This window comes from Kitasatospora sp. NPDC094028, from assembly GCF_049543595.1.
Classification (GTDB): Bacteria; Actinomycetota; Actinomycetes; order Streptomycetales; family Streptomycetaceae; genus Kitasatospora.
Map to the genome: position 1 here is coordinate 439,252 of NZ_JBMVFA010000001.1, position 56,465 is coordinate 495,716.

A 56,465-nucleotide genomic window follows, 5' to 3' on the forward strand; every position below is an offset into this window, starting at 1 on the left:
TTGGGGGGGGGCCGGTGGCGCCGGGGGGCCCGCGGGGCGCCCCCGGGGGGTTAACAACCTCACCCGGGGGCCGGGGGCGGGGGGGGGGCCCGGCCCCGGGGGGGGGGGGGGCCCCCCCCCCGGCCGGGGGAAACGGGGGCGGGAGCGGACGGAAGCGGGACGGAAACGGGGCTCAGACGCCGCTGCGGCGGGGCCGTCCGGCGTCCGGCTCGGTGACGGTGGCCGGGGCCGCCTCGGCGGCGGGTTCGCCGTGCGAGAGGTCGGGCAGCCGGCCGAGCCAGCGCGGCAGGTACCAGTTGAGTTCGCCGAGCAGGCTCATCACCGCGGGCAGCAGGACGGCGCGGATCACCGTCGCGTCGATCAGCACCGCGACGGCCAGGCCGACGCCCATCTGCTTCATCGCCTGCATGGACAGGGTGCCGAAGACCGCGAACACCGCCACCATGATCACCGCGGCGCTGGTGACCACCCCGGCCGTGGAGCGGATGCCGTGGGCGATCGCGGCCCGGGTGGGCAGTCCGCGGTCGCGGCCCTCCTTGATCCGGGAGACCACGAAGACGTGGTAGTCCATCGAGAGCCCGAAGAGGATCACGAAGAGGAACAGCGGCACCCAGGACTCGACGGCGCCGACCCCGGCGGTACCGAGCAGCGAGGCGCCGACGCCGTGCTGGAAGACGAGCGTCAGCACCCCGTAGGCGGCGCCCACCGACAGCAGGTTGAGCAGTACGGCGGTCGCGGCGATGGTCAGCGAGCGGAACGAGGTGAGCATCAGGACGAAGGCGAAGGCGACGACGAAGCCGAAGACCAGCGGCATCGAGTCGGTCATCTTGGCGTTGAAGTCGTACGAGCCGGCGGTGCGTCCGGTGACGGGGGCCTCGGTGCCGGGCACCTTGAGGACGGTCGCGGGCACCAGGTCCTCGCGCAGGGTCTTCAGGGCGGCGTTGCTGACGGAGTCGTTGCCGGTGCCGTCGAGCGGGATGTCGACGGTGGCGACGTTCCGGTCGGCGTGCACGGTGACGTCGATCGGCCCGTGCATCCGGCCGCTCGCCAGCGCCCGGGTCCTGAGGTCGGCGATCGCGGCGGTCATGGCGGGGGAGGAGATGTCGGTGGCCTTGATCACCACGGTGGCCGGCGCGGGGCTGCCGGGGAAGGCGGCCTCGATCTTCTGTGAGGCGGCCACCAGGGCGTTGCCCTGCGGGAGTTGCTGCTGGAAGGTGAGGTTGGCGGTGTGCATGGTGAGCAGCGGCGCGGCCAGGCCGAGCAGCAGGCCGCAGGCGAGGACGGTGGCGGCGAGCGGGCGGCGCAGCACCGGGGTGAGCACGGCGTTCCAGAACCGTCCGCCGTTCTGGAGGGTGTCGGGGCGGCGCAGCTTGCCGAGGAGCGGGAGCCGGCCCTTCTCGACGCGGTCGCCGAGTATGGACAGCAGTGCGGGCAGCACGGTGAGCGAGCCGAGGACGGCGGTGACGACGACCACGATGGTGGCGTAGGCCATGGCGCGGAAGTCGGCGATCCCGGTGAGGAACATGCCGGCCATGGCGACGACGACGGTGACGCCGGAGACCAGGACGGCCCGGCCGCTGGTGGCGGCGGCCACCCGGAGTGCGGTGGCCGCGTCGCGTCCGGCGGCCCGTTCCTCGCGTTCGCGGCGCAGGTAGAAGAGGCAGTAGTCGACGCCGACGGCGAGGCCGACGAGCAGCATCACCGAGCTGGCGTCGTTGCTGGTGTGCAGGAGCCCGCTGCTGAGTGTGACCAGTCCGCTGGCGGCGACGAAGGCGGTGAGGGCGAGGACCACCGGCAGGACGGCGGCGACGAGGGCGCCGAAGGCGATCAGCAGGATGCCGAGGGCGAGCGGGACGGCCGTCCATTCGGCGCGGGCGAAGTCGTTCTTGAACTGGTCCTGGATCCACTTGCCGGAGCTGGCGTCGCCGAGTTCGACGACGGTGAGTTCGGGGTGGGCCTTCTGCACGCGGGCCACCGCGTCCAGCACGGTCTGGACGTTGTCGGCCGCCTCGTCGTGGTCGCCCCGGAGGGTGAGCCCGACCAGGGCGGAGTGGCCGTCCGCGGAGACGGCCTTGGTGTCGTAGGGGGAGCGGACGTCGGTGGTGCGGCCGGTGCCGCGGACGGCGTCGACGACCTCGGCGACGGCGGCCCGGAAGGCCGGGTCGTCGGCGGCGCGGTCGGTGCTCTGGACCAGGACGGTCTCGGTCGCCGGGCTCTTCAGGCCGGCCTGGTCGAGGATCGTCGCGGCGCGGGAGACCTGTCCGGGCATGGATTCGGCCTCGGTCACGGTGGTGCTGCCGTGCATGCCGCCGAGCACGGCGGCGAGGACGACGAAGAGCAGCCAGCCGAAGACGGCGGTCTTCCGGTGGCGGGCGCTCCAGGCGCCCATCGCGGCGGCCGGGCCGAGTCTGGATTTCACGGGTTCCCCCAGGTAGGGCGGCGGTCGTCGCCGGGTGGGCGGGCCGCCGTCGAGGTCGGTCGCCGGCTGCACCGCCGGCGTCGCAACTGACAGTAGGGAGTGCGGACTTGGCGGGCAATCGGGTTGGCGGGTGAGTGTCCCCTGGGGGCAGCATCGGGGGCGCGGTGGGGTTTTCCCCACCCCGGGCCCCGGTCCCCCCACCACCCCCGGATCCCGGGCCCTCACCACCCCCCGAACCCTGAGTCCTCCTCCCCGGGAACCCTGATCCCTCCTCCCCGGGGGTAGGGCTGCGGCTCCACCCTGAGGGGGAGAAGGCTCCACCCCGAGCACGAGGTCAACAGGGGTGCGGCCGGGTGACACTGGATCAGGGACCTTTGAGGGTCGGTCCCTTACGGGGGTTGGAGCACGGGGGTCCTTGCCGGGCGGCAAGCAAGCACTCGTAGGATGGCGCCCGAACCTACTTACCTGCCGACCGGTAAGGGGCTGCCTCCGCGCGCCTCCGGCCGGTCCTGCCGCTGCCCGGCGGCCCGTTCCACGGGGCTGCGGTGAACCATGCCCAGGAGGCATCACGAGCATGTTCCCCCGACTAGGACAATTCGTCGTACGCCGTGCGTGGTGGGTGATCGCCGCATGGGTCGTCGCGGCCTTCGCGATCATCGCGGGCGCGCCCCAGCTGAAGTCCAACTCCGACGAGTCGACGTTCCTGCCCAAGCACTACGAGTCGATCCAGGCCTCGGACCTGCAGCAGAAGGCCTTCCCGTCCAACATCTCGCCCGGCGCGCTGCTGCTCTTCCAGCGCAACGACGGCGGCGCGCTGGACGACGGCGACAAGGCCACCATGGCCAAGGTCGTCCAGGGCCTGGCGGACAAGCACATCGAACTGGTCGACCAGGTCCTGCCGGTCAACGACCAGGGCTTCTCCGCGGACAAGAAGTTCGCGATGTCGATGGTCTCCATCGACAAGTCCAAGTTCGAGGACGAGAAGTTCCCCGAGGCCGCCAAGAAGCTCCGCGAGGAGGGCACCGCCCTCACCGCCGGCACCACCGTCAAGGTCCAGGTCGGCGGCCCGGCCGCGTCCAGCCTCGACCAGAAGGACGCCGGCTCCACCGCGCAGATGCTGATCGGCCTCGGCACGGTCGTGATCATCCTGCTCACGCTCGGCATCATCTTCCGCAGCCCGATCATCGCGCTGCTGCCCGTCGTCACCGTCATCGTGTACTCGATGGTCGCCAACGGTCTGATCGGCTTCGCCGCGGACTGGTTCGGGCTCAAGGCCGACAGCTCCATGGAGATGATCCTCACGGTCGTCCTCTACGGCGTCGGCACCGACTACTTCCTGTTCCTGATGTTCCGCTACCGCGAGCGGCTGCGGGCCGGGGACGACCGCAGGACGGCCGTGGCCAGCGCGGTCGGCCGGGTCGGCGAGGCCATCACCTCCGCCGCCGGCGCCGTCGTGGTCGCCTTCGCCGTGCTCGTCCTGTCCAGCCTCGGCATGTTCAAGGCGCTCGGCCCCGCGCTGGCCATCGCCGTCGCGGTCACCGCGCTCGCCTCGGTCACCCTGGTGCCCGCGATCATCTCCCGCATCCCGGAGAAGGTCCTGTTCTGGCCCTCCAAGGCCTGGCAGCGCGAGCCGTCCAACGCCCGCTTCGCCGCGATCGGCCGCACCGTCGGCCGCCGCCCGGCCGCCACCGCCCTGGTCTCCGGCCTGGTGATGGTCGGCCTCGCGGTCGCCGCGCTCGGGTACAAGGGCACCTTCGACATGGCCGGCAGCTCCATGCCGAAGACCAAGGAGTCGATGGTCGTCCAGGACACCATGGCCAAGGCCTTCTCGGCCGGCGCCGCCGACCCGGCGCACGTCTACCTGACCAGCCAGAACGGCAGCAAGCTCGACCCGGCCGCCCTCCAGGACTACGTCTCCGACCTGGGCAAGGTCGCGGGCGTCTCCGAGGCCGCCATGGACCCCAAGGCCGGCGTCAGCCCGGACGGCCAGACCGTCGACATCACCGTCGTCCTCACGGACGACTCGGCCAGCAACAAGGCCATCGACACCATCGGCGACGTCCGCAAGGTCGCGCACGACAAGGCGCCCGAGGGCACCAAGGCGCTGGTGGCCGGCACCGCCTCCGTGTACAAGGACATCAACACGGCGATGGCGCACGACTACAGCCTGGTCTTCCCGATCGCCGCCGTGCTGATCATGATCATCCTGGGCCTGCTGCTGCGCAGCATCGTCGCCCCCTGGTACCTGATGGCCTCGGTCGGCCTCGGCTTCGGCGCCACCCTCGGTGCCACCACCCTGGTCTTCAAGGACTTCAAGGGCGAGCCCGGCCTGATGTTCATGCTGCCGATCCTGATCTACCTGTTCGTGGTCGCGCTCGGCACCGACTACAACATCCTGATGATCGCCCGACTGCGGGAGGAGGCCCGCGAGGGCCGCAGCCCGCGCGAGGCGGCCAGCATGGCCATCCGCCACGGCGGCCCGACCGTCGCCGCCGCCGGCTTCATCCTGGCCGCGACCTTCGCCACGATGCTGCTGGCCGGCAACACCCTGTCCAGCGAGATGGGCTTCTCGATCGCCATGGGCATCCTCATCGCCGCCTTCGTGATGGCGATGTTCTTCACCCCGGCGCTCACCGCGCTGCTCGGCCAGCGCGCCTGGTGGCCCGGCCGCGCCGACACCGGCGGCCACGGAGCGGGCCAGGCCCCGCTCGCCGACGCCCACGGCATGCCGGAGCCGGCCGGCCGGCGCTGACCGGACCCAGCCGCGACAGGCGGCGCCCCGCTTCGGCGGGGCGCCGCCTGCCCCGTTCCCGGGGCCCGCAAACGTGATCTCCCAGGCCCTAAATCCCCGGTCAATCGGGGTGGCGCCGTGCTACAGTCGAAGCAGTTGCAGTTTTGGTTCCCATGAACGTATGTGTGCGCCTGCTGGTTCCAACCAACAGGCGCATTTGTTTTGTCCGGTGTTTCAGTCTCCGGATGGGGATCGCGGCTACTTCGGGATTCACGAGGTGTGAATCCCTGATGCCCCAGTATGAGGAGACGGTTATGGCTACCGGCACCGTGAAGTGGTTCAACAGCGAAAAGGGCTTCGGCTTCATCGAGCAGGACGGCGGCGGCCCGGACGTCTTCGCCCACTACTCGAACATCGCCGCCCAGGGCTTCCGCGAGCTGCTCGAGGGCCAGCGCGTCGAGTTCGACGTGACCCAGGGCCAGAAGGGCCCGCAGGCCGAGAAGATCACCGTCATCGGCTGACGTCAGCCTCCACGCTGACGCGCGATCTCGTGATCTCGTGAAGCGGGGGCCCGCACCGGACACCGGTGCGGGCCCCCGTTCATGCCGCCGAACGGCCGGGGCGGCGCACTCCAGGACGACGGCCGAAACAGCCCCGCACGCGGGCTGACGACCGACGAAACGGAGACCCCGTGACCACCCCTGCCCGCCCGCCGCGCGACCGCGCCGCCACCGCCCGTACCGACGCCCGCGGCGACCAGGCCCGCCGTGGCGCGAACACCGAGCGCACCGCCCGGACGGACCGCACCGAGCGCGCCGGCGACCGCCCGCGCAAGCCGCGCGGCCGCACCGGCGCCCCCAAGCAGACCGGCGCCCCCAAGGGCGCCCGCCGCGCCGCCGTGCCCGAGGCCGCCGACTTCACCGTCGTCGAGGGCACCCCGGCCCGCCCGCCGGCGGCCACCTTCGCCGAGCTCGACCTGCCCAAGGCGATCCTCAGCGCGCTCACCCGCGAGGGCGTCACCGAGCCGTTCCCGATCCAGGGCGCCACCCTGCCGGACTCCATCGCCGGGCGCGACGTGCTCGGCCGCGGCCGCACCGGCTCCGGCAAGACCCTCGCCTTCGGCCTGCCGCTGCTCGCCCGCACCGCCGGACGCCGCGCCGTCGCCCGCTACCCGCTGGCCCTCGTGCTGGTGCCCACCCGCGAGCTCGCCCAGCAGGTCACCGAGGCGCTCACCCCCTACGCCACCGCCGTCAACCTGCGGATCACCACCGTCGTCGGCGGTATGTCGATCAACCGGCAGTCCAACGCGGTGCGCCGCGGCACCGAGGTCCTGGTCGCCACCCCGGGCCGCCTCGACGACCTGATCGGGCGCGGCGACGTCATCCTCTCCGACGTCGCGATCACCGTCCTCGACGAGGCCGACCAGATGGCCGACATGGGCTTCCTGCCGCAGGTCAGCAAGCTGCTGGAGCAGGTCGCCGAGGGCGGGCAGCGGATGCTGTTCTCCGCCACCCTGGACCGCAACGTCGACCGCCTGGTCAAGCGCTTCCTCACCGACCCGGTGACCCACTCCGTCGACCCCTCGGCCGGCGCCGTCACCACCATGGACCACCACGTCCTGCAGCTCGACCCGGCCGACAAGGCCTCCACCACCGCGCACATCGCCTCCCGCGAGGGCCGGGTGATCATGTTCGTGCACACCAAGCACGGCGCCGACCGGCTCGCCAAGCAGCTGCTCGCCAACGGCGTCAAGGCCGCGGCCCTGCACGGCGGCAAGTCCCAGCCGCAGCGCAACCGCGTCCTCGACCAGTTCCGCGACGGCCACGTCACCGCGCTGATCGCCACCAACGTCGCCGCCCGCGGCATCCACATCGACGGCCTCGACCTCGTCGTCAACGTCGACCCGCCGGTCGACCACAAGGACTACCTGCACCGCGGCGGCCGCACCGCCCGGGCCGGCGAGTCCGGCACCGTCGTCACCCTGGTGCTGCCCGAGCAGCGCCGCGAGGTCAACCGGCTGATGACCGTCGCCGGCATCCGCCCCACCGTCACCAAGATCCGCCCCGGCGACGCCGACCTCACCCGGATCACCGGCGCCCGCACCCCCAGCGGCGTCCCGGTCAGCATCGCGGTGCCCGTGCCCGTCGTCGAGCCCGCCGCCGCGGCCAAGTCCGACAAGCCCGCCACCCCGCGCCGCCGGCCCGGCAAGCGCTCCGCGCTGCCCGCCGACGTCGACATGAACGGCAACCCGCGCCGCCCCCGCCCCAAGACCGCCCAGGGCGGCGGCACCGGGCGCCCGCAGGCCGCCGGCTTCATCGGCCGCTCCGCCGGCCGCGCCAAGCCCGGCAGCGGCACCAAGTCCGGCTCCAACTACGGCACCGGCCGCCAGCGCCGCACCTTCGAGTAGCACGGCCCGGCCCTTCGGAACGGCCGCGGCGGGGCCCAGCCCCGCCCCGGCCGTTCCGTTGTTCGGGCGCCCCCGCGATGTTGGCGAGGTGCAGTTTTATGTACATCACCAACATCGATCGACGGAGGTGCCGGATGTCCGTGACGCAGATCGACATCGATGACGAGGCGCTGGAGCGTGCGATGACGCTCGCGGGCGTGCGGACGAAGAAGGAAGCCGTCAACCTCGCGCTGCGCTACTACGCGGAGCGGCAGGAACGCGCGGCCCGCATCAGCGGGCACTTCGAGCGGGCCGAGCACTGGGGAGCGGTCGAGCAGGCCGAGCGGCTGCACCGGGCGGAGAAGGACGCCCGGTGATCTACCTCCTCGACACTCCGCGCTCTTCCGGCTGGTGTGCGAGCCGAAGCTCCAGGCGGCCTGGTACGACGCGATCGACGCGGGGTCGATCGCGTCGTGCTATCCGCAGCGCGCCGAGTTCCTCTACAGCGCGCGCGACGGCCGGGAGTACGACGAGATCTCCGAGATGTTCGCCGATCTCTATCCGGACGTCTCGGTGCCGAAGAACGCGGGGCGCTGGATCGACACCGTGCAGCGGCGGATGGCCCTCGCCGGGCAGCACCGCAGCGCCTCCGCGGTCGACCTCGTGATCGCGGCGACCGCCGCGCACCACGGGCTGACGGTCCTCCACGACGACGCGGACTACCGGACCGTGGCACGGCACGCCCCCGACCTCGGGGAGCACGGCATCCTGGACTGCGGCTGAGCCGGGCTCACGCCGCGGCGAGGGCCCCGGCGGCGCCGCGCGCCTCGTCGTAGCGGCGCAGGAGCAGGGCGGCGAGTTCCGGGGCGGCGCCGAGGACGGGGGCGAGCAGGTCGGCTCCGGCGGCGGCCCCGGCGATGCGGTCGGGCAGCCGGCCGGGGGCGAGCAGGTAGGGGGAGACGGCGGTGCGCTCGGCGCCGGCGGCGTGCAGGGCGGCGAGCGCGTCGGGTACCCGCGGCCCGGCTGCCGACGCGTAGGCGACCTCGACGGCGGCCCAGCCGCGGGTGCGCCGCCACTCGGCGGCGACCGCCCGGGTGGCGGCGTCGGCGGCCGGGTCCGAGGAGCCGGCCGCCGCCAGGACCACGCCGGTGCGGGCCCGCACGGCCGCGTCGCGCACCGCCGGAGCGGCCTCGGCGAGGCGGCGGTCCAGGGCGGCGAGCAGCAGCGGGGACGGCCCGAGGACGTCGGCGACGGGCAGCGCGGAGCCGGCCGAGCGCAGCGCGGCGGGGATGTCGTGCTTGGCGTGGTAGGCCCGGTTGAGCAGCAGCGGCACGGCGACCGCCCCCGCGCCGCCCGCCCCGGCGGCGAACCGCCCGACGACCTGCGGCAGCCGCGGCGCGCAGTGGTCGAGGTAGGCGGTGGCGACCTCCAGGCCGGGCCGTGCCGCCCGGACCCGCTCGACCAGGGCGGCCACGGTGGCGGCGTGCCGCGGGTCGCGGCTGCCGTGGGCGACGAGCAGCAGGGCGGGCGTCACGGTCACGGCCTCACTTGGTGGCGGCCAGCAGGCCGCGGTTGCGCAGCACCCGGCGCTCGACCGGGGTGAACACCAGCAGCTCGATGGCGATGCCGACGAACAGGATGAGGATGATGCCGAGCAGCACCCCGGACATGTCGGAGAACTCGCGCTGGTCCTCCAGGAAGCGGCCGAGGCCGCGCCCGAGGTCGGGGGAGGAGGCGACGAGTTCGGCGGCCATCAGCGAGCGCCAGGAGAACGCCCAGCCCTGCTTGAGCCCGGCGAGGTAGCCGGGCAGCGCGGCCGGGATGAGGACGTGTCGGGCGCCGGCCAGGCCGGTGGCGCCGATGGTGCGCCCGGCGCGCAGGAACAGCGGCGGCACCTGGTCGATGCCGGCGACCAGGCCGTTGGCGATGGACGGGACGGCGCCGAGCAGGATGACCGCGTACATCATCGAGTCGTTGATGCCGAGCCAGATCACCGCGGCGGGCACCCAGGCGACCGAGGGCAGCGACTGCAGGCCCTGGAGCACCGGCCCGATCGCGGTGCGCACGGGCCGGACGCGGGCGACGACCAGGCCGATCGGGGTGCCGATGACGACGGCGAGCAGGAAGCCGGACAGGCCGCGCCACACGCTGGTCCAGATGATGGAGAACAGCGTGCCCTGGTACCAGAGGTCCTGCAGGGAGTGCCACACGTCCAGCGGGCTGGGCAGCTTGTAGGAGGAGGTGAGGTGCAGGCTGTACGCGCCCTGCCACAGGGCGAGGACCACGACGACGCCGATCAGCGGCGGCAGGGCCTTGGTGCGCAGCACCTCGCCGAGCGAACTGCGCTGGGCGGACACCGAGTCCAGGGCGTCCAGGCCCGCGCCGACCTCGGCGGTGTCGCCGCCGGCGCGGGCGGGGGCGGTGTCAGTGCTGGACATGGCGGCGGATCTCCCCACGCAGTTCTTCGGTGATCTCGATGGACAGGTCGGCGACGCCGGAGGACTCGATGCGGCGCGGCTGCGGCAGGTCGATCCGCCATTCCCGGGCGACCCGGCCGGGGCGGGAGGAGAGCAGGACGACGCGCTGGGCCAGTCGTACGGCCTCGCGCACGTTGTGGGTGACGAACAGGACGCTGAGCTGCCGTTCGGCCCAGATCCGGGTGATCTCGTCGTGCAGGACGTCGCGGGTGATGGCGTCGAGCGCGGCGAACGGCTCGTCCATCAGCAGCACCTTGCTGCCCTGGGCGAGCGCCCGGGCCATCGCGACGCGCTGGCGCATGCCGCCGGACAGCTCGTGCACCCGCTTGCCGTACGAGCCGCCGAGGCGGACGAGTTCGAGCAGGCGCTCGGCCTCGGCGCGGCGTTCGGGGCGGGGCACGCCGGCGAGCTTGAGGGCGAGTTCGATGTTCTTGCCGGCGGTGAGCCAGGGGAACAGCGCGTGCTCCTGGAACATCAGCGCCGGGCGGCCGCCGGTCACCTCGATGGTGCCGGCGGAGGGCCGGTCGAGGCCGGCGACGAGGTTGAGCAGGGTGGACTTGCCGCAGCCGGAGGCGCCGAGCAGGGTGACGAATTCGCCGGGGGCGACGTCGAGGGTGATGTCGTCGAGGACGTCGGTGCGGGCGCCGGGGCGGCCGAAGGACTTGTGGACGTGCGAGATCCGGACGGCGGGCGCGCCGCCGGGGGCGGCGGCGTCGGCCGGGCCGGGCGAGCTGGTCAGTGCCATGCTCACGCGCCCACCTCGCTGCGCTCGGCGAGGGCATTCGCCCACGCGCACCTCTTGATGATTCGCTCGCTGCGCTCGGTCATGCGGGCACCTCCTGCGAGTGCGGTCTGGTCCTGCGGGGGAGAGGGCTGGCGGGTCGGAGCCGGGGTCCGGGCCCCGCCCGCGCCGGTGGGCATCGATCGGGGATCGACCGGGCGGGCGGGGCCGGACCGCGGAGTCACTTGGTGCCGAGTCCGGCGTCCGCCACGGCGGGCAGGCTCTTGGCCGCGAGGACCTTGTTCAGCAGGGTGAGGTCGTAGATGCCGTTCAGGTTCGGCTTCTTGAGCAGGCCGGCGGTGACGGCGTGGTCGGCCTCGGCCTGCAGGGTGCCCGCCAGGGGGTCGTCCAGGAACTCGACGCCGGCCCAGGCCGGGTCCAGGACCGCCGGCTCCAGGGCGTTGCCGGCCTCCTTCTTGATGGCGTCGTTGGCGTCGGCCTTGGCCTTGTCCGGGTTGGCCTTGATGAAGGCGTTGGTGTTCACGGAGCCGCGCAGTACGGCCTCCACCACGTCCGGGTGCTCCTTGAGGAACTTCTGCGAGACGATGATGTTGGTGATCACGAACTTCTTGTCCGGCCAGACGTCCTTCTCGTCGAGCAGGACCTTCGCGCCGAGGGTGACCAGCTTGGATGCGGTCGGCTCGGGCACCCAGGCGCCGTCGATGGAGCCCTGCCGGTAGGCGTCGGGGGTGACCTTGTTGTCGGTGCGCACCACCGACACGTCACCCGCGCCGGAGGCCGCGTCGACCTTGAGGCCCTTGCCGGCCAGGTAGTTGAGCAGCGCCACGTCCTGGGTGTTGCCGAGCTGGGGGGTGGCGATCTTCTTGCCCCTGAGGTCGTCCAACGAGGCGACCTTGTCGGGGTTGACGACGAGCTTGACGCCGCCGGAGGCCGAACCGCCGATGATCCGCAGCGACTTGCCGTCCGACTTGGTGTAGCCGTTGATGGCGGGGGAGGGGCCGATCCAGCCGATGTCGATGGAGCCGGCGTTGAGCGCCTCGATCTCGGCCGGGCCCGCGTTGAAGATCTGGGTCCTGACCTGGGTGGCGCCCAACTCCTTCTGGAATATGCCTTCCTGGAGGCCGACCAGCGGGGTGCCGTGGGTGAGGTTGGCGAAGTAGCCGATCTTCACGGTGTCCGCGGAGAGCTTCGCGCCGCCGGCGCCGCCCGTCACGGTGGCGGCGGTGTCCGCCTTCTTGTCGTCGGCCTTGGAGCCGTAGCTGCAGGCGGACAGCAGGGCGGCGGCGGTCAGGGCGGCGACGGCGACCGCGGCGCGGCGTCTGATCCGGCCGGCGTTCGGGCGGTTTCGGGTATGCGAAGCTACCTGGTTCGATGCCATGGTGAAGTCCAATTCACAGACGGACCGTCAGGAGACGGTCTCGGGGGACGTGGCGGTCGTCCTTAGGACGGCCGAGGATCGCAACAGCCCTGTCGGCCCACACATCGGGTCAGGCCGCCCTGGCCGCTGCCGAGGACGCCGCTGCCGATGCGGCCGCCTTCCTTGTCCATGCCCGAGAACGCCTCGCTGGGCATCAGACCCGGTCCTCCTCGCGGGGTGCGTCGGTGGTGCGTGCGGTCGCGAAGGCCTCGCCCGCCATGCCGGCGGTGAGGGTGGTGCCGTCCGCCGGGTCGATCAGCAGGAACGAGCCGGTGCGGCGGTTGGCCGCGTAGTCGTCGAGGGCCAGCGGCTCGGCGGTGCGCAGCACCACGTGGCCGATGTCGTTGACGTTCAACCCCTCGGGGGCGGAGCGGTGTTCGAGGCCCCCTTCGCCGATCGGCGCGGTGATGTCGATCCGGTAGGAGATCTCCTTGACCAGCGCCCGCACGGTGCGGGTGGTGTGCTTGAGCAGCACCTTGTCGCCGGCGCGCAGCGGCCGCTCGTCGAGGTGGCTGACGGTGGCCGCGATGTCCTTCGTGGGCGCGGGGGCGGCCCCGGCGGCGATCAGGTCGCCGCGGGAGACGTCGAGGTCGTCGGCGAGCCGGACGGTGACGGACTGCGGCGCCCAGGCGATCTCGGTGGCGGTGCCGAGCGCGTCGATCCCGGCGACGGTGGTGGTGTGCCCGGAGGGCAGCACGGTGACCGGGTCGCCGACCCGCAGCACGCCGGAGGCCAACTGGCCCGCGTAGCCGCGGTAGTCGGGGTGTTCCTCGGTCTGCGGGCGGATCACGTACTGGACGGGGAAGCGGGCGGGCTCCTCGCTCGGGTCGCTGCCGACCGGGACGGTCTCCAGGTGCTCCAGCAGGGTGGGGCCGCCGTACCAGTCCATGTGCGCGGACGGTTCGACGACGTTGTCCCCGGCGAGGGCGGAGATCGGCACGGCGAGCACGTCGGTGACGCCGAGGGAGGCGGCGTAGGCGGTGAACTCCTCGGCGATGGCGGCGAACGCGGGTTCGGCGTAGTCGACGAGGTCCATCTTGTTGACGGCCAGCACCACGTGCGGCACCCGCAGCAGCGCGGCGACGGCGGCGTGCCGGCGGGTCTGCTCGACGACGCCGTTGCGGGCGTCGACCAGGACGACGGCGAGTTCGGCGGTGGAGGCGCCGGTCACCATGTTGCGGGTGTACTGCACGTGCCCGGGGGTGTCGGCGAGGATGAACCGCCGCCGGGGGGTGGCGAAGTAGCGGTAGGCGACGTCGATGGTGATGCCCTGCTCGCGTTCGGCCCGCAGGCCGTCGGTGAGCAGCGCGAGGTCGGGCGCGTCCTGGCCGCGGCTGCGGGAGGCGTGCTCGACGGCCTCCAGCTGGTCGGCGAGCACGGACTTCGAGTCGTGCAGCAGCCGGCCGACCAGGGTGGACTTGCCGTCGTCGACGGATCCGGCGGTTGCGAAGCGCAGCAGCGACGTGGCGGTTGCAGTGCTCATCCTAGAAGTACCCCTCGCGCTTGCGGTCTTCCATCGCGGCCTCGGACAGCTTGTCGTCGGCGCGGGTGGCGCCGCGCTCGGTGAGGCGGCTGGCGGCGATCTCGGCGATCACGGCCTCGATGGTGGTGGCGTCCGAGTCGACGGCGCCGGTGCAGGACATGTCGCCCACGGTGCGGTAGCGGATCAGCCGCCGCTCGATGGGCTCGTGCTCCTTGGGGCCGCCCCACTCGCCGGCGGTCAGCCACATGCCGTTGCGGGAGAAGACGTCCCGCTCGTGCGCGTAGTAGATCTGCGGCAGTTCGATGCCCTCGCGCTCGATGTACTGCCAGACGTCCAGCTCCGTCCAGTTGGACAGCGGGAAGACCCGGACGTGCTCGCCGACGGCGTGCCGGCCGTTGTACAGCGACCACAGCTCGGGGCGCTGGCGGCGCGGGTCCCAGGCGCCGAACTCGTCGCGCAGCGAGAAGACGCGCTCCTTGGCGCGGGCCTTCTCCTCGTCCCGGCGGCCGCCGCCGAACACGGCGTCGAACCGGTTGTGCTCGATCGCGTCCAGCAGCGGCACGGTCTGCAGCGGGTTGCGGGTGCCGTCCGGGCGCTCGCGCAGCACGCCGCGGTCGATGAAGTCCTGGACGGAGGCGACGTGCAGGCGCAGATTGTGCTCGGCCGCCACGCGGTCCCGGTAGGCGATCACCTCGGGGAAGTTGTGGCCGGTGTCGACGTGCAGCAGCGCGAACGGGACGGGCGCCGGGGCGAAGGCCTTCAGCGCCAGGTGCAGCATGACGATGGAGTCCTTGCCGCCGGAGAAGAGGATCACCGGGCGCTCGAACTCCCCCGCGACCTCGCGGAAGATGTGCACCGACTCGGCCTCCAGCGCGTCCAGGTGGGACAGCGCGAAAGGGGTGTCTTCGGTGCGGAGCGGACTGTCGGTCGCGGTGGTCACGCGAGGCCCCTCTCGGTCAGGAATGCGTGCAGCTCGGCGGCGGACTCGGCGACCGCCCGGCCCTGCGTCTGCAGGCGCAGCTCCGGCGCCTCGGGCGCCTCGTACGGGTCGTCCACCCCGGTCAGGCCGGAGATCTCGCCGGCCGCCTGCTTCGCGTACAGGCCCTTGACGTCCCGTTCGGCGCACAGCTCGACCGGGGTGGCGACGTGGATCTCCAGGAACGCGGTGCCGTTCCCGGTGTGCCGCTCGCGCACGGCGGCCCGCGAGTCCGCGAACGGGGCGATCACCGGGGCGAGCACCTTGACGCCGTTGGCGGCCAGCTTCTCGGCGACGAAGCCGATCCGGGTCACGTTGGTGTGCCGGTCCTCGCGGGAGAAGCCGAGGCCCTTGGAGAGGAACTCGCGGATCTCGTCGCCGTCCAGGACCTCGACCTTGTGGCCCTCGGCGCGCAGCCGCTCGGCCAGCGCGAACGCCAGCGTGGTCTTGCCCGCGCTCGGCAGCCCGGTCAGCCACACGGTGGCGCCGCGCTCGCAGGGGGCGGCCGCGGGGGCCGCCTCTGCGGCTCCGGCGGCGGCCAGGGTGTCAGCTGTCACGGTTCTTTCCTTACGCGAGTGGTGATGGATGGTCAGCGGCTTCAGAGGTGGATGCCGCACTCGGTCTTGCCGGAGCCCGACCAGCGGCCGGCCCGGGCGTCCTCGCCCTCGCCCGGCTTGCGGGTGCAGGACAGCGGCGAGCAGCCGATCGAGGTGTAGCCCTCCCACAGCAGCGGGTTGAGCAGCACCCCGTTCGCGGCGACGTAGGCGTCCACGTCCTGCTGCGTCCACCGGGCGATCGGGGCGATCTTGACCTTGCGGCGCCTGGCGTCCCACGCCACCACCGGGGTGTTCGCCCGGGTCGGCGACTCGTCCCGGCGCAGGCCGGTCGCCCAGGCGTCGTAGCCGCCGAGGCCGCGGTTCAGCGGCTCGACCTTGCGCAGCGCGCAGCACAGGTCCGGGTCGCGGTCGTGCAGGTTCGGCCCGTGCTCGGCGTCCTGCTCGGCCACGGTCTTCAGCGGCTTCAGCGTGATGACGTTGACCGGCATGGTCGCCGCCACCGCGTCGCGGGTGCCGATGGTCTCCGGGAAGTGGTAGCCGGTGTCCAGGAACACCACGTCCACGCCAGGGAACACCGAGGAGGCCAGGTGGGCGACCACCGCGTCCTCCATCGAGGAGGTGACGCAGAAGCGGGCGCCGAAGGTGTCGGCGGCCCAGCGCAGGATCTCCTGCGGCGTGGCCTCCTCCAGCTCGCGGCCGGCCCGCTCCGCGAGCTCCGCGTGGTCAGTCGCGGTGCTGCTCATGTGACGTACCCCCGTTGGTCGGTGACAGCAGGCCGAGGAACTTCAGCCGGAAGGCGCGGCGGCACCCGTGGCACTCCCAGGCGCCGTGCCCGGCCTCGGACGGGCGCAGGTCCTCGTCGCCGCAGTACGGGCAGTAGAACGGCGCGGCTCGCTCACTCATCGCCCACCTCGTTCCGCCCGGCGTCCGCCGCGCGGGACGCGTCCCGCTTGATCGGTTCGCGCGCTCCGCTCGGTTCGCTCGCTTCGATCGGTTCGCCCGCTCCGCTCGGTTCGCTGCTCACGACAGCTGCTCCTCGCTGGCCCGGGCCGCCCACTGGGCGAAGCGCTCGCCCTCGGCGCGGTCGGCCCGGTAGCGGGTCAGGACGCGCTCGATGTAGTCGGGCAGGGCGGCGCTGGTGACCTTGAGGCCGCGGACCTTGCGGCCGAAGCCGGCCTCCAGGCCGAGCGCGCCGCCCAGGTGCACCTGGTAGCCCTCGACCTGCTCGCCGTTCTCGTCGGTGACGAGCTGGCCCTTGAGGCCGAAGTCGGCGACCTGGATGCGGGCGCAGGCGTTCGGGCAGCCGTTGATGTTGATGGTCAGCGGCTCGTCGAAGTCCGGGAGGCGCTTCTCCAGCTCGTCGATGAGCGTGCGGCCGCGCTGCTTGGTCTCGACGATGGCGAGCTTGCAGTACTCGATGCCGGTGCAGGCCATGGTGCCGCGGCGGAACGGCGACGGGGTGACCCGCAGGTCGAGCGCCTCCAGGCCGGCCACCACCGCGTCGACGTGCTCCTCGGCGACGTCGAGGATCAGCATCTTCTGCTCGGTGGTGGTGCGGACCCGGTCGCTGCCGTGCGCGGCGGCGAGGTCGGCGACCTCGCCGAGCAGCTTGCCGTCGACGCGGCCGACGCGCGGCGCGAAGCCGATGTAGTACCGGCCGTCCTTCTGCCGGTGCACGCCGACGTGGTCGCGCCAGCGGGAGGCGGGCTCGACCGGCGCCGGGCCGTCGATCAGCTTGTCCTTCAGGTACTCGTCCTCCAGCACCTGACGGAACTTCTCCGTGCCCCAGTCGGCGACCAGGAACTTCAGCCGGGCGCGGTTGCGCAGCCGGCGGTAGCCGTAGTCGCGGAAGATGCCGATCACCCCGCCGAAGACGTCCGGCACCTGCTCCAGCGGCACCCAGGCGCCCAGCCGCACGCCCAGCTTGGGGTTGGTGGACAGGCCGCCGCCGACCCACAGGTCGAAGCCGGGCCCGTGCTCGGGGTGGACGACGCCGACGAAGGCGACGTCGTTGATCTCGTGCGCGACGTCCAGCGCCGGCGAGCCGGAGACCGCGGCCTTGAACTTGCGCGGCAGGTTGGAGAAGTCCTTGTTGCCGATGAAGCGGCGCTGGATCTCCTCGATCGCCGGGGTGCCGTCGATGATCTCGTCCTCGGCGACGCCGGCCACCGGGGAGCCGAGGACGGCGCGCGGGGTGTCGCCGCAGGCCTCGGTGGTGGACAGGCCCACGGCCTCCAGCTTGCGCCAGATCGCCGGGACGTCCTCGATCCGGATCCAGTGGTACTGGATGTTCTGGCGGTCGGTCAGGTCGGCGGTGCCGCGCGCGTACTGCTCGGAGACCTCGGCGACGGCCTTCAGCTGGGCGACCGTCAGCCGGCCGCCGTCGATCCGCACCCGGAGCATGAAGTACTCGGCGTCCAGCTCGTGCGGCTCCAGGATCGCGGTCTTGCCGCCGTCGATGCCCTCCTTGCGCTGGGTGTAGAGCCCCCACCAGCGCATCCGGCCCCGCAAGTCGGTCGGGTCGATCGAGTCGAAGCCCCGCTGCGCGTAGATCGTCTCAATACGTGTCCGTACGTTGAGACCGTCGTCGTCCTTCTTGAACTGCTCGTTGGCGTTCAGCGGGGTGAAGTGCCCCATGCCCCACTGGCCCTCACCGCGGTGACGGGTCACCTTGCGAGCCGCGGCGGGGCGGCGCGCGGCCGGGCTTTCGGCCGTGGGCTCGGCAGTCTCGGGGGACGTGGCCATGATGAAGTCCTTCGGGGCAGGTGGCGCTGGTGCCGGATGGGTCGCGAGGCGTGCTCAGCCGTGCGGTGCTGCTGTGACCTGCGGATTCCTCAGGAATGTTCCCGTGATCGGGAGAGCAGTGACCGGGGCCGGGCGGGCGCCTGCGCATCCGCTTCTGCGGGGATGGCGATGGTGGGTGGCGCCGGGTGCGGTGGTGCGGCGGGGTGGGCTCAGGTCACCGGACAGATGGCGCTGGACACGCGAAGGAGATCGACGTGAAGTCGACCAACCAGGGTGGTTCCGGCGCTAGGCATGGCAAGAGATTCGCACGGCGCGGGACTCGCGGTCCACCAACATCCGAATGCTGGACTCTCCGGTTCCGGAATACGGGACGCTCGGCGGTTCCCGCCGCTCCCCGCCCGGCCGCCCGGCCACGCCCCGGGACCCCGGGGAGATCAACCGCGGCGCCCCGGCCCGATACCGTTACCCCTGTGCAAGCAGCAGGCGAAACGAGCAGACCGACCCCCGAACGCCCCTCCCGGCGTCGCGGCAAGGGCTCCCGGCGCGCGGCCAAGCCGGTCACCTGGCGCCGCACCGCGTGGGACCTGGTCAAGGACACCACCAACACCTGCGTCGAGTACCGGGTCACCGGCCTCGCCGCCGAGGCGGCCTTCTTCACCCTGCTGTCCATCCCACCGCTGCTGCTCGGCGTCGCCGCCACCCTCGGCTACCTCGACTCCTTCCTCGGCGCGGGCACCATCGAGCGCCTCAAGCACGACATCATCACCGCCTCCGGGACGGTCCTGTCGCAGTCCTCGGTCAAGGACGTCGTCGAACCGCTGCTCGACCAGGTCTTCGGCCACACCCGGCCCGACCTCATCTCGATCGGCTTCCTGCTGTCGCTCTGGTCCGGCTCCCGGGCGCTCTACATCTTCATCGACACCATCACCGTCATGTACGGCCTCGACGGCAAGCGCGGCATCGTCAAGACCCGGCTGATGTCGCTCGGCCTCTACCTCGGCGCCCTGGTGATCGGCGCGTTCGTGCTGCCCCTGCTGATGGCCGGGCCCGGACTGGTCGAGAACGCCGTCCCCGGCATCGCCGGACTCGTCGGCGCCACCTACTGGCCCGTCGCCATCCTGCTGCTGATCGTCTCCCTCACCACCCTCTACCACCTCGCCGTCCCCGTCTCCACGCCCTGGCGCGAGGACATCCCGGGCGCCCTCGTCGCCCTCGTCGTGCTCGTCTTCTGCAGCGTCGGCCTGCGCCTCTACCTGGTCAGCTCGGTCGAGGTCCCCTCGGCGTACGGCTCGCTCGCCGCGCCCGTCGCCGTCCTGCTGTGGATCTTCGTGGTCGCCCTCGCCGTCCTCATCGGCGCCGCCATGAACGCCGCCATAGACCGCCGCTGGCCCACCCTCGAAACCGCCGACGCCCGCGCCGAGAACGAACGCGCCCACGAGGAGGCCGCCGCCGCCGTCGTCCGCGAGGTCGCCGCCCGCCGGGCCGTCGAACGCGCCCGGCGCGCCCGCGAACTCGGCCTCGCCGAAGGCCACGAGGAGGAGTGGGGCGAGGACGAGAACGACGACGTCGACGCGCCCTCCGAGTACCCCGAGCGCTGGGCCGACGTCCTCGCCGCCGACAACGTCCGCGGCCGCCTCACCGCCCGCGGCGGGCCGCACCACCGGCCGGCCCCGCCGCCGCCCGACAGCGACCGGCCCACCGGGCCGCCGCCCGGGCCGCCACCGGGGCAGCAGGTGCCCGGCTACCCGCCGCGGCCGCCGTGGGAGCAGCAGTAGGGGGCGCGGCCGGGGGCGCCGCGCGCGCTCTCCCGGCTCCCTGACGGGCGGCCGGGTTCCCGTGCGGGGGCGGTCGCCGGAGGGGCGGGGTGCCGGTGTACGGGCAGGGCCTCCCCCGCGGGTGCGGGGGAGGCCCTGGTGCGTCCGCCGGGTGGCCGTCCGGCGGGCTGCGCGTCCGTCAGGCGGTCGCCGGACCGGGCGGGGTCTGGCCGGGGTGGCCCGGGGAGCCGTAGCCCTGGCCCGGGTGGGCCCCCGACGAGTCCTGACCGGGGCCGCCGAAGGCCTGGCCGCCGAAGCTCTGCCCGCCGTGGTTCTGGCCGCTCAGGCCCTGACCGCCGAAGCTCTGGCCGCTCAGGTCCTGACCGCCGAAGCTCTGGCCGCTCAGGTCCTGACCGCCGAAGCTCTGGCCGCTCAGGCTCTGCCCGCCGAAGCCCGGGGCGCCGTACTCCTGCCCGCCGTTCGGCTGGGCGCCGTGGTCGCGGGCGGGCGGGTAGCCGTACGAGGGCTGCTCGGTGGGGGTGTGGCCGCCGCCGGGCGCGCCGTACGCGGGGCGCAGCTCGGTCGGGGCTCCCGGGTCGGCCCCGGCGCCCACCGGTCCGGCGCCGGCCGGTGCCGGGTCCGCCGCGGGCGCGGGCTGCGCCGAGCCCGCGGACGGCGCCGCGGAGGCGGCCGCGGCCGCCGGGCGGGGCTGCGCCGGAAGCGGCTCCGGGCTCACCTCGGCCGGGTCCATGGCGGTGCGCCCGGAGGAGTCGCTCAGCTTCACCAGCAGGGCGATCATCAGCCAGTTCGCCAGCAGCGACGAACCGCCCGCCGCCAGGAACGGCAGCGCCTTGCCCGTCAGCGGGACCAGCCCGCTCACCCCGCCCACGACCACGAACACCTGCAGCGCCAGCGCCGCCGACAGGCCGGTCGCCAGCAGCTTGCCGAACGGGTCGGTCAGGCCGACCGCGGTGCGCAGCCCGCGCTGGATCAGCAGCACGTACACCAGCAGGATCGCCGTCACCCCGGCCAGGCCGAGCTCCTCGCCGATCGTGGTGAAGACGAAGTCGCTGCGCCCGGCGAAGCCGATCAGCCACGGCCGGCCCGAGCCCAGGCCCGTCCCGGTGATGTGCCCGGTGCCCAGGCTGAACAGCGCCTCGGCGGGCTGGTCGGAGATGATCGCCTTGTCGTGGTGCTCGTTGTAGATGTCGAGGGGGTGCAGCCAGGCTTCGACGCGCCCGTGCACGTGCGGCTCCACCGTGCCGACCACGCCCGCGCCGCCGACCGCCATCAGCAGGCCGAGCACCACCCAGCTGGTGCGCTCGGTCGCCACGTACAGCATGACGACGAAGATGCCGAAGAAGATCAGCGAGGTGCCGAGGTCGCGTTCGAAGACCAGCACCAGCAGGCTGACCACCCAGATCGCCAGCACCGGCCCGGCGTGCCGGCCGCGCGGCAGGGTCATCCCCCAGACCTTCCGGCCGGCCAGGGCCAGGGCGTCCCGGGAGGCCATCAGGTAGCCCGCGAAGAAGATGGTGATCGCGACCTTGACGAACTCGTCCGGCTCGAAGGACAGGCCGGCCAGCCGGATCCAGCGCTTGGCGCCGAAGCTGTCGCTCGGGGAGAACACCGGGGCCGCCAGCAGGATCAGCGCGCCGGCCATCAGCAGGTAGACGTACCGCTGGAAGAAGCGGTGGTGCTTGACGAAGACGATCAGGCCGAGCGCCACCGCCACCGAGATGAACGTCCACATCAGCTGCGAGGGCGCGGCCGGGACCTTCTGGTAGTCCCGGAACGCGGCCCCGTAGCTGACGTCCAGCCGGTCCAGCAGCATCAGGCCGAAGCCGGTCAGGAACACGCCGAGCGGCAGGATCAGCGGGTCCGCGTACGGCGCGAACCGCCGCACCGTCAGGTGCGCCACCCCGGCCAGGCCCCCGAGCGCCAGCCCGTTCACCAGCAGCCCGGACGGCATCTTGTCGGTCAGTGCCAGATGGGCGGTGATGTTCCCCGCCAGGCAGACGGCCACCGCGAGCGCCAGCAGGCCCAGCTCGATGTTGCGGTGGCGCGCGGCCAGCCGGCGGCCCTCGCCGCGCTCAGTGCTTCGCACCTCTTGTCGTCCCCTTGTCATCACCCACGTGGCCGATATCGCCGACCGGTGCATCCTGCCAGACGAAGCGGGCCGTCCGCCGGTTGCGGCCAGGGGGTCGGAGCGGGCCGAACTTTGCCTTGGCAAAGCTTTGTTGGGATTGGGTAAAGCCTTGGTCAGGTCGCGGTATAGAGGCGGGCCCCGCGCGCGGCCGGGCGGCGGCCGGGCGCGATGATGACCGGGCGCCGCGGCCCCGCCCGGCGCCGGACCCGCCTCGCCCGGCGGGCCGCGGGTGCGGATGAGGTGAGCGGACGGATGAACGGCGCGGTGGACGGCCCGGCCCGGATGCTCGCCTACGGCGGACCGCCCGCCTGGCAGTGGTCCGACCTGGCCACCTCCTGGACCCTCGAACCGCTGGTCCTCGCCCTCTCGGTGCTGGCCGGCGCCTGGTACCTGGCCGCCGTGCGCACCGTCCACCGCGCTGGCGGCGAGCGCTGGCAGCCCACCCGCACCGCCGCCTTCCTCGGCGGCCTGCTGCTGTGGATCTGGTGCACCTGCTCCGGCCTCGGCGTGTACGAGCGGATCCTCTTCACCGACCGGGCCGTCCAGGTCGTGCTGCTGCTCATGGTCGTCCCGCTGCTGCTCGCCCTCGGCGCGCCCGTCTCGCTGCTGGTCGCCGCCTCGCCGGAGCGGCGGCGCGAGCGCATCCTGCGGGCGCTGCGCAGCCGGCCGTCGAAGGTGCTGATGTTCCCGGCCGTCTCGACGGCGCTGCTGATGGCGCCGCCGTGGCTGCTCTACTTCACGCCCTGGTACGAGTGGTCGGTGTCCAGCGGGCTGGGGAACGTGGTGCTGCACCTGGCCCTGGTGCTGCTGGGCCTCGCCTACTTCTGGCCGCGGCTGCAGCTCGACCCGGTCGGGCACGAGTACCCGCACCTGGTCGGGCTGTTCATCACCTTCGCCGAGGTGATCTTCGACGCGGGGCTGGGGATCGTGCTGATCTACGGCGGGCACCTCGTCGCCGAGCACTACTACGTGGCGCTCGGGCGGCCGTGGGGACCGAGCCTGGCGCAGGACCAGACCTGGGGCGGCAACGCCTTCTGGGTGCTGGGGGACCTGGTCGGCCTGCCGTTCCTCGCCGCGCTGGTGCGGCGGATGGTGGTGCAGGGGCGGGAGGAGATCAAGGCGGTGGACGCCGAGCTGGACGCCCGCTTCGAGGAGGCGGCTGCGCAGGCCCGGGAGGAGGGGCGGCCGGTGGAGGAGGAGGCTGGGATGCGGCCCTGGTGGCTGGACGACCCGAACCTCAAGCACCGGTACGGCGGGTAGCGGTGTTCCTCCGCCGGATGCGGGGCCAACTGTGCTCCTCGGTGGGTTCGCCGGGGGCCCCGGGTCGGCGTTCCCCGACCTTCACCGGTGCGTTTCCGCAGGTCAAAAATAGGTTGGCCCACCGCGGCCCGTCCGCTAGCGTGTGACACGTTCGGATCGGGGGCCAGTGAGTCGCCCGAGGAGTTCGGGGGCCGTTGGGCCGCCCGAGGAGCAGAGAGCAGGAGGTGTACCCCATGGCCGTCGTCGCCCCGATAGCTGCCCAGGGCAGCACTCGCGTTCACCTCCTTTTCCCGGCCGCCGGCTGACCCCTTCGCGTCAGCCGTAGCCCGCCGGGGTCACTCCTCCCGAAGGGCACACTGCGTTGTTCAACGCTGCCTCCGTTCCGTCGTTCTCTCTTTCCTCTTCCTTCTCTTCGTTCTCCGACGACTCCTTCGGAGACTCCCCGCTGTCCGGCTACGGCTGGACGTCCGAACTCGCCGAGGCGTTCGAGCCGCTCGCCGAGGCCGGTCTGGTCCCGGGCCGGATCGTCCGGGTCGACCGCGGCCAGTGCGACGCCGTCATCGCCGACCCGGAGACCGGCGACGTGCGCACCGTCCGGCTCGACACCCGGCCGGTCGGCGACGTCGACATGATCAACTGCCCGTGCACGGGCGACTGGGCCGCCGTCGACCTCTACGCCCAGCCGATGGCCGCCGTCTCCGCGCTGCTGCCGCGCTCCACCGCGATCATCCGCAAGGTGGCCGGCAAGCGCTCGGACGGCCAGGTGCTCGCGGCCAACGTCGACACCGTCCTGATCGCCTCCTCCCTCGCCGCCGACCCCGACCTCGGACGGATCGAGCGCTTCCTCGCCCTGGCCTGGGAGTCCGGCGCCGAGCCGCTGGTCGTCCTCACCAAGGCCGACCTGGTCGACGACGCCGACTTCATCCGCGCCGACGTCGAGGGGGTCGCCCCCGGGGTCACCGTGCTCGTGGTCAGCGCCGAGACCGGCGAGGGCATCGACGTCCTGCAGGCCTGCCTGCCGGGCACCACGGCCCTCATCGGCCAGTCCGGCGTCGGCAAGTCCACGCTGACCAACGCGCTGGCCGGCACCGCGGCGATGGCCGTCCAGGAGGCCCGCGCCGTCGACCAGAAGGGGCGCCACACCACGACCACCCGGGAGCTGATACCGCTGCCCGGCGGGGGCGTGCTGATCGACACCCCCGGGCTGCGCGAGGTCGGTCTCTACGGTGGCGAGGGCGTCGACCTGGCGTTCGCCGACATCGCCGAGCTGGCCGAGGACTGCCGCTTCCACGACTGCGGCCACCACACCGAGCCCGGCTGCGCCGTCCAGGCGGCACTGGCGGACGGCACGCTGCCGCAGCGCCGGATGGACAGCTACCTCAAGCTCCAGCGCGAGAACGAGTGGATCGCCTCGCGTTCGGACGCCCGGCTGGCTTCGGCCCGGCTGAAGAAGTGGAAGACGATCACCAAGTCCCAGCGCGCGGCGGGAGGCCCGGTCAAGCGTTGACGCGGTGAGGCGACGAGCAGTGGAGGGCGGCCTTCGGCGGCCGCCGGCCGCCCTCCACGGGGCTCGCAGGGGGCGATGCCCCAACAGCGGGCGGATGCATGGACGGCAGAGGCGGATGCCTCGACGGCCGGGTCCGCTTCAGGACCGCCGGCACCCCCTCCGCGGGATGGGGGATGGGTACGGATGCGCGGGTGCGCAGGTGCATGGGTAGAAGCCAAGGCCAGGGTGCGCCGATGCGCAGGCACACAGGTGAAAGCCAGGACCGAGACCAGGGCCGGGGCCGGGGCCAGGGCCGGGGCCAGGGCGCGCGGCGCCGCAGGTGGGCGGGTGGGACGCGGGTGGGTGGGTGGTGGGTGGCAGAGCGGCCCGGCGTGGGTGGGTGGGTGGGTGGCAGAGCGGCCCGGCGTGGGTGGGTGGGTGGCGGAGGGTGGGTGGGGAGGGGGAGGGGGAAGCCCGGAGAGTCAGGTAACTCCCCAGCAGTATTTTTTTCCGTCGCCGCTTCGGCAAGGCCGAAGCGGCGACGGGAAAAGCGCGCGGTGGACCTTCGGCATTGCGATCGCCTGGACCTGGTCACGAATGCTGTGTCCGAAGCTCAAGTGCCGGGTGGCCTCAAGCCCGCCGTAGACCGCCTGGAGGCAGTCAGCGTCGTCAGGTTCGACTTCGCGCAGCACCAGGGGGCCTGGCGGGCGGACCGGGGTCATGGCTGAGGAACCCAACCATGGGGTCATGCCGGGTGACGGTGAAGGCCTCGATCTCCTCGCATAGGTAGGCCGGGAATCCCGGCCGCCGCACGTCTCGTGGTAGATCAGACAAGGCGAGGGGCGATCTGCCGGGCTCGTTCGAGGAGTTCGCGGACGTGGGGGTTGCGCTGGTGCGGCTGGGTTGCGGAGAGCATCGTGCGGAAGCGGTCGTCGGCCCGGCCGGACTGGACGTGCGGGAAGTCGTCGAGGGCAAGGTTCCAGTTCTGGACGGCTTCCTCCAACCGGCCGACTTCGAGCTGCCATTCGGCGAGCATCGCGCGGTGGCGGACGCGGGCCCGGCGGTACACGGTGGGGCGGACCCTCTCGGAATGCAGGAGCGCGAGGATCGCGCCTGCGCGGTCGCCGAGCTCGTAGCTGACCTGGGCGACATGGTACGAGAGGGAGGAAGGATCGTAGGAGCCGTGGGCCTTGGCCTTGGACTCGGCCTGTTCCATGGCGACTTCGGCCTCACTGAGCTTAGCGAGCGCTCCGGCGCGGTCGCCGGCCTGAGCGAGGGCATGTGCCTGCTGCCCGGCGAGGAAGGCTCGCATCCTCGGTCCGGCTTCGGGTGAGGCGGCAGCGGCGGCGTTCGCGTACCGCAACGCGGATGCGCCGTAGCCGAGTTCGACAGCCTGGACACTCATACCGCGCAGGGTGGTGCAGTAGGTGAGGTGGTCGCCGGCGGCGAGCGCGAGCTCCAACGCCTTGGTGTAGTAGCTCTGTCCAAGCAGGTCCAAGCGCTCGTCCACGGCCATGTACCCGGTCAGGTAGAGGTGGTCCGCCGCAGCGGACAGCATCGCCTTGCGCACGTTTTCAGTGGCGGTGGCCTTCAGATACGGGGCGATGTTGTTAACCAGGAACGCGGCGGCCATCGGCCGGGCCGTCCGGCCGCCGAACTGGTCGTCGAGCTCGCTGATCCGCTCGGTCATGGCGATCACGGACTCGACCTCGGCCCTGCCGATCCGCGTGTGAGGGTCGGTCTTCAGCCGCTCGAACCGCCCGACGACGTCCGGCCAGTCGGGGATGGTCAGGGCGATCGAGTAGAGGCCCGCACCGAGTACGCCCCTGCGCGATGGGTCCATGTCCACGCTCCCGAGGTCGATCAGTCCAGCCACCGTATCCGTGGATCGGGGCTGGACGTCCGGTTGATCGGCAAAGCCCGTCTCGAACGCGGTGACGGGCCGCCGCAGCCGGCGGGTCAGGGTCTCCAGAACGACCTTCTGGTACTTCGCCATGGGGCGGGTGCCCGAGAGCCAGTGGGAGACCGCGGACTCGTCGTATTTCAGCTTGTACCCGGCTTCGGTGCCGGCGCGGTTGACCGCGCGGGCGAACTCTCCATTGCTTGCCCATCGGCACTGCTCGACCAATGCGGCGAGCTTGAGGTTGGGTGTCCGTTCGCGTGCTGCCATCGCTGCCCTCGGGTTTGGTTTCAAGGGTTTCAAGCATCCGGGGTGCCCGGGCCGTGTTCACACCCGGCGCATGCCTGTTGACTCTATGTCAGGCCGAGCGTGAGCCCCACCCATGGGCCGCTACGGCTCCACGATCGGCGGCGCCGACCACTGCTCGTCTACTCCCAGGTGGTCGGTGCCGCTCTCCAGGCCAGTGCCGAAGGGTTCCTCACCGTGGTCGTGCATTCCCATGTCTTCCTCCTGACCGGAAGCCCGGTCTCCGTGCCGGTCGCCCGCCGCCAAGTGAGGGCACTCATCGTCGACTGGGGCGTCCTGTTGGACGACGGCTCCCGGCTCGCGTTGGACATGGTCACGTCCGAGTTGGTCACGAACGCCGTACGTCATTCCGACCAGCCGGTGCTCACCGTTGCCCTTCACGTGAGCGTTGGGCTGCGGCGGGCACTCGTCGAGGTCTACGACGGGTCGGCCGTGCTGCCCAGGCGCCGCACGGTGGGGGCCGACGCGGAGAGTGGTCGAGGTCTGGCGCTGGTCGGGTGTCTGGCTCTTGCCTGCGGGGCCGCGCGGACCGAACACGGCAAGAGGGTCTGGGCGGAGCTGGCTCTGCCGGAACAGCCGGTGACCAGGCGCCAACTCTTCGTCGGACCGTGCCGAGCTGTCGAGGCCATCGTCAGCGCGCTCTCGTGGAGGGTTCGCACGAAGTGGGCGACTCGGCTCTGTCCCACCAGCACCGCCCGCAGCCACGCTGACGGCACTTCGCAACCCGCGCACAAATGACAGCGAAGAGTGAGATCAGGGCGGCCTGCGGTACCTGCCGATCCCCCCGTCCAGCGCCACGGGCGTACCGATCCGTGGCCGGTCTGGCCCGACTGCGCCTGCCCGCAGCATCGCGTCGGCTGATCCGTGCGCGAGTCGCATCCACCAACACGGGGACGTAGCAACGCCCCGAGCCTTTTCCACTCGCTCGCCCGAGAGGAGATCCAGCCATGCACCGGCTGACCGACGCGCCTGCGCTGCACACCGAGCTGGAGCGCATCGACTACCGCACCACCCCCGCTTACTACTTCGACACCGAGCAGATCACCGACCCGGTGGTGCTGCACCTGCTGAGCCGCTGCCCGACCGTGTTCGGCATCAAGAAGGCCATCACCGACCTGCTGGCCGGCAACCCGGACATCCCGCTGCCGGAGGCGACCGGGACCATCGAGCCCGGGGCCAGCGTCCGGGGCCACGTGATCGTGGCACCCGGAGCCGTCATCGCCGAAGGCGCGTTCGTCACCGGCCCGGTGCTGGTCTGCCCCGGCGCGGTCATCGAGGCCGGCGCCCGGGTACGCGACAACACCGTCGTCGGCCCCGGCTGCCGCATCGGCTTCGGAGCCGAGGTCACCCGCTCCCTGCTGACCGGCGGAGTGTTCATGAAACACACCAGCTTCGTCGGCGACTCCGTGCTCGGACTCGGCGTCAACATCGGCGCTTTCGTCTCCACCACCGGCCTGCGGGTCACCTCCGGACCGGTCACCGAACCGGCCACCGAAGAGGTCTGCGCCCACCTCGACGGCCACCGGGTCGCCACCGGCCAGACCAAGTTCGGCGCCGTGATCGGCGACGGGGTGATCGTCCCCGCCGGCACCGTCCTCCAGCCCGCCACCCTGATCGGCGCGCGCACCCTGCTCTACCCAAAGACCCAGGTCGGGGGCTTCTTCCCGGCCGGAAGCCAGGGAAGGTGACCATGCCCACCGCCACCACCACGACGACCGACGAGCGGGCCGTGCGGATCACCGGCGGCCGCCGCCTCGCCGGCACCGCCACCGTCCAGGGCAGCAAGAACATCGCCCTGCACCTGTACGCCGCCGCGCTCCTCGCCGACGACCCGCTCACCCTGACCGGTGCACCCGAGATCCTGGACACCCTGGTCGTCGCCGACATCCTGCACCGCACCGGCACCCGCGCCACCGTGACCGGAGACGAGTTCGCCACCCGACCAGCCGACTCCTACTTCCCCGTCATCCCGGACGACCTCGGACGGCGTATCCGCACCACCGCGGTAATGGGCGGCGCCCTGCTGGCCCGCGCCGGCAAGGTCACCTTCCCCACCCCCGGCGGGGACGCCTTCTGCGCCCGCTACATCGACCGGCACCTGGCCGCGATGGAAGCCGCCGGGGCCGAGGTCGAGGTGAGCCGGGGCCGGGTGCGGGCCCGCTTCACCGGCAAACGGCTGCCGTTCATCACCGACGCCGAGACCCGCTCGTGGGGGCCGAGCCTGGGCGCGACGGTCACCGCGATGCTGCTGGCCGCCCGTACCCCGGGCACCTCCGCGATCCTCAACCCCAGCGTGGAACCCGAGGTCACCCACACCGCTGCCCTGCTCTCGCAGGCCGGCGTCGGCATCGAGTGGCGGGGCAGGACGGCCCTGAACGTCACCGGCACCGACCACATCCGAGGCGGGGTGTTCACCGTGCCGCCGGACCGGCTGGAGGCCGCCACCCTCGCGCTGGCCGCCGCCATCACCGGCGGCACCGTCCACCTGGACGGCTTCCCGCCGGCCGCGTTCCCGGACGGGCTGGTGTCGGTGTTCGCCGACGCCGGAATCCAGCTCGACCCGCTGGACGGCGGAACGGCCGTCAGCACTCCGGCCGGGCCGCGGCCGGTACAGATGGCCACCGGCCCGCACCCGGGCTTCCCGACCGACGTGCAGCCGCAGCTGACCGCCTTCCTCACCCAGGCCGAGGGCGCTTCCCGCATCGACGAGCGGATCTACACCCGGCGCGACACCCACCTGCCGGCCCTGGCCGCGTTCGGCGCCGCCGTCAACGCGACCGGCTCGGTGATCACCGTCCGGGGCCGGTCCGCGCTCACCGGCGCCGACGTGGCCGGGGCGGACATCCGGGCGGTGACCGCTCTCGTGATCGCTGCCCTGGCGGCCGAGGGCACCTCTACGATCCGAGGGATGTATCACCTGCGGCGCGGATACGGCAGCCTGCTGCCGAAGTTGGCCGCGCTCGGTGCCCACCTGACGATCGACCAGGAGTAGCTGTGACCACCGCCGTGCCGTGGACCCCCAACGCGCTCACCGACCTGCGCGAGTGCCTGGACCTGATGACCGCAGACGGCACCGTGCCCGGCGGCGTCATCGCCCACGGCACCTTCGACACCGATCCCGGTTACCTGGCCTCCGGCGTCGTCGCCCCCGAGTGCGGCGACGCCCGGCCGGGGCCGGACACGGTGTACGACGTGGCCTCGCTGACCAAGGTCCTGGCCACCTGGCCGCTGGTCGGCTCCTCCCTCATGGACGGCCTCACCTTGGACACCCCGATCCGCGAACTGCTGGCCGGCATCCCGACCGAGGCGCCGAGCGGCCAGGTGACGGTCAGCCAGATCCTGTCCCACACCTCCGGCCTGCGGGCCGACACCCGCCTCGACCGGTACCGGGGCCGCCCCGAGCCGCTGGCCGAGCTGATCTGCGGCGAAGACCTGATCGCCGAACCAGGAGCCGGTCACCGCTACATCAACCGCGGTTTCATCCTCCTCGGCCTGGCTCTGGCCCACTACCGCTGCCAGCGCCTGGACGAGCTGGCATCCGAGCTCTGGCAGGACCTCGGCATGGCCAGCACGACCTACGGACCGGTGCCCCGCTCCGCTCAGGTCGCCCCGACCGAGCAGCGGTTGACCGGCGGGCCCCGGCTGTGGGGGATGCCGCACGACGACAACGCCGCCCTGCTCGGCGGAGTCGCCGGCCACGCCGGGGTGTTCACCACCCCGGCCGATCTCGCCGTCTTCGCCACCCACCTGCTGGCCTCGCACGCCACCGGTGGGCCTCTGGGGCGCTGGCTCGCCCACAGCATGCAGCCGCAGGCCGAGATCGAGCCCGGCCTCGACCGTGGCCTGGCCTGGATCCTCGCCGACGAGGGCCGGGTCGCCTACCACCACGGCTTCACCGGCACCAGCCTCTACCTCGCCCCGACCACCGGCCGCTACCTGGCCATCTGCACCAACGCCGTCTACCACCACCAGAACAACCGCACCCGCCTCGCCCCGCTGCGAACCCTCGCCCTCAAGACGATCACCGACGAACCCTAGGAGGCCCCCGTGCCCCGTCCCACGCTCGCGGCCCTGACCACCCTGGGGCTCGGCGGCCCGGTCGGCAACGTCCTGCAGGTCGCCGCCCCCGACGACTGGTTCGAACTGGTCCGTACGATCGGCGACCTGCAGGAGGACGCGCCCCTCACTCTCGGCCACGGCAGCAACGTCATCGCCTCCGACACCGGCCACGAGGGCACCGTCGCCGTGATGAACACCCGAGGCATCACCGTGAAGCGGGTGGACGACGACACGATGGCCGCGACCGTCCAGGCCGGCCACCCGCTTACCGACTTCGTCCAGTGGGCCGCAGCCGAACACCTGGCCGGGATCGAGTGCCTGGCCGGCATACCCGGCACTGTCGGCGCCGCCCCCGTCCAGAACGCCGGCGCCTACGGCCAGCAGGTCTCCGCCACCCTCGACCACCTCACCGCATGGGACTGGGACATGGGCCGACTGCGGACCCTGCCCGCCCAGGCGTGCCGCCTCCGGCACCGCGACAGCCGCTTCAAGAACGACCCCGGCCGCTGGACCATCCTCACCGCAACGTTCCACCTCACCCGCTCACCGGCTGCCCCGATCACCTACCAGCCGCTCGCCGGCGAACTCGGCGTCCCTGTCGGCGCCTGACCGCCCGTGGCCGAGGTGGCCGCCGCAGTCCTCGCCAACCGTCACCGTCGTGGACTCCTCCTCGACCCCAACGGCCCGGACGCCCGCCAGGCCGGATCGGTCTTCCTCAACCCACCCGTTACCGCCGCCCAGGCCGCCCGCTGGTCGGCTGCCGGCTGCCCGGTCCACACCGACAGCGACGGGCAGCTGCGAGCCAGCGCCGGCTGGCTGCTGGAGCACACCGGCTACCGTCCCGGCTGCAAGATCGCAGATGGCATCCGCTGCTCGGAACGCCGGACCCTCACCCTCACCGCCCACGACGGGGCTACCGCCACGGGCTTCACCCAGGCGCTCACCGAACTCTCGGCCCAGGTCGAGACCGCGACCGGGGTCACGCTCCTCCCCGAGCCGGTGCTGGTCGGCACCTGGTACTGATCCCTGCCTTTCTCATGCAGCGGTTGTTTCGTCGCCGAGTGGCAGAGCGCCCCGGTGTGGGTGAGTGGCGGGGGTGGGAGCGGGAGCAGCGGTCTTTCCGTCGCCGCTTCGGGAGGGCCGAAGCGGCGACGGCGAGAAACGCGAGGTTTCGCCCCTGGGTGGGGCCCGGAACGGCCGTGTCCGAATTCCGCCAGTCACTCCCCGCCCCGGTGCCGCAGACTGGACAACGTGATCGACGACGACATCCGGTACCGAGCCGTGGACAGCCGTGACGCCCGCTTCGACGGGGTCTTCTTCACCGCCGTCACCTCCACCGGCATCTACTGCCGGCCGAGCTGCCCCGCCGTGACCCCCAAGCGCGCGAACTGCCGCTTCTACCCGAGCGCCGCCGCCGCCCAGGGCGCGGGCTTCCGGGCCTGCCGCCGCTGCCGCCCCGACTCGGTGCCCGGCTCGCCGGAGTGGAACCACCGGGCCGACCTGGTCGGCCGCGCGATGCGGCTGATCGGCGACGGCGTGGTGGACCGCGAGGGCGTCGCCGGCCTGGCCGGCCGACTCGGCTACAGCGCACGGCAGTTGCAGCGCCAGCTCACCGCCGAGCTCGGCGCCGGCCCGATCGCGCTGGCCCGCGCCCGCCGCGCCCAGACCGCCCGGCTGCTCCTCCAGACCACCGAACTGCCCGTCACCGACGTGGCGTTCGCGGCCGGCTTCGCCTCCGTCCGGCAGTTCAACGACACCGTCCGCGAGGTCTACGACCGCACCCCGAGCGGTCTGCGCGCCGAGGTGACGGCCGGGCGCCGCATCGCGACCCCGGCCGGCGGCCTGACCCTGCGCCTGGCCTACCGGGGTGCGCTCGACAGCGAGCACCTGATCGACTTCCTCGCCCTGCGCGCCGTCCCCGGCGTCGAGGAGGTGGTCCCCGGCGCGCGCCCGGGCGTCCGCACCTACCGCCGCACGCTGGCGCTCCCGTACGGCCACGGCATCGCCGAGGTGGACGGCCTGCCGCCGGGCGAGCCGCGCACCCGGGGCTGGCTGGACTGCCGCCTGCTGCTGGCCGACCTGCGCGACCTGCCGACCGCCGTCCAGCGCCTGCGCGTCCTGTTCGACCTGGACGCCGACCCGGGCGCGGTCGACGAGCAGCTGGGCGCGGACCCGGTCCTCGGCCCGCTGGTCCGGGAGCGCCCCGGCCTGCGCTCGCCGGGCCACGTCGACCCGCACGAACTGGCCGTGCGCGCCGTCCTCGGCCAGCAGGTCACCGTGGTCGCCGCCCGCACCCTGGCGGGTCGGCTCGCCGAGAAGTACGGTGCCGCGCTGCCGGAGCCGAGCGGCGGTCTGCGGCTGCTGTTCCCGACCGCGGCGGCCCTGGCCGTCGCGGACCCGGAGGACTTCGCGATGCCGGCGGCCCGCCGGCGCGCGCTCACCGGCCTGTGCGCCGCCCTGGCCGAGGGCGCCGTCCGCCTGGACGGCGGCGTCGACCGGGCGGAGGCGGCCGCCGCCCTGCTGGCCCTGCCGGGCATCGGCCCCTGGACGGTCGGCTACCTGCGGATGCGGGCCCTGGCCGACCCGGACGTCTTCCTGCCGAGCGACGTGGGCGTGAAGCACGGGCTGACCCGGCTCGGCGCCCCGGGCGACCCGAAGTCCGCGGCCCGTGCGGCCGAGGCCTGGGCCCCGTGGCGTTCCTACGCCGTCCACCGGCTGTGGGCCGGCCCCGCGACGACGAGCACCAGCACCCGATCGGAGACCGAGACAGCATGAGCACCACCGTCTACACCACCATGGAGAGCCCCTTCGGCCGCCTGCTGCTGAGCGGCGTGCTGCCGGAGGACGGCGGCCCGGCCGCGCTGGCGACGGTCACCGCGCCGGGCCAGAAGTACGCGCTGGCCGAGCCCGCCGACGACTGGGTCCTGGACCCGGAGGCGCTGGCCGAGCCGGTGGCCCAGCTGACCGGCTACTTCGCGGGCGAGCGCACGTCCTTCGACCTGCCGCTCGCGCCGGAGGGCACGGACTTCCGCCGCCGGATCTGGGCGGCCCTGGACGAGATCCCGTACGGCACCACCGTGACCTATGGCGGGCTGGCGGAGCTGGCCGGCGAGCCGCCGCGGATGGTGCGGGCGGTGGGCGGCGCGGTGGGTGCCAACCCGCTGCTGATCGTGCGCCCGTGCCACCGCGTGCTGGGTGCCAACGGCGCGCTCACCGGCTTCGCCGCGGGCGTGGACCGCAAGCGCTGGCTGCTGGAACTGGAGGGCGGCACCCGCGGCATCGGCGGCACCGGCGGCACGCTGTTCTGATCAGCCCTGCCCGGCCGAGTCCGCCGGGAGTTCCCGCAGGTCGACCCGCCAGTCGTGGCTGCGCATGAACCGCCCGGGCGGGAACTCGAAGTCCGTCTCGCCGACCAGCGTGAACCCGGCCTTCGCGCACACCGCGTTGGAGGCGGGGTTGTCCACCGAGGGGAAGGCGTGCAGGTAGCGGTGCGCGGCCTCGCGGCGGGCGGCCGCGACGGCGGCCCGGGTGGCGGCCACCGCGATGCCCCGCCCCTGGAAACCGGGCAGCACGTTCCACCCCATCTCGTGCACGGTCGCGCCCTGCCACGTCCGGGTGCCGTAGCCGACGGTGCCGACCGCCTCGCCGCCGGGCAGCACGATCCGGTACATGCAGCCGAGGCCGGACGGTACGAAGTCCAGGTAGCGCCGGTGCCGGACGAGCAGTTGCTCGTCGGTCTCCGGGCCGCCGACGTGCTTCTTCATCTCCGGTGTGTTGACCCGGCGCAGCAGCGCGAGGTCGGCGTCCGTCCAGGGCTCGATGGTCACGTCCGTCGTGGTCATGCCGGGCACGGTAGTGCCGGCGGGGCCGCACTGACCAGCGGTTTTATCCGGCGGAGGCTCCCTGTTCGCCGCCGGTGCCGGGTTGGGCGAGGGCGCGGGCGAGGTGGTCCAGTGCGGGCAGGGCCCGGGCGACGGCGGTGCGCTCGGCGGGGTCGAGGGTGTCGAGGGCGGCGGCGATGCGCTGTTCGTGGGCGTGCTGCCAGTCGTCGAGCTGGCGCCGCCCGGCGGGGGTGAGGGCGATCCGGGCGGTGCGCCGGTCGCCGGGGTCGGCCTGGCGGTCGACGAAGCCGGCGTCGAGGAGTTTGCCGACGAGTCCGCTGACGGTGTTGGGGGCGAGCCGCTGCCGGGCGGCGAGTTCGCCGACCCGCAGGGGTGCGGCGGCGAGTGTCTGCAGGAGTTCGACCTGCGCCATCGGCAGGGATTCCCACGGGTAGTCGGTGCGGATGCTGCTGCGCAGGGCGCGGCGCAGCCGGGTGACGGTGTCGGTCAGCCGCCGGGCGTGTTCGACCGCCGGGTCGGGGTCTTCGGCGACGGGGTCGGGAAGTGGTGGTGACGACGGCATGGCGGACAGCGTATCGCCTGGTACGGGGCCTGCCCGGGGCCGTGTCCGCTCCTCGGACGGGGGTGGACGGGGGTGGGGCGGTTCGTATCGCAGGGCGATCAGATCGTAGGAAGAACATATCTGCATCCGATATATTCGGGGCATGGACGCCAGTGCCCTCGCCGCGTGCCTGCTCGCCGAGCGGCCCCGGCCGCGCGGCGTGGCCGGCTGGCGCCACGCCCACTGGCTGGCCGTCGGCACGGTCTGCCTCGGCGCCTTCCTCGGCCAGCTCGACGCCAGCGTCGTCGCGCTGGTCTTCCCCGCCCTCGGCCGCCACTTCGACGCGGGCTTCGCCGCCGTCGAATGGGTCTCGCTCGCCTACCTGCTCGTCCTGGTCGCCCTGCTGGCCCCGATCGGCTGGCTGTCCGACCTGGTCGGCCGCAAGACGATGTACATCGGCGGCTTCGCCGTCTTCGGCCTGTCCTCGCTGGGCGCCGGGTTCGCCGGCGGTCTGGGGGTCCTGGTGGCCTGCCGGGCCGTCCAGGCGGTCGGCGCCGCGATGATGCAGGCGAACAGCGTCGCCCTGGTCGCGCGCGGTGTCCCCGAGCACGCGATGCGCCGCGCGCTCGGCATCCAGGCCGCCGCCCAGGGCCTCGGGCTGGCGCTCGGGCCCAGCCTCGGCGGACTGCTGGTGGAGCACGCCTCCTGGCAGTGGGTGTTCTGGGTGAACGTGCCGATCGCGGTGTTCGGGATCCTGGCCGGCTGGTACCTGCTGCCCCGCACCCGGGACTGCGGGGCGCCCGCCGTCCCGAAGCCGCGCGTGCCCGGGCCCCGCGCGCCCCGGTCCCAGGCATCAGGGCCGCAGGCGCCCGGCCGCCGGGAGGCCCGCTTCGACCTGCCGGGCATGCTGCTGCTCACCGGCTCCACCACCGCGCTGCTGCTCGCCCTGTCCGCCGCCTCCGGCCTGCCGCTGCCGGGGTGGGCCGTCGCCGTCCTGCTGCCGACCGCCGCCGTGCTGGCGTTCGCGCTGGTGCGCCAGGAGCGGCGGGCGGCCCGGCCGATCCTGGCGCCAGGCCTGGTCAACACCCCGGGGGTGCGCTCCGGGCTGGCGGTCGCGCTGATCGGCTACCTGCTGCTGTTCTGCCCGCTGGTGATCGGCCCGGTGCTGCTGACCGGCGCGGGTGCGCCGGTGGCCCGGGCCGGTCTGGTGGTCACCGTGCTGCCGGCGGCCTTCGCCGTCGCCGCGACGGTCGGCGGCGCGCTGCTGCCGCGCGGCTGGTCGGAGGTGGCCCGCTGCCGGGCCGGGGCGCTGCTGGCCGGCCTCGGGCTGCTCCTGTTCGCCCTGCTCCCGCTCTCCGGCCCGGGCCTGACCGCGGTGGCCCCGCTGCTGCTCGCCGGCTACGGGCTGGGCCTGCTGCTGCCCGCCAACAACGCGCTGGTGATGCGGGCGATCCCGGCGGCGTGCTCGGCGGTGGGCGGGGGCATGGTGAACATGGCGCGCAGCCTCGGCACCGCGCTCGGCACCGCGCTGCCCGTCCTCGGCGTCCACCTGGCGGGCGCCGAGTCCGGTGGGCGGACGGTGCTGCTGGTCCTCGCCGGGGTCGCGGTGGCGGCGGTCCCGCTGGCCCGGCAGGCGGCGGTCCGGCGGTGACGTCGCGACCGGAGCCGGACCGCGACGGTCGTACCGTGTCGTTCGGGCCGTACCGTGCCGTTCGGGCCGTGCCGTTGGGGCGGTGACGGTCAGGCGGTGACGTTCAGGGTGTCCTGGGCCCGGTTCAGGCCGAGCCGCACCAGCGTCTCCAGGGCGTCCGCGCAGCGGTCCAACACCTCGGGCATGGCGGCGAGTTCGTCCTCCGTGAACTTCTTCAGCACGTAGTCGCCGACGCTCTGCCCCTTCGGCGGGCGCCCGATGCCGAAGCGCAGCCGGACGAAGTCCCGGGTACCGAGCACGTCGCCCACCGAGCGGGCCCCGTTGTGCCCGCCCGGCCCGCCGCCGCGCTTCAACTTGGCGGCGCCGTAGGCGAAGTCCAGGTCGTCCTGGACGACCACCAGGTGCTCGACCGGCACGCCGTAGCGGCGCAGCAGAGCGGCCACCGGCCGGCCGGACAGGTTGATGGTCCACAGCGGCTTGGCCAGCAGCACCTCGTGGCCGTCGACCTCGATCTCCGCGACCAGGGTGGCGAGTCCGCGCCGGCGGAAGCGCGCGCCGTGTCGTTCGGCGAGGCGGTCGACGGCCAGGAAGCCGGCGTTGTGCCGGGTCAGCCGGAACCAGCGGCCGGGGTTGCCGAGGCCGGCGATCAGCCAGGGGGCGTCGGGGGTCATGCGGGGCCTTCCGGGGTGTGGGACGGCGAACGGCCGGGGCGCCGTGCGGACGGTGCGGGACCGTCGCGGCGCCCCGGCCGCCCGGGGAGCGTCGGGTGTCAGGAGGCGGGGACGCCGGGTGCGGCGCCGCGCTCCTTGAGCATGTCGGTCATCAGCTCCATCTCCGAGGTCTGGGCGGTCACCATCGACTGGGCGAGCCGCTTCTCGGAGTCGTTCTTCGCCATGTCCACGTAGCCCTGGGCCATCGCGACGCCGCCCTTGTGGTGCTCGATCATCAGCTGCAGGTAGAACACCTCGGCGTCCCGCCCGCTGAGCGAACGCAGCTTCGCCAGCTGGGTGTTGGTGGCCATGCCGGGCATCAGCGAGCCGTCGTGGGGCGGGTAGTCGTGGTCCATCCTCATCCACGCCATCGGCTTGGCGGGCGTGTGCTGCGACAGCCCCCACTGGTCGAGCCAGCCCATCATCATCCCGCGCTGGTTGGCCTGGGTGTTGATGATGTCGAAGGCGAGGGTGCGGGTCGGCTCGTCGGTGGTGCGGTCCCGGACGATGAACGACAGGTCCACGGCCTGCTGGTGGTGGGTCGCCATGTCGCGGGCGAACCCGGCCTCGGGCGAGTCGTCGGCGGGGACGGACAGCGAGGGCGAGCCGGAGGCGGAGGTGCCGCTGGCCACCAGGGCGGGCACGCCGAGGGCGAGTGCCACGGCCGCGGCCAGCGCGGCCGGCCACCACAGCCGCCGGCGCGGCCGCCCCGCGCCGGGGCCGGGGTCCTCGCCGAGTTCCGCGCGGGCGTCCTCGGAGGCCTCGGGGGAGCGGTCGGCGGCGGTCACATCTGCCCCATCGAGCAGGAGGCGCCGGGCTCCTGGGTCTGCTTGCCCTGGACGTACTTGGTGAAGAACTCGTTCACCCGGGGGTCGCTGGCGCTGTCCACGATCAGCTGGGTGCTCCAGGCGTTCAGGGTGATGGTGCCCTGCTCGTCCGGGTAGGGGCTCATCAGCGAGTACGGGGTGGCCTTGACCTTGTCGGAGAGGGTCTTGATGTCGTCCTGGCTGGCCTTGCCGTTGTAGGTGACCCAGACCGCGCCGTGCTCCAGCGAGTGGACGGCGCGCTCGTTCTCGACCGGCTGGTCGTAGACGTGGCCCATGCAGTCCAGCCAGACGGCGTTGTGGTCGCCGCCGACCGGCGGGGTCATCGGGTAGTTGACCTTCTCCTTGACGTGGTTGCGGCTCAGGTCGCCGAAGGTCTTCACACCGGGGATGTCCGTGTTGGCGGCGGCCTGCTGGGCGACCTCCCGGTCGTGCTTCTTCTGGTTCTGGTCCATCACGATCCAGGTGCCGGTGGCGATCGCGCCGACCACCAGCACACCGGCCGCCACCGAGGCGATGATCTTGTTGCGGCGTTCGCGGCGCTGCTCGACGGCGCGCAGCTCGGCGATCCGGGCGCGGCGGTCGAGGCCGACCTGCTTGCCGCCGGACTTGTTGGACTGCTTCGAGGCGGAACCCATGAGTGGTCGTCCTTGTCTCCGCCGGGCACCGGGGCGCGGCGGGTCTGCTGAGGTGGGGGCAAGGCGAGCGAGTCCGCCGGCGGGCGCCGGCGGGTTGGGTTCCGGTCAGGAGCGCTGCACTTGGAGGACGTGCAGATCGGGTGCGGAGCGCGGGCCGTCCCGCAGCCCGGCCGGCACCAGGCGCGGCGGGGTCTTCGGCAGGACCGGCGCGGTGGAGACGGCGGGCTGCGGCTGCGGCGGCGGGTTCGGCAGCTGGGCGTCCTGCGTGCAGTACGGGTGGCTGGAGCAGCCGTTGTGCTGCGGCGGCTCGCCGTCGGCGGTGCACAGGATCCAGTGCGCCTGGCCCTCGGCGTACTGCTGCCGCTCGGCGGCGGCCGCGTCACCGGTGCCGGGCCGGGTCGGGTGTGCGCCGTGCTCGGTGACCGTCACGACGGTGACGGCGGAGACCGGTGGCGGCGCGACGGCGGGGGCGCCCAGGGCCCGCGCCTGGCCCGCGCAGGGCAGCAGGGTCAGCAGGGCGACCAGCAGCAGCACCCACAGCGCACCTGCGGGACGGCCCGCCGGTGCGGCCCACCCCGGTCGGGGCGAGCTGGGGGCCGACGCGGTCATGCGGACATTTAATCAGCCGAACGGGTGAAAGGATGCCCCTCCTGGGCCCTTGATTTCCGCTGCCCCGAGGCCGTAACGGCCAGGAAACGGCCTGCTCCGGGTACATCCGGCAAACGCGGACGGAACGGGCCGGACGGGCCCGTGGAGCCACCGGTGAACGGGCGGAGAACCGGCTGGTCGGGGCGATGGCCGGGATGCTCCCACTCGGTGACCGGTTGTCGCCGAAACCCGGACACGGTCGTTGCGCTTGGAGACAATGACGTCGAGCCCGGCCCCTTTGCCGGGGGCGGCGTGATCACGGACGACCAGGAGCCGCCAGATGAGCAAGCAGGGTGCCCCCGCACAGCCGCCCCGGCCGGACGACAGCTGGTGGGACGCGGTCTACGAAGGCCCGGCGGGCACCCTCCCCGACACCCCCGGCGCCGACGCGGGCGACGGCAGCGTCGACGACTGGTTCGACACGGCGGTCGGGCTCATCGGGCGGCAGCGCACGGGGGAACCGGCGGCGGTGGCGCAGCCGGAGCCGGAGCCGACGCCGGAACCGGAACCGGAGCCGGAACCGGAGCCGACATCCGGGCCGGAGCCGGAGCCCGAGGCGGTGGCACCGCCGGTGTCGCCGGGGGACAGCATCGACGACTGGTTCGAGACCGCGCTCGGCGTGATCGGGCAGCAGCGCGACCCGGCGGAGACCCACCGGTTCCCCGCGCCCTCCTTCGCCAAGGCCGAGCCGGAGCCCTCGCCCGAACCGGAGCCCGAACCGGAGCCCGAGCCCGCCGCCGCAGCGGCACCGGAGCCCGAAGCCGAGTCGACCCCCGAGCCCGTCGCCGAGCCCGTCGCCGAGCCCGTCGCCGAGCTTGAGCCCGAGCCCGAGCCCGAACCGACCCCCGCCCCCGAACCGGCCGCCGAGGCAGCTCCCGAGCCCGCGCCCGCCGTGCCCCCCGCGCCCACCGCGCCCCCCGCCCCCACCGCCCCCGACCCGCGCCAGGCCCTCGCCCGCTCCCCGCTCCCGACCGAGGCGCCCGCCGTCCCGCACGTCGGCGAGCGCCCCCCGACGTACGGGCCCGAGCCGACCGCCGTCCCGGAGGCCGACCCGGACACGCTCGGCCCGCTCGCCCCGGACACCGCGCTGGAGGGCGCCCAGTACGGCCCGACCGTGCTGCGCGCCGTCTCCGTCCGGGGTGACTCCGCCCGCTTCCGGGGCGAGCCGCGCCGCGACACCCTGCTGGTCACCAGGTTCGGCGACGGCCCGGACGGCCTGCTGCTCGCCGTCCTCGGCAGCCTCGGCCGCACGGGCGCCGCCGACGAGCGGCCGCTCGCCCCGGAGGCCGTGGCCGCGGCCACCGGCGAGGCCTGCCGCCAGCTCGCCGCCGCGATCGGCCGCAGCCGGGCGGGGCTCGCCGCCGACCTGCGCGACGGTGCCCGGGACCGGCTGCGCTACGGCCTCCAGCGCCTGGCGACCGGCGCGGTCGCCCCGCTGCGCGCGCTGGCGCCCGAACCGGAGGAGGAGGGTGCCGCGTCCCCGGCCTCGCTGCACTGCCTGATGGTGTCGCTGGATCCGGAGGCCGGCTACCGGGCCGCTTTCGGGGTCGGCCCGGGCGGGCTGTACCTGCTGCGCTCCGGTCACTGGATCGACGCGTACGCGGCCCGGCTGCTCCACCACCCGGACGGCCAGCCGCCGGTGCCGGAGGCTCCCGTCCCGGAGCCGCGCCCGTTCCGGTTCCGGCTGGTGCCCGCGACGCCCGGTGACATCCTGCTGCTCTGCACCCCGGGCCTGGCCCGTCCGATCGCCGACGAGCCGGCCGTGGCCCACTTCCTGTCCTCGCACTGGGCGCACCCGCACCCTCCGGGCACGGTGGACTTCCTGCGTCAGGTCCAGGTCCGCGCGAAGGGCTACGCGGACGACCGCACGGCGGCCGCCGTCTGGACGGAGTGACGGCCGGCCGGGGCCCGGGCCCCGGCGGTCAGGCCCGCAGCAGCGCCGTCGCGGCGGAGGTGGCCTGGGCGAGGGCGGCGGCCCGGTGGGCGTCGGGCAGGCCGATGGCGACGGGGACGGCGAGGCCGTCGAACAGGGCGCGCAGCTGGACGGCCCGGTCGGCGGCCGGCCCAGGGGCGAAGTGCCCGGCGGCGGTGCCCTCGTCGATGAGGGCGACCAGGTCGGCCTGCCAGGGGGCCTCGATGTCCTGCTGCCCCTGCCGGATCTCGGCGCTCGCGGGGGAGCGGCCCCACACCTCGACCCAGAGGATCCAGCGCGGGTCGCCGGGCCCTTCGGGCAGGTAGAGGCGCAGGTAGTCGTCGAGCCGGGACCAGGCGTCGCGGGTGCGGTCGGCGAGGGCGGCGCGGCGGCGGGTGCCGAGCTGGTCCTCGCTCCAGCGCAGGGTCTCCAGCAGCAGCTGGTCCTTGCTGCCGAAGTAGTAGAGCAGGTGGCCGGCGCTCATCTGGAGCTGTTTGCCGAGCCCGGCCATGGTGAGTTTGGCGAGCCCGTGTTCGGCGATCGCGGCGCGGGCGGCGGCGAGGACCTCCTCGCGGGGGCGCGCCGGCCGGCGCGGGCGGGGGTCCGCCATCTCTCGTGCTCTCCCTCGGTGGTGTGGCGCCCGGGCCGTGTCGTGCCGGTCCTGCCGGTCGTTTCCGGGTCGGCGACCGTGGCGGGCCCTGGGCCCTGGCAGGCTACCCGGGCGGGAGCGCGCGGCTCCCGCCCGGGGCGGTGGTCGGATCAGAGCGCCTTGGGCTGCTGCTGGGTGATGCAGTGGATGCCGCCGCCGTTGGCGAAGATCTCGCGGGCGTCGACGAGTTCGACGGTGCGGCCGGGGTAGGCCGCGGCGAGGAGGTCGGCGGCCTCCTGGTCGCGCGGGTCGTCGAAGGCGCACAGCACGACGGCGCCGTTGGCGACGTAGTGGTTGATGTAGGAGTAGTCGATGGGCTCGCCGTCCTCGTCCAGCAGGACGGTGGGGGCGGGCAGTTCGATGACCTCCAGCTGTCGGCCCTGCGCGTCGGTGGAGGCGCGCAGGACGGCGACGAGCTCCTGGCAGACGGTGTGGTCGGGGTGGGCCGGGTCGGGCTGGACGTGGGCGACGACGGTGCCGGGGCGCACGAAGGAGGCGACGATGTCGATGTGGCCGCGGGTGCCGAACTCGTCGTAGTCGCGGGTGAGTCCGCGCGGCAGCCAGATCGCCTTGGTGGTGCCGAGGAAGGCGTGCAGTTCGGCCTCGACCTCCTCCTTGGTCCAGTCGGCGTTGCGGCCCTCGCCGAGCTGGACGGTCTCGGTGACGAGCACCGTGCCCTCGCCGTCGACGTGGATGCCGCCGCCCTCGTTGATCAGCCGGGAGGCGAAGCGGCGCACGCCGGTCAGTTCGCCGATGTGTTCGGCGATGTGCTGGTCGTGGTCCCAGCGGGCCCAGGACTGGGCGCCCCAGCCGTTGAAGATCCAGTCGGCGGCGGCGACGGAGCCCTTGCCGTCGATCAGGAAGGACGGGCCGATGTCGCGCATCCAGGCGTCGTCGAGCGGCCGTTCGACGATCTCGACCTGCTCGGAGACGTACTTGCGGGCCTCGGCGGTCTCGCCGGTGTTGACGACCAGGGTGACCGGTTCGTACCGGACGATGGTGTCGGCGACGGCGGCCCAGGCCTGGCGGGCGGCGTGCAGCTGCTCGGGGCTCTCGAAGGTGGGGTTGGGGGTGGGGAAGGCCATCCAGGTGCGCTCGTGTGGGTGCCACTCGGCGGGCATCCGGTAGCCGAGGGCGGCGGGCGTGGGGGTGGTCATCGTGAAGTCCTCACACGGGAAGGGGGGTCAGAGGAAGTAGAGGCGGCTGAGTGGGACGCTGTCGGCGGGTTCGGAGCGCAGTGGCGAGCCGTCGAGGGAGACCAGTCCGGTCTCGGTGACGTCGACGCGGCCGGTGCGGGCGTTGCGGACCAGGTCGCGCGGCCCGATGCCGCGGGTGCCGCGGACGCCGACCCGGCGGCGGCGGGTGGGCAGGCCGTCGGCGGGGCGGTCGAGGTGGGCGCCGTCCGCGGCGGCTTGGGCGACGAAGGCGACCGAGAGGTCGGCGGCGGTCGCGCCGTGGGCGCCGAACTGCGGCCCGAGGACGAGGGGTTCGCAGCGGTCGGTGGAGGCGTTGGGGTCGCCGGTGACGCCGTAGGCCGGGAAGCCGGCCTTGAGGACGAGCTGCGGCTTGGCGCCGAAGTGGTCGGGTCGCCACAGCACGATGTCGGCGAGCTTGCCGACCTCGATGGAGCCGACCTCGTGCGAAAGGCCGTGCGCGATGGCGGGGTTGACGGTGAGTTTGGCGATGTAGCGCAGCACCCGTTCGTTGTCGTCGCCGCTCTCGGTGGTCCCGTAGGAGCCGGTGCCGTCGAGCGGGCCGAGTTCGGCCTTCATCTTGCCGGCCATGGCGAAGGTGCGGCGGACGGTCTCGCCGGCGCGGCCCATGCCCTGGGCGTCGGAGGAGGTGATGCCGATGACGCCGAGGTCGTGCAGGACGTCCTCGGCGCCCATGGTGCCGGCCCGGATGCGGTCGCGGGCCATCGCGGCGTCGCCGGGCAGGTCGGTCTTGAGGTCGTGCGCGGAGACGATCATGTCGAAGTGCTCGCCCAGCGCGTCCCGGCCGAACGGCAGGGTGGGGTTGGTGGAGGAGCCGATGACGTTTGGCACGCCCGCCAGCTTGAGCACGTCGGGGACGTGGCCGCCGCCGCAGCCCTCGATGTGGAAGGCGTGGACGGTCCGCCCGTCCAGTACCCGGAGTGTGTCCTCGACGGACAGGCACTCGTTCAACCCGTCCGTGTGCAGGGCGACTTGGACGTCGTACTGGTCGGCGACGCGCAGCGCGGTGTCCAGCGCCCTGGTGTGCGCGCCCATGTCCTCGTGCACCTTGAACCCGCAGGCGCCGCCTTCGGCCAGCGCCTCGACCAGCGGGGCCTCGTCGGAGGACGAACCGCGGCCGAGGAAGCCGATGTTGACGGGCCAGGCGTCGAAGGCGTTGAAGGCGTGCCGCAGTGCCCAGGGCGAGTTGACGCCGACGCCCCAGGCCGGGCCGAACTCCTGGCCGATGACGGTGGTGACGCCGGAGGCGAGCGAGGCCTCCATGATCCGGGGGGACAGCAGGTGGACGTGGGTGTCGATGGCGCCGGCGGTGGCGATCAGGCCCTCGCCGGAGACGATCGTGGTGCCGGTGCCGACGACCACGTCCACGCCGTCCAGGGTGTCGGGGTTGCCGGCCCGGCCGATCGAGGCGATCCGGCCGCCGACCAGGCCGATGGACGTCTTGCGGATGCCCTGGACGGCGTCGATGACCAGCACGTTGCTGATCACCACGTCGCAGGTGTCGCGGACGGCGGCGGGCTTGAGGTGCAGGCCGTCGCGGGCGGTCTTGCCGAAGCCGGCCAGGAACTCGTCCCCGGGGGCCTGGGAGTCGGATTCGACGCGCACGATCAGGCCGGAGTCGCCGAGCCGGATCCGGTCGCCGGCGCGCGGGCCGTGCACGGAGATGTAGTCGTGGGCGGAGATCGCGCTCATGACGGCACCTCGGCGTCGTCGAAGCCGGTCAGGTAGCCGGTCGCGCGGGCCTTCGCGAGGGCGGCCTCCTTCGCGCCGGGCGCGTCCAGCGGCCCGTCGACGAGCCCGGCGAAGCCGGTCGCGACGCGTGCGCCGCCGATCGGCACCAGGCCGACCTCGACGGTGGCGCCGGGGTCGAAGCGCACCGAGGAACCGGCCGGGACGGCGAGGTGGGTGCCGTAGGCGGCGGCGCGGTCGAAGGCCAGGCGCGGGTTGGCCTCGAAGAAGTGGAAGTGCGAGGTGACGGAGATCGGCACCCCGGAGGTGTTGTGGACGGGGAGCACCAGGGTCTCCTCGACCGGGTCGTAGCCGGCGCCGTCGCCGGGCAGCGCGCCGCCGGGGGCGCCGTCGCCGAGCGAGCCGGCACCACGGAAGGGGTCGTTGACGACGGCGAGGCGGGTGCCGTCGTCGAAGACGGCCTCGACTTGGACGACCGTGACCACGTCGGGCACGCCGGGCAGCACGTCGTCGGCGGTGAGCACGGAGCGGCCGGCCTCGATGGCCTCGGCCAGGCGTCGGCCGTCGCGGGCGGCCTCGCAGACGGTGTCCGCGATCAGGGCCGTCGCCTCGGGGATGTTGAGGCGGACGCCGCGGGCGCGGCGGGCGCGGGCCAGTTCGGCTGCCGTGAAGATCAGCAGCCGGTCCCGCTCGGTGGGGGTCAGTCGCACGGTTCCTCGCTCGCGTCGCCGGGGAGGTGGTCGGCCGGGCCCGGGGCCCGGGGTCGCGGGGGCTTCCGAGGGTGATGTTAGAACGCCGTTCAAACATCCCGGGTCATTGAACCCGGCTCGGGGCGCCCTGTCCAGCGTTGCCGCTCCGGGCGGCTTCGGCCCGCCGGGCGGGCGGCGGGGGTGAGGGTGGCGGAGGTGAGGGCGACAGGGGCGGGGGCGACGGTGGCGGTGGCGGTGGCGGGGGCGGCGCACGGCGGTGGCGGGTGCGGGGGCGCGTGGCGGGGAGCACGGTCGGTGCGGGCGCCGGGCGTGCGCGGGATCGAGCGGGAGCGGGCTCGAAAACTGCCTCTGCGCTTCGCAAACCTGTCCGGCGCGGGCGGTTGGATCACGTGAACCGTCCCGTGCCCCTTTCACCCCAGGTGATCGGACGCACACTGTTGCAAACGCCGTCAACTGGGCATGACGATGGGTGGCCAGATCGAGGGGGCCACCCGGCCGGCGGGGGATTCCGGACGCGGGGGCCCGGAATTTGAAGGCGGGGGCATTGGTGATGGACGGTCAGTCGCGATTCCCGCGGCAGCGGACGGGTTCGGGTGACGCCTACCGCTCGGGCCCGGTCCAGGGGCCGGTCGGCAGCACCGGGACGGCCCTGCCGGCGGTGCCCGCCCCAGGTTGTGCGCTGCACCGCCGGCTGCACCTGACGGTGGACCCGGCGGACCTGCCCGCGGTCGGTTCGGTCCGGCGGCGGCTGCGCTCGGCGCTGAACCACTGGGGGGTGCCGGAGCTGTCCGACACCGCCGAGCTGCTCTCCTCCGAACTGGTCACCAACGCGCTGCTGCACACCGGCAAGGGGGCCGTCTTCGACGCCGTCCTCGGATCGGACCAGCGGCTGCGGATCGAGGTGCAGGACGGCACCAGCCGGCTGCCCGGGCGCCGCCGCGAGCCGGCCGCCGAGACCGCGACCTCGGGGCGCGGGCTGCTGCTGGTGGAGGCGCTCGCCGACTCCTGGGGCGTACAGCTGCGCGGCGACGGAAAGGTGACCTGGTTCGAGCTCGCCCTGCCTTGAGCCCGGCCCTGTCCTGCCCTGCCCCGAGCCCGCCCGGGCCCGCCGCGGACCGGCCCGCGACCGGCCCGCGACCGGCCGTCGCGCGCCGGGACGCCGCGTCCCGTACGATGGTTCGCCGTCGATTGATTCGCCGTCGAAGCAAGCCCTGAACAGAAGGCGGAACGGAAGATTTCCGGCCCGATGGCATTGCCGCTCGGCGCAACATTGGCCAGGATGGTGGAACCGTGTGTCCACGTGCGGGAAGCAGCGGGGAGACCGAACCTCGACTGACCAGCGCTCGTCGACACCGCCCGATCCAGCACGATCCATCACATCGCCACGCGGCCCGTCCGGACGATCGGCTCGGTCCGCCGCGGCAGCGGCAGGAGCAGCATGCCCACTGAGCCCGAGTCGCCGGGGCCGGCGCTTCCTGCCGGCACGTCCGCCGCCGAACCGCAGCCCCACGGGCGAGCCGCCCGGCCCCTCCCGGCCGTCCAGCCCGTCCCCGCGGTCCAGCCGCAGCCGGACGGCCGCCCGCCGGCGCCCGGCCGGGCCCGCCCGCCGGCGCAGGCCTCCCGCCGCGGCTCCCGGGTGCCCCCGACGCTCGCCGCCGCCCGGCTCGCCCCGGTGCTCTCCGGCGGCCTGCCGCCCGCCTCCGCCGACACCATGCCGGACTGGCTGGAGCCCGCGATGGCCGCCAACGGCATCGGCTCCTTCGACTGGGACATCCGCCGCGACGTCCTGGAGGGCGACCTGCGGGCCTGCGCGATCATCGGCCTGGACGCGATGGACCAGGGCCGCTTCGACCGCACCGCCGCCTCCTTCCTCGCCCTGCTGCACCCCGAGGACGCGCCCGTGGTACGCCGCCGGGTCGAGCGGGCGGTCGCCGAACTGGGCCAGTGCGGCGCCTACTACCGCACCGTCGGGCCGAACGGGAGCATGCGCGCGGTGCGGTTCCGCGGCCGGGTGCTCGCCGACGCCTTCGGCCGCGCCTCCCGGATGGTCGGCTTCGTCTGGGACGCCACCGTCGAACTGCACAAGCGCGACCGCGCGGACCGGCTCGCCCTGCTGCGCGAGGAGCGCTCCCGGTTCATCAAGGAGGCGGCCCGCGCGCTGTCCGAGGCCGTCACCGTCCGGGACGTCGCCCGGGTGTTCACCGAACTGCCGCTGCCCGGCCTGCCCCCGGACGGCCTGGTGCTCGCCTCCTTCGAGGCCGGGCGGGCGCAGATCCTCGGCGCCTCCGGCTACCTGACCGAGTCGCTCGCCGTCTGGGACCGCACCCTGCTGCCGGCCGGCCACCCGGCCGCCGAGGCGCTGCGCCACCGTGCGCCGGTGTTCGTCTCCTCCCGCGAGGAGTTCCGCGACGGCTACCCGGACGTGTGGGAGCCCACCAGCCGCAACGGCCGCGGCTCCTGGGCGTACCTGCCGCTGGTGGCCAGCGGCCGGGCGATCGGCGTCTGCGTGGTCAGCTTCGACGACGAGCGCGAGCTGGACGCGGACGAGCGCACCCTGCTGACCACCCTGGGCGGGCTGGTCGCCCAGTCGCTGGCCCGGGCCCGGCTGCACGACGCCGAGCACGAGCTGGCGGCCGGCCTGCAGCGGGTGATGCTGCCGCGCACCGTCCCGGCCGTGCCGGGCGTGACCACCGCGGTGCGCTACCTGGCGGCCGGCTCCGGTCTGCAGATCGGCGGCGACTGGTACGACGTGGTGCCGCTGCCCGGCGGGCACGTCGGCCTGGTGATCGGCGACGTGCAGGGCCACGACGTGCACGCCGCCGGGATCATGGGCCAGCTGCGGATCGCGCTGCGCGCCTACGCCGCCGAGGGCCACCCGCCCGCCGCGGTGATGGCCCGTGCCTCCCGCTTCCTCGCGGACCTGGACACCGACCACTTCGCCACCTGCACCTACGCGGAGGTCAACGTCGACTACGGCGTGGTCTACGCGGTGCGGGCCGGCCACCTCGACCCGGTGGTGCGCCGCGCGGACGGCAGCGTCACCGTGGTGCCGGTGGCCGGCGGGCTGCCGCTGGGCATCGACCCGGACCAGGAGTACCGGGTCACCCGGTTCAGCCTGGACCCGGGCGAGACCGTGCTGCTGTGCACCGACGGCCTGGTCGAGTCGCGCGGCATGGACCTCGACCAGGGCATCGCCCGGCTCACCCGCGCCCTCGCCGGCCCGCTGCCCGCCGCCGACGAGGCCGCCCGCGACCCGCTGGAGGAGCTGGCCGACCGGATCGCCTCCCAGGCCGCCGACTCCAGCGAGCGCGAGGACGACATAGCGCTGCTGCTCCTGCGCTGGGACGGCCCGTCAGGCGGGCTCGCCGCCCAGCAGCTGCGCCGCCGGATCGGCCAGGCCGACCTGGCGCGGATCTCCGAGGTCCGGGCCGAGCTGCGCGACGCGCTGCGCCGGTGGGGCGTCGCCGAGTTCATCGACACCGCCGAACTGCTCTCCTCCGAGCTGGTCACCAACGCCATCCGGCACACGGACCGTGACGCCATGTTCACCGCCCGCCTCTACCGGGAGCCGGCCGCGGACGGCGGCCGGGCCCGGCTGCGGGTCGAGGTGGAGGACGAGTCCGACCTGTGGCCGACCCGCCGCACGCCGGGCGAACAGGCCTCCTCCGGGCGCGGCCTGATGCTGGTCGAGGCGCTGGCCGACGCCTGGGGCGTGGAGCCGCGCGGCTCCGGCAAGCGGATGTGGTTCGAACTCGGCGGCGTCGCGGCGGCCTGACCGGACGGACCCGCGCGCCGGGCCGTTCGCGCCGAGTCGTTCGCGCCGAGTCGTTCGCACCGGGCCGTCCGGAGCGGGTCGTCTGGAGCGGGTCGTGCGCACCGGGTCGTCAGAACCGGCCGGAAGCGGCCCGGTCCGGACGGCCTGGAGGGGCGTAATCTGAAGACAGGTCACGCGCCCCGGCGCGTCCCGGCATCCGACGAGGGTGTGTGGCTCCGGCCCGCCGATCGCAGGCGGTCGCCGGTGGGCGGCGGGCAGTCATCACCACTCTGCGGAACCCGAGGATCACGCCATGGTGTCGATCTTCCATCACCACGCACACGACGAATCCCCCGCGACCCCCTCGGTCCCGCTGCCGCCCCCGGTACGGCAGGCCGCCGTGCCCCACGACGTGACCGGGGACGCCGCCCGCCTCCCGCTGATCTACGTGCGCGGCTTCGCCGGCGGCACCAGCGGCATCGACAAGCAGGTCGACGACCCCTTCTACGGCTTCAACGACGGCTCGACCCACATCCGGGTCGGCGGCGACGGCACCGCCCAGTACTACCAGTTCGAGAGCCCGCTGCTGCGGCTCTTCGCCGAGGACGGCTACCACCCGCTGGTGACCGGTGACCCGAAGGCCTACCTGCGCTCCCGCGAGGCCGGGTCGGTGGACCCGGCGACCGTCTGGATCCATCGCTTCTACGACGCCTCCGCCGACACCTTCGGCAGCAAGGCGGCCGACTTCGACATCGAGGCGGCGGCCAGGGACCTGTACGGACTCGTCCGGCTGGTCCGGGAGAAGACCGGCGCGGACAAGGTCGTCCTGATCGCCCACTCGATGGGTGGCCTGATCTGCCGCAGCATGCTGCAGAAGTGGTCGTACGACAGCACCGACGACTTCCGGCCCGACATCCCCGGCAAGGACCTGGTCGACCGGCTGTTCACCTACGGCACTCCGCACGGCGGGATCACCTTCGCGGTCGGCGGTGGCCTGCTCGACGAGTTCATGGAGGACCTCGGCCCGGTCGGCTCCGACATCTTCTCGCCCGAGATGATGTACGGCTACCTGGTGCCCGGCGTCCCGTACGGCACCGAGGCGCCGGCCGGCTGGCCGGCGAACCGGGTCCCGCCCGAGGCCTTCGACTCCGACCGGATCTTCTGCGTGGTCGGCACCGACGCCGGCGACTACGGCCTGGCGCAGAAGGTGGTGGGGCCTCAGAGCGACGGCCTGGTCGCGATCGGCAACGCCTCCGTCGAGGGCGCGCACCGCGCGTACGTGCACCGCTCGCACTCGGGCCGCTACGGTCTGGTCAACTCGGAGGAGGGGTACCAGAACCTGCGCCGGTTCCTGTTCGGCCGCAAGCGGGTGGCGATCGAACTCGCCGGCCTGGATCCCGGCCCGTCCGACGCGGACGGCCGCACCTCGTTCTGGCAGGCCGAAGTCCAGCTGTCGGTCCGCGGCCTGCCCGTCGTCCTGCACCAGCAGGTGGCGGCGCACTACTGCCCCGTCGCGCTGGACCCGGGCCCGGACGGCGCCCCGATCCCGCTCACCACGGTCTTCCTCCTCGATCCGCTGACCATGCCCGCGGAGGGCGCGGACGGCACGGACGGCACGGACGGCGCGAACGCCCCCGTGTCGCTGCCGTCCCGCTACGCACTGCACCTGCGGGTCTCCCGGCTGGCGGAGGAGCACGGGCTGCTGTTCTGGCGCGACCACCTCGCCGAGACGGCCGACTGGGACGACACCCTGATCGTCGACGTCGGCCACGACAGCGACGACCCCAAGGGCGAGCTGCAGCTCTGGGCCGCCTGGAACTCCCAGGTGCCGGTGGCGATCGCCGACCGGTACCCGATCAGCGGCAGCCCGCTCGCGCTGGACGGGGACGCGACGGCCTCCGTCCGCCTTCCGCCGAGCGCGGGCCGGCTCCTCGGAGCCGACGCCTCGCTCGTCCTGCGGCCCTCGGTCTGGGAGTGATGCCGGTGGGCATCAGCCGAACTGCTGCTCCAGGTCCTTCAGTTTGCGCTCCAGGGAGTCCAGCCGGGGCAGCGTGACGGTGTCCTCCTCGGTGGTCAGGTCGACGGTGCGCCGCTCCGGCCGGGCCGGCAGGCCGGGCTGGACGACCGTGCCCTCGGCGGCCTCGGAAGCGGCGGCGGCCCGGGTCGCGGCTCCGGAGTCGCCCTCCGGGGCCTCGACCGCGCGCGGGCCGGCCGGCCCGCCGGCTATGGCGGGCTCCGAGCCGGACTCCAACTGCCGGGCGGCGGTGGTGTTCCCGCGCCCGCGCCAGGCGCCGTTGCCGCGGTTGATCGCCCGGATCTCGGCCCGCTCGCGGCGGCCCGCCAGCTTGCGCCGTTCCTTCTCCAGCGCCCGCTCCCGCTTCTCCTCGCGGACCTCGTCCACCGCCTCGTCCAGGCTGCGGACGCCCTCCAGGAGCATCAGCGACCAGGCCGCGTAGGTCTCGCGCGGGGCGCGCAGCCAGCGGACGATCCGGATCTGCGGCAGCGGCCGGGGGACGAGCCCCTGCTCGCGCAGTGCCGCCCGGCGGGTCTGCTTCAGCGCCCGGTCGAACAGGATCGCCGCGGACAGCGACATGCCGGAGAAGAACTGCGGGGCGCCGGCGTGGCCGAAGCCGCGCGGGGCGTGCACCCAGTTGAACCAGGCCGAGGCGCCGGCGAACAGCCAGACCAGCAGCCGGGAGCCGAGCGCGGCGTCGCCGTGGCTGGCCTCGCGGACGGCGAGCACCGAGCAGAACATCGCGGCGCCGTCCAGCCCGAACGGCACCAGGTACTCCCAGCCGCCGGACAGGCCGAGGTTCTGCATGCCGAAGCCGACCAGCCCGTGGAAGGAGAGTGCGGCCGCGACCCCGGCGCAGCAGAACAGCAGCGTGTACGAGGCTGCGCCGTACAGGGATTCCTTGTTGCGGCGCCGTTCCTCGGAACGCTCCCAGGAATCCGCGCCGCCGGCGGATCCCCGGCTCCGGGCCAGGGCCACCAGGAGTGCGCTGACCAGCAGCCCCGCGACTCCGGTGACGGCCCAGCCGAGCGGTATGTCGGACAATTTCATCGCCGGAACCAGCCTCGCTTTCTGCGTCGAGTTCCTGCGCCGTGATGGCGGGGACCATCATGGCGGATGCTCGGCGGGCGAATGGCGGATTCATCGTCAATGCGCTGAGTAGAGGGATTTCTGACCCGGAATCGATCGCATTGTCATACGAATTCGAAGCAGGCGATTCCCGGGATTCCGGGCTTTTCCGGTTCGATGTCGAACGGGTTTTCGTCAACCGCGCATGACGCGGGGGCAGCCGGCGCACATGTCCTCGGGGGCCGCGGTGTACAGAAGGCAGCAGCTGGCCCTGGCCCGGGCCGCCGGGCCCGGGGTGCCGCCGCCGGAGGGTTCTCCGGGAGCGCCGTCGCGGCCGGGCGCCGGGGCCGCGAAACCGGCGCCCGGGGTGAAGGGTGCCGGGGCGGGAGCGGGGCGGCCCGGCGCGCCGGGCGCGTGCGCGGGGGTGTGGCCGGTGGGCCGGTGGCCGTCCGGGGCGAGCAGCGCGGACAGCTCGGCGCGCGCCCGCTCCGGCTCGCCGAGCAGTCCGCCCGCGTAGTGCAGCCCCTCCACCACCGCGTCGGTGGCCATCGCCCACAGCACCCGGGGCCCGCGCCGCACCTGCGGGCGGAACGCGGCCAGCAGCGGGGCCAGGAACCCGCCCAGCGCGCACCGCAGTTCGGCCGCCAGCGCGGTCTCGTCGGGGGCGGTCCGGGCGGCCGCGGCGGCGCTCTCACCGCCGGCCGGCGGGGCGGCCGCCGGGTCGTCCGGCAGGCAGAGGAACGCGGCCGGACGGACCGCCAGCTCCACCGCGGCGGCGCCCCGGCGCAGCGCCACGTCCCCCGGCCCGAGCAGCGGCACCCGCCGCTCCAGGAACCAGGGCACCGTGAACAGCAGCGAGAGCGGCCAGACCGCGCGGTGCAGGCCGAAGCCGGCCGCCACGTCCGGGCGCAGCGGGCGCCCGTAGCGGGCGAGGTCCCGGTGCGTGTCCAGGGCGATCAACTCGCCGACGGCTCCGGGCCGTTCGGCGAGGTCGGCGGCGGTCAGCCAGCCGTCGCCGGGCGGGGGCGGGGGCGGGGCGCACCGCACGCTCAGCACCGGGGTGAGTCCGGAGAGTCGGTGGTACGACGGCGCGCAGGGGGTGGTGGGCTCCGGCGCGCCGGCCGGGGCGTGCGCCTCGGTGGTGCGGGGGGCGCACGGCGCGGGGCCGGGCCGGGTGCTGCTCGCGGTCATGGTCGGGCCCCATCGGGTCGACCGGGGCCGCGCATGGGGCCCGGTGGCGCCCGGCCGCGCTGCTGCCCGCCGGGCCCGGCCGGGCCCGGGCATGGCGGTGCCCGGGGAACGGCAAGGCTGACCCGGCCGGGGCACTGCTCGCCCCGGCCAGGTTAGGCTCACCTTAGCTGATGGTGCCCCGGGTCTCGCGGGTGCTGCGTCCGTCCGGGGGAGTGCCGGGCGGGCGCAGGGCGCCCAGCTGGCGCGCGAGCCAGACCGGCACGCCGCCCAGCGCGTGCACCAGCCGGGCGGCCTCGGCGCGCAGCCGGGCCGCTTCGGCCGGCCCGGACACCTCGGCGAGCGCCGCGAGCGCCGGCGCCACCCCCACGGTGAAGCCGAGTTGCTCGCGCAGCCGCAGCGAGGCGTCGAAGCCCTCCCGGGCGCGGCCGAGGTCGCCGCGGGACAGCGCGAGCGCGGCCAGGTGCCGCCAGGTGTAGGAGCGCAGCAGTTCGTCGCCGCGTTCCCCGGCGCCCTCGTGCGCCCGGCGGTAGGCGATCCAGGCGGCACCGCGGTCGCGCAGCAGGTTCTCGGCGACCAGCCCGCGCCGGAAGTCCAGCAGCGGGCGGCCCGGGGCGCCCGGCGGCAGCAGGGCCGAGGTGCGGCCGAGCGCGGCCTGTGCCTCGTCGAGCCGGTCGCGCGGGCCGAGCACGCTGGCCACGTAGGCGAGGAAGCCGCGGGCGCAGGCGGCGGCCGCGCGCTGCTCGGTGCCGGCCGCCACCGCCTCGGCCAGGCGCAGTGCCTGCTCCGCCTGTATCCAGTGGGTGGCGGTGAACAGGCACTGTTCGATGAGGAGTTCGGCCCGCCCGAGGGCGGCCGTCGGGTCGTGTTCGGCGGCCGGGCGGAGCAGTTCGGCGGCTTCCTGCCAGCACGCCCGGGACCGCAGTCGCCATACGGTGTCGCCCGGTTCCTCCGCTGCCCGCCCCAGCCCGTCCGGGCCGCTGGGGCCCCATCCGTGCTCCGACAACGCCACCTCCTTGTGCGCGCCATCCAGCCGGGCACGGGGCCCGCCCAGGCGCGTTGCCGCGGTCCGTTCGCATGATGACGGAACGGCGGGCTGCAGGGCGAAGTCCCGCGCTGTGGCGGCAATTCAACACGGGGGTGAGCTTGTGCACCAGATCACGAGCGCAGGTTGTTGCTTTTCCGGGCCGGATGATCTAGTGGGTGCGAGCGGCGGTCAGGAGGTCCAGCCGGTCTCCATCAGGGCCTCGGCCGCGCCGTTGGCGGGCTGGGGCACGCCGGCCAGGTCCAGGCTGAACAGGGCGACCAGCAGCTGCTCGCCGCGGACGGTGGCCTGGTGCGAGTAGCCGGCCAGGGTGAACATGGCCGCGGCCATCTCCTCGGCGTGCAGGGTCTGCAGCCACAGGCACTCCACCGACTTGACGTCGGCGGGCTCGGTCCAGGTGTCCACCTGGGCGACCATCCGGCTGCCCAGCAGGGTGACGCCGTCGCGCTCCTGGGCCTCCGTCAGCTCCAGGTCGTCGAAGCCCAGCCACTCCAGGTAGCGGGCGGCGGTGAACACCGCGTCCTGCGAGGTGCGCACCGGGTGCGGGCGGAACGGCGTGCGGTGGCGGAACGGGCGGGCCCGGCCTCCGGTGGGGACCCCGGGCGGGGCCGGCGGGGCGGGCGGCGTGGGCACCGGGGCGCCCATCGGGTGGGCCGGCTGCGGGCGGGAGGCCTGCGGGCCGGCGGCGGTGAGCGGGCCGCCGGTGCCGGCGTTCAGCCGGGTCGCGCGGTCCACCGGCAGCCGGACGGTCGCGCCGCAGTTGCAGGTGAACTCGGGCTGCGGCCACTGGTCCGAGCGGCCGCAGTGCGGGCAGCGCATGCTCAGCCAGGAGTCCTCCCAGGAGCGGAACCGCACCTGCACCGGCACCCCGCCGCGCAGCAGCGGCACCTTCAGCGAGGCCCCGCACGGACACGGCAGCGACGGCGGCTCGTACAGGTGCTCGCGACGGCAGGCGGGGCAGCGGATCGCCCGCGCGCCACCGCCCGCTCCCGGCCCCGGCAGGGCGGGGTCGTGTCCGGTGAAGTCGTCGGGCAGTCCGGCCATCGCGGGCTCCGTCCGTGGGCGTCGGGTGGGTGGGGCGATTCCCATGCTCCCCCAAACGGGGGACGGTTGGCGCGGAATGGGACAATCCTCAGGGACGGATCAGGGATGGTCACCCGGCAGGTGGAGGGCGGACGGCGGCCCCGGTGCCCGGCGGGTGGTCGGTCGGCGGACCACGGGGGTGCGCCGGCGGGCGGACCGGGGCCGCGGGGGCGGTGGCGCCGGGGTGTCCGCGGGCCGCGCTCCGCGGTCGGGCGGGTGCTCAGCCGGCGGACCAGCGGGCCAGGTCGGCGGGCGTGTCGAGGTCGTCCGGGACGGCGACGTCGGCGCATTCGACGAGCACGGTCTCGTCCGCGTGCGCCGCCAGCAGGGCCCGGGCACCGGCATCGCCGTCCGCGCCCGCCGCCGCCTCGGCGAAGTGGCGGGCGCCGATCAGGACCGGGTGTCCGCGCCGCCCGTCGTACGCGGCGGCCGCCAGCT

General features: G+C 73.8%; 51 protein-coding genes (1 of these 51 running past the window's edge). 21 read left to right on the top strand and 30 right to left on the bottom strand.

The features are described 5' to 3' along the window. Positions 1-172: 172 nt before the first annotated feature. Positions 173-2,389 (bottom strand): MMPL family transporter, encoded by a 2,217-nt coding sequence (locus ACPC54_RS02040; RefSeq protein ID WP_498960555.1) that lies wholly within the window; start codon positions 2,387-2,389, stop codon positions 173-175. Positions 2,390-2,993: 604 nt separating this feature from the next. Here ACPC54_RS02040 and ACPC54_RS02045 point away from each other — a divergent pair. From ACPC54_RS02045 to ACPC54_RS02065, 5 genes are all read left to right on the top strand, one after another. Continuing rightward, complete coding sequence (locus tag ACPC54_RS02045; RefSeq protein WP_498960165.1) at positions 2,994-5,171, top strand: MMPL family transporter; 2,178 nt, start codon at positions 2,994-2,996, stop codon at positions 5,169-5,171. Positions 5,172-5,464: 293 nt separating this feature from the next. Further along, positions 5,465-5,671 carry a cold-shock protein gene (locus ACPC54_RS02050; protein ID WP_045701674.1) on the top strand — a complete coding sequence of 69 codons (207 nt, stop codon included), beginning with the start codon at positions 5,465-5,467 and terminating at the stop codon, positions 5,669-5,671. 170 nt (positions 5,672-5,841) lie between these two features. Then, positions 5,842-7,557: a DEAD/DEAH box helicase gene (locus ACPC54_RS02055; RefSeq protein WP_498960168.1), complete on the top strand. Its 1,716-nt coding sequence runs from the start codon at positions 5,842-5,844 to the stop codon at positions 7,555-7,557. 134 nt (positions 7,558-7,691) lie between these two features. Further along, the gene (locus tag ACPC54_RS02060; RefSeq protein WP_498960170.1) at positions 7,692-7,913 is read left to right on the top strand and encodes a type II toxin-antitoxin system VapB family antitoxin; all 222 of its coding nucleotides are present in this window, start codon (positions 7,692-7,694) and stop codon (positions 7,911-7,913) included. A gap of 34 nt (positions 7,914-7,947) precedes the next feature. Further along, positions 7,948-8,319, top strand: coding sequence for a PIN domain-containing protein (locus tag ACPC54_RS02065; protein WP_498960172.1), 372 nt, complete (start codon positions 7,948-7,950; stop codon positions 8,317-8,319). 7 nt (positions 8,320-8,326) lie between these two features. Here the strand turns inward: ACPC54_RS02065 and ACPC54_RS02070 are convergent, their stop codons facing one another. The 12 genes from ACPC54_RS02070 to ACPC54_RS02125 form a co-directional block, all read right to left on the bottom strand. Then, positions 8,327-9,076 carry a sirohydrochlorin chelatase gene (locus tag ACPC54_RS02070; RefSeq protein WP_498960174.1) on the bottom strand — a complete coding sequence of 250 codons (750 nt, stop codon included), beginning with the start codon at positions 9,074-9,076 and terminating at the stop codon, positions 8,327-8,329. 4 nt (positions 9,077-9,080) lie between these two features. Beyond that, entirely contained in the window at positions 9,081-9,974 is an 894-nt protein-coding gene (locus ACPC54_RS02075) for an ABC transporter permease (RefSeq protein ID WP_498960176.1), read from the bottom strand. After that, positions 9,961-10,758: an ABC transporter ATP-binding protein gene (locus ACPC54_RS02080; RefSeq protein WP_498960557.1), complete on the bottom strand. Its 798-nt coding sequence runs from the start codon at positions 10,756-10,758 to the stop codon at positions 9,961-9,963. The genes ACPC54_RS02075 and ACPC54_RS02080 overlap by 14 nt, the downstream gene beginning before the upstream one ends. Before the next feature lie 217 nt (positions 10,759-10,975). Continuing rightward, a complete protein-coding gene (locus ACPC54_RS02085) occupies positions 10,976-12,133 on the bottom strand; it encodes an aliphatic sulfonate ABC transporter substrate-binding protein (protein WP_498960178.1) in 1,158 nt (385 codons plus the stop codon). A 193-nt stretch (positions 12,134-12,326) separates the two neighbouring features. Further along, positions 12,327-13,655, bottom strand: a complete 1,329-nt coding sequence (locus ACPC54_RS02090; protein ID WP_498960180.1) for a sulfate adenylyltransferase subunit 1 — start codon at positions 13,653-13,655, stop codon at positions 12,327-12,329. 1 nt (position 13,656) lies between these two features. Then, positions 13,657-14,595, bottom strand: coding sequence for a sulfate adenylyltransferase subunit CysD (gene cysD / locus ACPC54_RS02095; RefSeq protein WP_498960182.1), 939 nt, complete (start codon positions 14,593-14,595; stop codon positions 13,657-13,659). Continuing rightward, entirely contained in the window at positions 14,592-15,173 is a 582-nt protein-coding gene (cysC, locus tag ACPC54_RS02100) for an adenylyl-sulfate kinase (RefSeq protein WP_498960559.1), read from the bottom strand. Before cysC ends, cysD begins: the two co-directional genes overlap by 4 nt. Before the next feature lie 56 nt (positions 15,174-15,229). After that, on the bottom strand, positions 15,230-15,931 hold the full coding sequence (locus ACPC54_RS02105) for a phosphoadenylyl-sulfate reductase (protein ID WP_498960184.1): 702 nt from the start codon (positions 15,929-15,931) through the stop codon (positions 15,230-15,232). After that, complete coding sequence (locus ACPC54_RS02110) at positions 15,912-16,091, bottom strand: hypothetical protein (RefSeq protein WP_498960186.1); 180 nt, start codon at positions 16,089-16,091, stop codon at positions 15,912-15,914. Before ACPC54_RS02110 ends, ACPC54_RS02105 begins: the two co-directional genes overlap by 20 nt. Continuing rightward, complete coding sequence (locus tag ACPC54_RS02115) at positions 16,084-16,212, bottom strand: hypothetical protein (protein WP_498960188.1); 129 nt, start codon at positions 16,210-16,212, stop codon at positions 16,084-16,086. Before ACPC54_RS02115 ends, ACPC54_RS02110 begins: the two co-directional genes overlap by 8 nt. Then, on the bottom strand, positions 16,209-17,933 hold the full coding sequence (locus tag ACPC54_RS02120) for a nitrite/sulfite reductase (RefSeq protein ID WP_498960190.1): 1,725 nt from the start codon (positions 17,931-17,933) through the stop codon (positions 16,209-16,211). Before ACPC54_RS02120 ends, ACPC54_RS02115 begins: the two co-directional genes overlap by 4 nt. A gap of 209 nt (positions 17,934-18,142) precedes the next feature. Further along, positions 18,143-18,226, bottom strand: coding sequence for a putative leader peptide (locus tag ACPC54_RS02125; protein WP_310593185.1), 84 nt, complete (start codon positions 18,224-18,226; stop codon positions 18,143-18,145). Positions 18,227-18,403: 177 nt separating this feature from the next. Between ACPC54_RS02125 and ACPC54_RS02130 the strand changes: the two genes are divergently transcribed. After that, positions 18,404-19,708: a YihY/virulence factor BrkB family protein gene (locus tag ACPC54_RS02130; protein WP_498960192.1), complete on the top strand. Its 1,305-nt coding sequence runs from the start codon at positions 18,404-18,406 to the stop codon at positions 19,706-19,708. A 178-nt stretch (positions 19,709-19,886) separates the two neighbouring features. Here ACPC54_RS02130 and ACPC54_RS02135 read toward each other — a convergent pair whose 3' ends face one another. Next, positions 19,887-21,794 carry an FtsW/RodA/SpoVE family cell cycle protein gene (locus ACPC54_RS02135; protein ID WP_498960194.1) on the bottom strand — a complete coding sequence of 636 codons (1,908 nt, stop codon included), beginning with the start codon at positions 21,792-21,794 and terminating at the stop codon, positions 19,887-19,889. Positions 21,795-22,076: 282 nt separating this feature from the next. Between ACPC54_RS02135 and ACPC54_RS02140 the strand changes: the two genes are divergently transcribed. Beyond that, positions 22,077-23,096 carry a cytochrome c oxidase assembly protein gene (locus ACPC54_RS02140; RefSeq protein ID WP_498960196.1) on the top strand — a complete coding sequence of 340 codons (1,020 nt, stop codon included), beginning with the start codon at positions 22,077-22,079 and terminating at the stop codon, positions 23,094-23,096. Positions 23,097-23,457: 361 nt separating this feature from the next. Next, positions 23,458-24,603 (top strand): ribosome small subunit-dependent GTPase A, encoded by a 1,146-nt coding sequence (gene rsgA / locus ACPC54_RS02145; protein WP_498960198.1) that lies wholly within the window; start codon positions 23,458-23,460, stop codon positions 24,601-24,603. Positions 24,604-25,408: 805 nt separating this feature from the next. Here the strand turns inward: rsgA and ACPC54_RS02150 are convergent. Continuing rightward, positions 25,409-26,752 carry an NsdA family TPR-like regulatory protein gene (locus tag ACPC54_RS02150; RefSeq protein ID WP_498960200.1) on the bottom strand — a complete coding sequence of 448 codons (1,344 nt, stop codon included), beginning with the start codon at positions 26,750-26,752 and terminating at the stop codon, positions 25,409-25,411. 213 nt (positions 26,753-26,965) lie between these two features. On the opposite strand from ACPC54_RS02150, the gene ACPC54_RS02155 reads away from it, so the two are divergent. The 8 genes from ACPC54_RS02155 (at position 26,966) to ACPC54_RS02190 (ending at position 34,155) form a co-directional block, all read left to right on the top strand. After that, positions 26,966-27,526 (top strand): ATP-binding protein, encoded by a 561-nt coding sequence (locus tag ACPC54_RS02155; RefSeq protein ID WP_498960202.1) that lies wholly within the window; start codon positions 26,966-26,968, stop codon positions 27,524-27,526. Between the two features lie 209 nt (positions 27,527-27,735). After that, positions 27,736-28,476 carry an LbetaH domain-containing protein gene (locus ACPC54_RS02160; protein ID WP_498960204.1) on the top strand — a complete coding sequence of 247 codons (741 nt, stop codon included), beginning with the start codon at positions 27,736-27,738 and terminating at the stop codon, positions 28,474-28,476. 2 nt (positions 28,477-28,478) lie between these two features. Continuing rightward, on the top strand, positions 28,479-29,780 hold the full coding sequence (locus ACPC54_RS02165; protein ID WP_498960206.1) for a UDP-N-acetylglucosamine 1-carboxyvinyltransferase: 1,302 nt from the start codon (positions 28,479-28,481) through the stop codon (positions 29,778-29,780). Positions 29,781-29,782: 2 nt separating this feature from the next. Continuing rightward, complete coding sequence (locus tag ACPC54_RS02170) at positions 29,783-30,826, top strand: serine hydrolase domain-containing protein (RefSeq protein ID WP_498960208.1); 1,044 nt, start codon at positions 29,783-29,785, stop codon at positions 30,824-30,826. Positions 30,827-30,835: 9 nt separating this feature from the next. Next, complete coding sequence (locus ACPC54_RS02175; protein ID WP_498960210.1) at positions 30,836-31,456, top strand: FAD-binding protein; 621 nt, start codon at positions 30,836-30,838, stop codon at positions 31,454-31,456. 15 nt (positions 31,457-31,471) lie between these two features. Then, positions 31,472-31,870, top strand: coding sequence for a hypothetical protein (locus ACPC54_RS02180; protein ID WP_498960212.1), 399 nt, complete (start codon positions 31,472-31,474; stop codon positions 31,868-31,870). A gap of 228 nt (positions 31,871-32,098) precedes the next feature. Continuing rightward, positions 32,099-33,622 (top strand): DNA-3-methyladenine glycosylase 2 family protein, encoded by a 1,524-nt coding sequence (locus tag ACPC54_RS02185; RefSeq protein ID WP_498960214.1) that lies wholly within the window; start codon positions 32,099-32,101, stop codon positions 33,620-33,622. Next, a complete protein-coding gene (locus tag ACPC54_RS02190; RefSeq protein ID WP_498960216.1) occupies positions 33,619-34,155 on the top strand; it encodes a methylated-DNA--[protein]-cysteine S-methyltransferase in 537 nt (178 codons plus the stop codon). Before ACPC54_RS02185 ends, ACPC54_RS02190 begins: the two co-directional genes overlap by 4 nt. Here ACPC54_RS02190 and ACPC54_RS02195 read toward each other — a convergent pair whose 3' ends face one another. Further along, on the bottom strand, positions 34,156-34,689 hold the full coding sequence (locus tag ACPC54_RS02195; RefSeq protein ID WP_498960218.1) for a GNAT family N-acetyltransferase: 534 nt from the start codon (positions 34,687-34,689) through the stop codon (positions 34,156-34,158). 43 nt (positions 34,690-34,732) lie between these two features. Next, positions 34,733-35,251 (bottom strand): MarR family winged helix-turn-helix transcriptional regulator, encoded by a 519-nt coding sequence (locus ACPC54_RS02200; protein ID WP_498960220.1) that lies wholly within the window; start codon positions 35,249-35,251, stop codon positions 34,733-34,735. 142 nt (positions 35,252-35,393) lie between these two features. Here ACPC54_RS02200 and ACPC54_RS02205 point away from each other — a divergent pair, with 142 nt between their 5' ends. After that, positions 35,394-36,881 carry an MFS transporter gene (locus ACPC54_RS02205; protein ID WP_498960222.1) on the top strand — a complete coding sequence of 496 codons (1,488 nt, stop codon included), beginning with the start codon at positions 35,394-35,396 and terminating at the stop codon, positions 36,879-36,881. A gap of 89 nt (positions 36,882-36,970) precedes the next feature. Here ACPC54_RS02205 and pth read toward each other — a convergent pair whose 3' ends face one another. From pth to ACPC54_RS02225, 4 genes are all read right to left on the bottom strand, one after another. Further along, entirely contained in the window at positions 36,971-37,552 is a 582-nt protein-coding gene (gene pth, locus ACPC54_RS02210; protein ID WP_498960224.1) for an aminoacyl-tRNA hydrolase, read from the bottom strand. 98 nt (positions 37,553-37,650) lie between these two features. Further along, positions 37,651-38,379: a DUF305 domain-containing protein gene (locus tag ACPC54_RS02215; RefSeq protein ID WP_498960226.1), complete on the bottom strand. Its 729-nt coding sequence runs from the start codon at positions 38,377-38,379 to the stop codon at positions 37,651-37,653. After that, a complete protein-coding gene (locus tag ACPC54_RS02220; RefSeq protein ID WP_498960227.1) occupies positions 38,376-39,053 on the bottom strand; it encodes a thioredoxin-like domain-containing protein in 678 nt (225 codons plus the stop codon). The genes ACPC54_RS02215 and ACPC54_RS02220 overlap by 4 nt, the downstream gene beginning before the upstream one ends. A 105-nt stretch (positions 39,054-39,158) precedes the next feature. Continuing rightward, the gene (locus ACPC54_RS02225) at positions 39,159-39,662 is read right to left on the bottom strand and encodes a hypothetical protein (protein WP_498960228.1); all 504 of its coding nucleotides are present in this window, start codon (positions 39,660-39,662) and stop codon (positions 39,159-39,161) included. Between the two features lie 319 nt (positions 39,663-39,981). Here ACPC54_RS02225 and ACPC54_RS02230 point away from each other — a divergent pair, with 319 nt between their 5' ends. After that, positions 39,982-41,595 carry a PP2C family serine/threonine-protein phosphatase gene (locus tag ACPC54_RS02230; RefSeq protein WP_498960229.1) on the top strand — a complete coding sequence of 538 codons (1,614 nt, stop codon included), beginning with the start codon at positions 39,982-39,984 and terminating at the stop codon, positions 41,593-41,595. Between the two features lie 28 nt (positions 41,596-41,623). On the opposite strand, the gene ACPC54_RS02235 is transcribed toward ACPC54_RS02230, so the two are convergent. From ACPC54_RS02235 to ACPC54_RS02250, 4 genes are all read right to left on the bottom strand, one after another. After that, entirely contained in the window at positions 41,624-42,223 is a 600-nt protein-coding gene (locus tag ACPC54_RS02235) for a TetR family transcriptional regulator C-terminal domain-containing protein (RefSeq protein WP_498960230.1), read from the bottom strand. Positions 42,224-42,372: 149 nt separating this feature from the next. After that, positions 42,373-43,419 (bottom strand): agmatine deiminase family protein, encoded by a 1,047-nt coding sequence (locus tag ACPC54_RS02240; RefSeq protein ID WP_498960231.1) that lies wholly within the window; start codon positions 43,417-43,419, stop codon positions 42,373-42,375. Positions 43,420-43,446: 27 nt separating this feature from the next. Continuing rightward, positions 43,447-45,168: an urease subunit alpha gene (locus ACPC54_RS02245; RefSeq protein WP_498960232.1), complete on the bottom strand. Its 1,722-nt coding sequence runs from the start codon at positions 45,166-45,168 to the stop codon at positions 43,447-43,449. Next, the gene (locus ACPC54_RS02250; RefSeq protein WP_498960233.1) at positions 45,165-45,875 is read right to left on the bottom strand and encodes an urease subunit gamma; all 711 of its coding nucleotides are present in this window, start codon (positions 45,873-45,875) and stop codon (positions 45,165-45,167) included. The genes ACPC54_RS02245 and ACPC54_RS02250 overlap by 4 nt, the downstream gene beginning before the upstream one ends. Positions 45,876-46,425: 550 nt before the next feature. Here ACPC54_RS02250 and ACPC54_RS02255 point away from each other — a divergent pair. From ACPC54_RS02255 to ACPC54_RS02265, 3 genes are all read left to right on the top strand, one after another. Continuing rightward, the gene (locus ACPC54_RS02255) at positions 46,426-46,941 is read left to right on the top strand and encodes an ATP-binding protein (protein WP_498960234.1); all 516 of its coding nucleotides are present in this window, start codon (positions 46,426-46,428) and stop codon (positions 46,939-46,941) included. Positions 46,942-47,313: 372 nt separating this feature from the next. Further along, complete coding sequence (locus ACPC54_RS02260) at positions 47,314-49,650, top strand: ATP-binding SpoIIE family protein phosphatase (RefSeq protein ID WP_498960236.1); 2,337 nt, start codon at positions 47,314-47,316, stop codon at positions 49,648-49,650. Positions 49,651-49,942: 292 nt separating this feature from the next. Further along, complete coding sequence (locus tag ACPC54_RS02265) at positions 49,943-51,607, top strand: esterase/lipase family protein (protein ID WP_498960238.1); 1,665 nt, start codon at positions 49,943-49,945, stop codon at positions 51,605-51,607. A gap of 12 nt (positions 51,608-51,619) precedes the next feature. Here ACPC54_RS02265 and ACPC54_RS02270 read toward each other — a convergent pair whose 3' ends face one another. The 5 genes from ACPC54_RS02270 to ACPC54_RS02290 all read right to left on the bottom strand — a co-directional run. Further along, positions 51,620-52,693: a DUF2637 domain-containing protein gene (locus tag ACPC54_RS02270; RefSeq protein WP_498960240.1), complete on the bottom strand. Its 1,074-nt coding sequence runs from the start codon at positions 52,691-52,693 to the stop codon at positions 51,620-51,622. A 213-nt stretch (positions 52,694-52,906) separates the two neighbouring features. Further along, positions 52,907-53,902: a (2Fe-2S)-binding protein gene (locus ACPC54_RS02275; RefSeq protein ID WP_498960242.1), complete on the bottom strand. Its 996-nt coding sequence runs from the start codon at positions 53,900-53,902 to the stop codon at positions 52,907-52,909. A 163-nt stretch (positions 53,903-54,065) separates the two neighbouring features. Next, positions 54,066-54,905: a hypothetical protein gene (locus tag ACPC54_RS02280; protein ID WP_498960244.1), complete on the bottom strand. Its 840-nt coding sequence runs from the start codon at positions 54,903-54,905 to the stop codon at positions 54,066-54,068. A 210-nt stretch (positions 54,906-55,115) separates the two neighbouring features. Further along, a complete protein-coding gene (locus ACPC54_RS02285) occupies positions 55,116-55,988 on the bottom strand; it encodes a hypothetical protein (protein ID WP_498960246.1) in 873 nt (290 codons plus the stop codon). Positions 55,989-56,247: 259 nt separating this feature from the next. After that, on the bottom strand, positions 56,248-56,465 hold the end of the coding sequence (locus ACPC54_RS02290) for a nucleotidyltransferase family protein (RefSeq protein WP_498960248.1). 385 nt of this gene lie beyond the right edge of the window; only the last 218 of its 603 coding nucleotides appear in the window; its start codon lies off the right edge, out of view — the gene reads right to left on this strand; it ends in the stop codon at positions 56,248-56,250.

Coding starts and splice junctions, on each gene's coding strand:
- ACPC54_RS02040 (WP_498960555.1), bottom strand. CDS start 2,389: ATGGGCGCCTGGAGCGCCCGCCACCGGAAGACCGCCGTCTTCGGCTGG.
- ACPC54_RS02045 (WP_498960165.1), top strand. CDS start 2,994: ATGTTCCCCCGACTAGGACAATTCGTCGTACGCCGTGCGTGGTGGGTG.
- ACPC54_RS02050 (WP_045701674.1), top strand. CDS start 5,465: ATGGCTACCGGCACCGTGAAGTGGTTCAACAGCGAAAAGGGCTTCGGC.
- ACPC54_RS02060 (WP_498960170.1), top strand. CDS start 7,692: ATGTCCGTGACGCAGATCGACATCGATGACGAGGCGCTGGAGCGTGCG.
- ACPC54_RS02075 (WP_498960176.1), bottom strand. CDS start 9,974: ATGTCCAGCACTGACACCGCCCCCGCCCGCGCCGGCGGCGACACCGCC.
- ACPC54_RS02080 (WP_498960557.1), bottom strand. CDS start 10,758: ATGGCACTGACCAGCTCGCCCGGCCCGGCCGACGCCGCCGCCCCCGGC.
- ACPC54_RS02085 (WP_498960178.1), bottom strand. CDS start 12,133: ATGGCATCGAACCAGGTAGCTTCGCATACCCGAAACCGCCCGAACGCC.
- ACPC54_RS02090 (WP_498960180.1), bottom strand. CDS start 13,655: ATGAGCACTGCAACCGCCACGTCGCTGCTGCGCTTCGCAACCGCCGGA.
- ACPC54_RS02105 (WP_498960184.1), bottom strand. CDS start 15,931: ATGAGCAGCACCGCGACTGACCACGCGGAGCTCGCGGAGCGGGCCGGC.
- ACPC54_RS02110 (WP_498960186.1), bottom strand. CDS start 16,091: ATGAGTGAGCGAGCCGCGCCGTTCTACTGCCCGTACTGCGGCGACGAG.
- ACPC54_RS02120 (WP_498960190.1), bottom strand. CDS start 17,933: ATGGCCACGTCCCCCGAGACTGCCGAGCCCACGGCCGAAAGCCCGGCC.
- ACPC54_RS02125 (WP_310593185.1), bottom strand. CDS start 18,226: ATGCCTAGCGCCGGAACCACCCTGGTTGGTCGACTTCACGTCGATCTC.
- ACPC54_RS02150 (WP_498960200.1), bottom strand. CDS start 26,752: ATGGCAGCACGCGAACGGACACCCAACCTCAAGCTCGCCGCATTGGTC.
- ACPC54_RS02160 (WP_498960204.1), top strand. CDS start 27,736: ATGCACCGGCTGACCGACGCGCCTGCGCTGCACACCGAGCTGGAGCGC.
- ACPC54_RS02165 (WP_498960206.1), top strand. CDS start 28,479: ATGCCCACCGCCACCACCACGACGACCGACGAGCGGGCCGTGCGGATC.
- ACPC54_RS02190 (WP_498960216.1), top strand. CDS start 33,619: ATGAGCACCACCGTCTACACCACCATGGAGAGCCCCTTCGGCCGCCTG.
- ACPC54_RS02195 (WP_498960218.1), bottom strand. CDS start 34,689: ATGACCACGACGGACGTGACCATCGAGCCCTGGACGGACGCCGACCTC.
- ACPC54_RS02200 (WP_498960220.1), bottom strand. CDS start 35,251: ATGCCGTCGTCACCACCACTTCCCGACCCCGTCGCCGAAGACCCCGAC.
- ACPC54_RS02205 (WP_498960222.1), top strand. CDS start 35,394: ATGGACGCCAGTGCCCTCGCCGCGTGCCTGCTCGCCGAGCGGCCCCGG.
- pth (WP_498960224.1), bottom strand. CDS start 37,552: ATGACCCCCGACGCCCCCTGGCTGATCGCCGGCCTCGGCAACCCCGGC.
- ACPC54_RS02220 (WP_498960227.1), bottom strand. CDS start 39,053: ATGGGTTCCGCCTCGAAGCAGTCCAACAAGTCCGGCGGCAAGCAGGTC.
- ACPC54_RS02225 (WP_498960228.1), bottom strand. CDS start 39,662: ATGACCGCGTCGGCCCCCAGCTCGCCCCGACCGGGGTGGGCCGCACCG.
- ACPC54_RS02230 (WP_498960229.1), top strand. CDS start 39,982: ATGAGCAAGCAGGGTGCCCCCGCACAGCCGCCCCGGCCGGACGACAGC.
- ACPC54_RS02235 (WP_498960230.1), bottom strand. CDS start 42,223: ATGGCGGACCCCCGCCCGCGCCGGCCGGCGCGCCCCCGCGAGGAGGTC.
- ACPC54_RS02240 (WP_498960231.1), bottom strand. CDS start 43,419: ATGACCACCCCCACGCCCGCCGCCCTCGGCTACCGGATGCCCGCCGAG.
- ACPC54_RS02245 (WP_498960232.1), bottom strand. CDS start 45,168: ATGAGCGCGATCTCCGCCCACGACTACATCTCCGTGCACGGCCCGCGC.
- ACPC54_RS02255 (WP_498960234.1), top strand. CDS start 46,426: ATGGACGGTCAGTCGCGATTCCCGCGGCAGCGGACGGGTTCGGGTGAC.
- ACPC54_RS02260 (WP_498960236.1), top strand. CDS start 47,314: ATGCCCACTGAGCCCGAGTCGCCGGGGCCGGCGCTTCCTGCCGGCACG.
- ACPC54_RS02265 (WP_498960238.1), top strand. CDS start 49,943: ATGGTGTCGATCTTCCATCACCACGCACACGACGAATCCCCCGCGACC.
- ACPC54_RS02270 (WP_498960240.1), bottom strand. CDS start 52,693: ATGAAATTGTCCGACATACCGCTCGGCTGGGCCGTCACCGGAGTCGCG.
- ACPC54_RS02275 (WP_498960242.1), bottom strand. CDS start 53,902: ATGACCGCGAGCAGCACCCGGCCCGGCCCCGCGCCGTGCGCCCCCCGC.
- ACPC54_RS02285 (WP_498960246.1), bottom strand. CDS start 55,988: ATGGCCGGACTGCCCGACGACTTCACCGGACACGACCCCGCCCTGCCG.